The 56,308-nt window shown below is 64.7% G+C and carries 51 protein-coding genes and 4 tRNA genes (1 of these 55 only partly in view); 32 read left to right on the top strand and 23 right to left on the bottom strand.

Features of this window, described 5'->3' with window-relative positions:
* Window positions 1-3: 3 nt before the first annotated feature.
* Window positions 4-2,088 (bottom strand): TonB-dependent receptor, encoded by a 2,085-nt coding sequence (locus tag F3J44_RS10020; RefSeq protein WP_240158302.1) that lies wholly within the window; start codon window positions 2,086-2,088, stop codon window positions 4-6.
* A 204-nt stretch (window positions 2,089-2,292) separates the two neighbouring features.
* On the opposite strand from F3J44_RS10020, the gene F3J44_RS10015 reads away from it, so the two are divergent.
* Complete coding sequence (locus F3J44_RS10015; RefSeq protein WP_167069289.1) at window positions 2,293-3,111, top strand: IclR family transcriptional regulator; 819 nt, start codon at window positions 2,293-2,295, stop codon at window positions 3,109-3,111.
* A gap of 6 nt (window positions 3,112-3,117) precedes the next feature.
* On the opposite strand, the gene F3J44_RS10010 is transcribed toward F3J44_RS10015, so the two are convergent.
* Window positions 3,118-3,909 (bottom strand): ABC transporter ATP-binding protein, encoded by a 792-nt coding sequence (locus tag F3J44_RS10010; protein ID WP_167069292.1) that lies wholly within the window; start codon window positions 3,907-3,909, stop codon window positions 3,118-3,120.
* 108 nt (window positions 3,910-4,017) lie between these two features.
* Here F3J44_RS10010 and fepB point away from each other — a divergent pair, with 108 nt between their 5' ends.
* From fepB to F3J44_RS09995, 3 genes are read left to right on the top strand one after another with little or no spacing between them, the layout of a single operon-like run.
* Window positions 4,018-4,917, top strand: coding sequence for a Fe2+-enterobactin ABC transporter substrate-binding protein (fepB, locus tag F3J44_RS10005; protein ID WP_167272027.1), 900 nt, complete (start codon window positions 4,018-4,020; stop codon window positions 4,915-4,917).
* Entirely contained in the window at window positions 4,914-5,951 is a 1,038-nt protein-coding gene (locus tag F3J44_RS10000) for an iron ABC transporter permease (protein ID WP_205299802.1), read from the top strand. The genes fepB and F3J44_RS10000 overlap by 4 nt, the downstream gene beginning before the upstream one ends.
* A gap of 35 nt (window positions 5,952-5,986) precedes the next feature.
* A complete protein-coding gene (locus F3J44_RS09995) occupies window positions 5,987-6,979 on the top strand; it encodes a FecCD family ABC transporter permease (RefSeq protein ID WP_370526728.1) in 993 nt (330 codons plus the stop codon).
* A gap of 44 nt (window positions 6,980-7,023) precedes the next feature.
* Here F3J44_RS09995 and F3J44_RS09990 read toward each other — a convergent pair whose 3' ends face one another.
* Window positions 7,024-7,458 carry a hypothetical protein gene (locus F3J44_RS09990; RefSeq protein WP_167272023.1) on the bottom strand — a complete coding sequence of 145 codons (435 nt, stop codon included), beginning with the start codon at window positions 7,456-7,458 and terminating at the stop codon, window positions 7,024-7,026.
* On the opposite strand from F3J44_RS09990, the gene F3J44_RS09985 reads away from it, so the two are divergent.
* The 5 genes from F3J44_RS09985 (at window position 7,438) to F3J44_RS09965 (ending at window position 14,535) form a co-directional block, all read left to right on the top strand.
* Window positions 7,438-7,920, top strand: coding sequence for a formate dehydrogenase subunit gamma (locus F3J44_RS09985; RefSeq protein WP_167069306.1), 483 nt, complete (start codon window positions 7,438-7,440; stop codon window positions 7,918-7,920). The genes F3J44_RS09990 and F3J44_RS09985 overlap by 21 nt on opposite strands.
* Window positions 7,914-9,473 (top strand): NADH-quinone oxidoreductase subunit NuoF, encoded by a 1,560-nt coding sequence (locus F3J44_RS09980; protein WP_167272021.1) that lies wholly within the window; start codon window positions 7,914-7,916, stop codon window positions 9,471-9,473. The genes F3J44_RS09985 and F3J44_RS09980 overlap by 7 nt, the downstream gene beginning before the upstream one ends.
* Window positions 9,470-12,340 carry a formate dehydrogenase subunit alpha gene (gene fdhF, locus F3J44_RS09975; RefSeq protein WP_167272019.1) on the top strand — a complete coding sequence of 957 codons (2,871 nt, stop codon included), beginning with the start codon at window positions 9,470-9,472 and terminating at the stop codon, window positions 12,338-12,340. Before F3J44_RS09980 ends, fdhF begins: the two co-directional genes overlap by 4 nt.
* Window positions 12,337-12,540: a formate dehydrogenase subunit delta gene (locus F3J44_RS09970; RefSeq protein WP_167069312.1), complete on the top strand. Its 204-nt coding sequence runs from the start codon at window positions 12,337-12,339 to the stop codon at window positions 12,538-12,540. Before fdhF ends, F3J44_RS09970 begins: the two co-directional genes overlap by 4 nt.
* A gap of 189 nt (window positions 12,541-12,729) precedes the next feature.
* Window positions 12,730-14,535, top strand: coding sequence for an ABC transporter ATP-binding protein/permease (locus F3J44_RS09965; RefSeq protein WP_167272018.1), 1,806 nt, complete (start codon window positions 12,730-12,732; stop codon window positions 14,533-14,535).
* A gap of 99 nt (window positions 14,536-14,634) precedes the next feature.
* On the opposite strand, the gene F3J44_RS09960 is transcribed toward F3J44_RS09965, so the two are convergent.
* The 6 genes from F3J44_RS09960 to F3J44_RS09935 form a co-directional block, all read right to left on the bottom strand.
* Window positions 14,635-16,575, bottom strand: a complete 1,941-nt coding sequence (locus tag F3J44_RS09960) for a methyl-accepting chemotaxis protein (protein WP_167069316.1) — start codon at window positions 16,573-16,575, stop codon at window positions 14,635-14,637.
* Between the two features lie 271 nt (window positions 16,576-16,846).
* On the bottom strand, window positions 16,847-18,130 hold the full coding sequence (locus tag F3J44_RS09955) for an arsenic transporter (RefSeq protein ID WP_167272017.1): 1,284 nt from the start codon (window positions 18,128-18,130) through the stop codon (window positions 16,847-16,849).
* Window positions 18,131-18,162: 32 nt separating this feature from the next.
* Window positions 18,163-18,639 (bottom strand): RES family NAD+ phosphorylase, encoded by a 477-nt coding sequence (locus tag F3J44_RS09950; RefSeq protein WP_167272016.1) that lies wholly within the window; start codon window positions 18,637-18,639, stop codon window positions 18,163-18,165.
* Window positions 18,639-19,103: an antitoxin Xre/MbcA/ParS toxin-binding domain-containing protein gene (locus F3J44_RS09945; RefSeq protein WP_167069562.1), complete on the bottom strand. Its 465-nt coding sequence runs from the start codon at window positions 19,101-19,103 to the stop codon at window positions 18,639-18,641. The genes F3J44_RS09950 and F3J44_RS09945 overlap by 1 nt, the downstream gene beginning before the upstream one ends.
* Window positions 19,104-19,223: 120 nt before the next feature.
* Complete coding sequence (locus tag F3J44_RS09940; protein WP_167272015.1) at window positions 19,224-20,315, bottom strand: pyridoxal phosphate-dependent aminotransferase; 1,092 nt, start codon at window positions 20,313-20,315, stop codon at window positions 19,224-19,226.
* 96 nt (window positions 20,316-20,411) lie between these two features.
* A complete protein-coding gene (locus F3J44_RS09935) occupies window positions 20,412-20,999 on the bottom strand; it encodes a biliverdin-producing heme oxygenase (RefSeq protein WP_167272014.1) in 588 nt (195 codons plus the stop codon).
* Window positions 21,000-21,140: 141 nt separating this feature from the next.
* Here F3J44_RS09935 and F3J44_RS09930 point away from each other — a divergent pair, with 141 nt between their 5' ends.
* On the top strand, window positions 21,141-21,680 hold the full coding sequence (locus F3J44_RS09930) for a histidine phosphatase family protein (RefSeq protein ID WP_167272013.1): 540 nt from the start codon (window positions 21,141-21,143) through the stop codon (window positions 21,678-21,680).
* A gap of 18 nt (window positions 21,681-21,698) precedes the next feature.
* Here the strand turns inward: F3J44_RS09930 and F3J44_RS09925 are convergent, their stop codons facing one another.
* From F3J44_RS09925 to F3J44_RS09915, 3 genes are all read right to left on the bottom strand, one after another.
* Entirely contained in the window at window positions 21,699-22,484 is a 786-nt protein-coding gene (locus F3J44_RS09925; RefSeq protein WP_167069570.1) for a sulfite exporter TauE/SafE family protein, read from the bottom strand.
* A 347-nt stretch (window positions 22,485-22,831) separates the two neighbouring features.
* Window positions 22,832-24,718 carry a methyl-accepting chemotaxis protein McpA gene (gene mcpA, locus F3J44_RS09920; RefSeq protein ID WP_167272011.1) on the bottom strand — a complete coding sequence of 629 codons (1,887 nt, stop codon included), beginning with the start codon at window positions 24,716-24,718 and terminating at the stop codon, window positions 22,832-22,834.
* 108 nt (window positions 24,719-24,826) lie between these two features.
* On the bottom strand, window positions 24,827-25,729 hold the full coding sequence (locus F3J44_RS09915) for a LysR family transcriptional regulator (protein ID WP_167272009.1): 903 nt from the start codon (window positions 25,727-25,729) through the stop codon (window positions 24,827-24,829).
* Between the two features lie 101 nt (window positions 25,730-25,830).
* On the opposite strand from F3J44_RS09915, the gene F3J44_RS09910 reads away from it, so the two are divergent.
* Entirely contained in the window at window positions 25,831-26,259 is a 429-nt protein-coding gene (locus tag F3J44_RS09910) for a PACE efflux transporter (protein ID WP_167272007.1), read from the top strand.
* Window positions 26,260-26,375: 116 nt separating this feature from the next.
* Here F3J44_RS09910 and F3J44_RS09905 read toward each other — a convergent pair whose 3' ends face one another.
* The 5 genes from F3J44_RS09905 to folD all read right to left on the bottom strand — a co-directional run bounded on the left by F3J44_RS09905 (window position 26,376) and on the right by folD (window position 31,404).
* A complete protein-coding gene (locus tag F3J44_RS09905) occupies window positions 26,376-27,443 on the bottom strand; it encodes a hypothetical protein (protein ID WP_167272005.1) in 1,068 nt (355 codons plus the stop codon).
* 71 nt (window positions 27,444-27,514) lie between these two features.
* Window positions 27,515-28,180 (bottom strand): GntR family transcriptional regulator, encoded by a 666-nt coding sequence (locus F3J44_RS09900; protein ID WP_167069580.1) that lies wholly within the window; start codon window positions 28,178-28,180, stop codon window positions 27,515-27,517.
* Between the two features lie 16 nt (window positions 28,181-28,196).
* Entirely contained in the window at window positions 28,197-28,901 is a 705-nt protein-coding gene (locus F3J44_RS30340; protein ID WP_167272003.1) for a FadR/GntR family transcriptional regulator, read from the bottom strand.
* Between the two features lie 45 nt (window positions 28,902-28,946).
* Complete coding sequence (locus F3J44_RS09890; RefSeq protein WP_167069584.1) at window positions 28,947-30,257, bottom strand: C4-dicarboxylate transporter DctA; 1,311 nt, start codon at window positions 30,255-30,257, stop codon at window positions 28,947-28,949.
* 292 nt (window positions 30,258-30,549) lie between these two features.
* The gene (folD, locus tag F3J44_RS09885) at window positions 30,550-31,404 is read right to left on the bottom strand and encodes a bifunctional methylenetetrahydrofolate dehydrogenase/methenyltetrahydrofolate cyclohydrolase FolD (protein ID WP_167069586.1); all 855 of its coding nucleotides are present in this window, start codon (window positions 31,402-31,404) and stop codon (window positions 30,550-30,552) included.
* A gap of 271 nt (window positions 31,405-31,675) precedes the next feature.
* Here folD and F3J44_RS09880 point away from each other — a divergent pair.
* From F3J44_RS09880 to F3J44_RS09825, 12 genes are all read left to right on the top strand, one after another.
* Window positions 31,676-31,752: transfer RNA gene (locus F3J44_RS09880), tRNA-Arg, on the top strand.
* Between the two features lie 43 nt (window positions 31,753-31,795).
* Window positions 31,796-31,871 (top strand) — tRNA-His (locus F3J44_RS09875).
* Window positions 31,872-31,924: 53 nt separating this feature from the next.
* Window positions 31,925-32,009, top strand: a tRNA-Leu gene (locus F3J44_RS09870).
* Between the two features lie 36 nt (window positions 32,010-32,045).
* Window positions 32,046-32,121, top strand: a tRNA-His gene (locus F3J44_RS09865).
* Between the two features lie 283 nt (window positions 32,122-32,404).
* Entirely contained in the window at window positions 32,405-33,184 is a 780-nt protein-coding gene (locus tag F3J44_RS09860) for a class I SAM-dependent methyltransferase (protein ID WP_167069588.1), read from the top strand.
* A gap of 226 nt (window positions 33,185-33,410) precedes the next feature.
* Complete coding sequence (locus tag F3J44_RS09855) at window positions 33,411-33,710, top strand: DUF6388 family protein (protein ID WP_167069590.1); 300 nt, start codon at window positions 33,411-33,413, stop codon at window positions 33,708-33,710.
* Window positions 33,711-33,947: 237 nt separating this feature from the next.
* A complete protein-coding gene (tig, locus tag F3J44_RS09850) occupies window positions 33,948-35,261 on the top strand; it encodes a trigger factor (RefSeq protein WP_167069592.1) in 1,314 nt (437 codons plus the stop codon).
* Between the two features lie 91 nt (window positions 35,262-35,352).
* The gene (clpP, locus tag F3J44_RS09845) at window positions 35,353-35,994 is read left to right on the top strand and encodes an ATP-dependent Clp endopeptidase proteolytic subunit ClpP (protein WP_003259400.1); all 642 of its coding nucleotides are present in this window, start codon (window positions 35,353-35,355) and stop codon (window positions 35,992-35,994) included.
* A 108-nt stretch (window positions 35,995-36,102) separates the two neighbouring features.
* Window positions 36,103-37,386, top strand: coding sequence for an ATP-dependent Clp protease ATP-binding subunit ClpX (gene clpX, locus F3J44_RS09840; protein WP_167069594.1), 1,284 nt, complete (start codon window positions 36,103-36,105; stop codon window positions 37,384-37,386).
* 164 nt (window positions 37,387-37,550) lie between these two features.
* Window positions 37,551-39,947: an endopeptidase La gene (lon, locus tag F3J44_RS09835; protein WP_167272001.1), complete on the top strand. Its 2,397-nt coding sequence runs from the start codon at window positions 37,551-37,553 to the stop codon at window positions 39,945-39,947.
* Window positions 39,948-40,099: 152 nt separating this feature from the next.
* A complete protein-coding gene (locus F3J44_RS09830; protein ID WP_167069598.1) occupies window positions 40,100-40,372 on the top strand; it encodes an HU family DNA-binding protein in 273 nt (90 codons plus the stop codon).
* A gap of 181 nt (window positions 40,373-40,553) precedes the next feature.
* A complete protein-coding gene (locus F3J44_RS09825; RefSeq protein ID WP_167271999.1) occupies window positions 40,554-42,425 on the top strand; it encodes a SurA N-terminal domain-containing protein in 1,872 nt (623 codons plus the stop codon).
* Window positions 42,426-42,807: 382 nt separating this feature from the next.
* Here F3J44_RS09825 and F3J44_RS09820 read toward each other — a convergent pair whose 3' ends face one another.
* Window positions 42,808-43,848: a patatin-like phospholipase family protein gene (locus F3J44_RS09820; protein ID WP_167271996.1), complete on the bottom strand. Its 1,041-nt coding sequence runs from the start codon at window positions 43,846-43,848 to the stop codon at window positions 42,808-42,810.
* 176 nt (window positions 43,849-44,024) lie between these two features.
* Between F3J44_RS09820 and F3J44_RS09815 the strand changes: the two genes are divergently transcribed.
* The 3 genes from F3J44_RS09815 to F3J44_RS09805 all read left to right on the top strand — a co-directional run bounded on the left by F3J44_RS09815 (window position 44,025) and on the right by F3J44_RS09805 (window position 45,972).
* Window positions 44,025-44,303, top strand: a complete 279-nt coding sequence (locus F3J44_RS09815) for a hypothetical protein (protein WP_167069604.1) — start codon at window positions 44,025-44,027, stop codon at window positions 44,301-44,303.
* A 14-nt stretch (window positions 44,304-44,317) separates the two neighbouring features.
* Window positions 44,318-45,097, top strand: coding sequence for a CHAD domain-containing protein (locus tag F3J44_RS09810; protein WP_167069606.1), 780 nt, complete (start codon window positions 44,318-44,320; stop codon window positions 45,095-45,097).
* 77 nt (window positions 45,098-45,174) lie between these two features.
* Window positions 45,175-45,972 (top strand): acyl-CoA thioesterase II, encoded by a 798-nt coding sequence (locus F3J44_RS09805; RefSeq protein ID WP_167271994.1) that lies wholly within the window; start codon window positions 45,175-45,177, stop codon window positions 45,970-45,972.
* Window positions 45,973-46,114: 142 nt separating this feature from the next.
* On the opposite strand, the gene F3J44_RS09800 is transcribed toward F3J44_RS09805, so the two are convergent.
* The 3 genes from F3J44_RS09800 to F3J44_RS09790 all read right to left on the bottom strand — a co-directional run bounded on the left by F3J44_RS09800 (window position 46,115) and on the right by F3J44_RS09790 (window position 48,917).
* Window positions 46,115-46,483, bottom strand: a complete 369-nt coding sequence (locus tag F3J44_RS09800) for an Mpo1-like protein (RefSeq protein ID WP_167271992.1) — start codon at window positions 46,481-46,483, stop codon at window positions 46,115-46,117.
* 75 nt (window positions 46,484-46,558) lie between these two features.
* Window positions 46,559-48,037 (bottom strand): methyl-accepting chemotaxis protein, encoded by a 1,479-nt coding sequence (locus F3J44_RS09795; RefSeq protein WP_167271990.1) that lies wholly within the window; start codon window positions 48,035-48,037, stop codon window positions 46,559-46,561.
* Window positions 48,038-48,125: 88 nt separating this feature from the next.
* Window positions 48,126-48,917 carry a TatD family hydrolase gene (locus tag F3J44_RS09790; RefSeq protein WP_205299817.1) on the bottom strand — a complete coding sequence of 264 codons (792 nt, stop codon included), beginning with the start codon at window positions 48,915-48,917 and terminating at the stop codon, window positions 48,126-48,128.
* A 163-nt stretch (window positions 48,918-49,080) separates the two neighbouring features.
* Between F3J44_RS09790 and F3J44_RS09785 the strand changes: the two genes are divergently transcribed.
* From F3J44_RS09785 to greB, 4 genes are all read left to right on the top strand, one after another.
* The gene (locus tag F3J44_RS09785) at window positions 49,081-50,487 is read left to right on the top strand and encodes a transglycosylase SLT domain-containing protein (RefSeq protein ID WP_167271986.1); all 1,407 of its coding nucleotides are present in this window, start codon (window positions 49,081-49,083) and stop codon (window positions 50,485-50,487) included.
* A 113-nt stretch (window positions 50,488-50,600) separates the two neighbouring features.
* The gene (locus F3J44_RS09780; RefSeq protein ID WP_167069618.1) at window positions 50,601-51,035 is read left to right on the top strand and encodes a DoxX family protein; all 435 of its coding nucleotides are present in this window, start codon (window positions 50,601-50,603) and stop codon (window positions 51,033-51,035) included.
* 231 nt (window positions 51,036-51,266) lie between these two features.
* Entirely contained in the window at window positions 51,267-51,575 is a 309-nt protein-coding gene (locus tag F3J44_RS09775) for a hypothetical protein (RefSeq protein WP_167069620.1), read from the top strand.
* A gap of 11 nt (window positions 51,576-51,586) precedes the next feature.
* On the top strand, window positions 51,587-52,060 hold the full coding sequence (gene greB / locus F3J44_RS09770; protein ID WP_167271984.1) for a transcription elongation factor GreB: 474 nt from the start codon (window positions 51,587-51,589) through the stop codon (window positions 52,058-52,060).
* Between the two features lie 352 nt (window positions 52,061-52,412).
* On the opposite strand, the gene F3J44_RS09765 is transcribed toward greB, so the two are convergent.
* Window positions 52,413-54,920: an ABC transporter permease gene (locus F3J44_RS09765; RefSeq protein WP_167271982.1), complete on the bottom strand. Its 2,508-nt coding sequence runs from the start codon at window positions 54,918-54,920 to the stop codon at window positions 52,413-52,415.
* Window positions 54,920-55,603 carry an ABC transporter ATP-binding protein gene (locus F3J44_RS09760; RefSeq protein ID WP_167069626.1) on the bottom strand — a complete coding sequence of 228 codons (684 nt, stop codon included), beginning with the start codon at window positions 55,601-55,603 and terminating at the stop codon, window positions 54,920-54,922. Before F3J44_RS09760 ends, F3J44_RS09765 begins: the two co-directional genes overlap by 1 nt.
* 10 nt (window positions 55,604-55,613) lie before the next feature.
* On the opposite strand from F3J44_RS09760, the gene F3J44_RS09755 reads away from it, so the two are divergent.
* Both F3J44_RS09755 and F3J44_RS09750 read left to right on the top strand, forming a co-directional pair.
* Window positions 55,614-56,219 carry an arylesterase gene (locus tag F3J44_RS09755; protein WP_167271980.1) on the top strand — a complete coding sequence of 202 codons (606 nt, stop codon included), beginning with the start codon at window positions 55,614-55,616 and terminating at the stop codon, window positions 56,217-56,219.
* Window positions 56,220-56,277: 58 nt separating this feature from the next.
* Window positions 56,278-56,308, top strand: partial view of a hypothetical protein gene (locus F3J44_RS09750; protein ID WP_167069630.1) — the 5' end (the start) only. The gene runs 251 nt beyond the window's last position; only the first 31 of its 282 coding nucleotides appear in the window; the start codon lies at window positions 56,278-56,280; its stop codon lies off the right edge, out of view.

Below are 56,308 nucleotides of genomic sequence, written 5' to 3'. Positions count from 1 at the left end.
CAGTTAGAACGTACCTTTCACGCCCACGCCCAGCATGCGCGGTTCGGTCATGCTGGCCTCGATGCCGCCAATGCCGCGGTTGGTCTGCATGTAGGTGGGGGTACGCTGGTCGAACACGTTCTTCACGTAGGTGTACAGCTCCACCTGCTGGCTGAAGCGGTAGCTCATGCGCGCGTCGGTGAGGGTGTAGCCGTCCACCGAATAGCTGCGGGTGTTGGCCACGTCCGAGTAGTAACCGTCGATGTGGCGTACCTGGGCATTGACGTTGAGGCGGTCGGTGATGTCCCAGCTGGCGCCGAAGCTCACGGTGTAGCCCGGCGAGCGGGCGAACTCGTTGTGGGCGTAGCTGCTGTTGGCATCGATGCTGTCGATACGGGTTTTCAGCGCGCCGGCGCTGGCCTTGAGGGTGAGGTTGTCCAGCACGCGATAGTCGGCCGACAGTTCCAGGCCATAGGCATGGGCTTTTTCGGCGTTGATGGTGTAGGACTGGGTCAGCCCCGAGGCGAGCACCACCGGAATGTTGTACTGGGCATCTTGCATGTCCATGTAGAACAGGTTGCCGTTCAGGTGCAGGCGGTCGTCCAGCAGGCTGGAGCGGGCGAACAGCTCGTAGTTCCAGATGCGCTCGTCGTCGAAGGTTTCGAAACGCTTGCTGCTCAGGTTCAGCGACACCCCGCCTGGGTTGTAGCCACGGCTGACCATGCCGCCGAGGGTCCATTCAGGGGTCAGGGCGTAGGCCAGCGACACCTTGGGCAGGAAGGCCGAGAAGGTCTTGTCGTAGTCCAGCCCGCCACTGGCGAACGGCGAGGTGCCGCTGCGGCGGATCTGGTCTTGCTGGAAGCGCAGGGCGGTGGTGAGCGTCCAGCGGTCGTTCAGGCGGTAGTTCAGCTCGCCGAACACCCCCAGGTTGCGCTTGCTGTCGTCGAAATCGGAAATACCGCTGTAGTAGAGGATTTCGTCGGAGTCGGTGCGTGCCAGGTACAGCCCGGCCATGCCGCTGAGGGTGTCTTGCTGTTCGCCGAAGGTGAGGCGGGTTTCGTTGGAATAGTTCTTCTGCCGGATATCGGCGTCGCCGCCGTTGGCCACGCCGATCACCCGGTGCACGTTTGACAACGAGTACTGAGTCTGGTTGAACAGCTTGATGCCGTTGTCCAGGTCGTAGTCCACATCGACGATATGGGTGTTGCTCTGCTGGTGCCAGCTGGGCATGGTGGCGCCGGTATGGTCCAGGTCGTGGAAGGGGCGCGAGGCCGCTTCTTGGGTGGGGCGGTTGGAATCGCCGTGGGCGAAGGTGTACTTCACGCCCAGGCCACTGACCGAACTGGGCAGCCACAGCAGCTTGCCGCGCAGGTTCAGCGAGCGGAAGTCCTGGTCGGTGTTGTGGCTGGCGAACGAGCGGTTGGTGTAGTCGATGAAGGTGTCGCGCGCCGAGTAGTCCAGCGCCAGGCGGCCGGCCACATCCTCGCTCAGCGGCCCGGACACGGCCAACGAACTGCGGCGCGAATGGTAACTGCCAAGCTCTGCCTGGTAGGCCGCCTCGGGGGTGAAGGTCGGGTCCTTGGTCTTGACCACGATGGCCCCGGCAATGGCGTTGGCACCCTGGCTGGTGGTTTGCGGGCCGCGGTACACCTCGATGCTGTCGACATCCCACACCGAGGGTGCGCCGAAGTACATCTCGTTGTAGTTCAGGTAGTGGCCGTCGAGGTTGATGGTGGCGCGGGGCACCGTGCCGCCCCAGAACACGTTGGCACCGTTGTTCGGGCCCTGGGTGTCCTGGCCACGGATGATCGGCGCGCCGACCGTGTCGGTGTAGAGCACGTTGGGCACATCGTTGAGCACTTCGTGCACCGAGGCGTCGCCGGTTTTGAGGCGGTCGATCTCGTTGGCGTTCTTCACCGACACCGACGAGGCGGTGTTCCTGAGGTCGCGTTGCACTTTTTCACCGGTCACGACCACGGCGTCCAGCACGTATTGCTGGCTGCCGGCAGCAGCTGCCTGGTCGGCCAGGGCGGTGGGGCTGGCGAGCAGGGTGGACAGGGTCAGAACTCCGAATCCGTGGCCTAACGAGCGTTGCGCAGGGTACTTCAAGACAACCTCCAAATGAGAACGATCCTCGTTTGCGGCGCAAGGTATCACGGTGATATCGCATTCCACAATAAAGAATATGTTCCTCATTGTGGTATATCTGTTCGAATTGAACCGCGTGGCGCGCCAGGCGATGGGTGCTGGCGGTATGATGGGTGCGCCGCGCCCGCCGCCCGGCCGAACAATCAGAACTGAGGAGATAGCCCGTTGAACACTTTGCAGTCCCCCGCCGACGAGGCGCCGGAGAGCCCGGGCGAAAAGCGTTCCGGCACCATTCAGTCGGTGTCGATTGCCGCCCGCTTCCTCAATGTGCTGGCCAATGCGCAAAGTGAGCTGAGCCTGGGCGAGGTGGCGCGCCGCACCGCAACCGGCGGCTCCACGGCGCACCGCTACCTGCAGAGCCTGGTCAAGGAAGGGTTGGCCCAGCAGGACCCGGCCACCGGGCTGTACGACCTGGGCCCGGCAGCGCTGAGCATTGGCATTGGCGCGTTGAAGCGGGTGGATGCGGTGGAGATTGCCGCCCGCCACATGAAGGCGCTTTCCCAGCAGCATGCGGCCAGCGGTGGCGTGGCGATCTGGACCGACCGAGGCCCGACCCTGGTGCGCTGGTACCGCAGCGCCTACTTCTCGATCAACCCCTTGGCCCTGGGCGATATCCTGCCGATCGACAACACCGCCTGTGGCCTGGTGTTCCAGGCCTTCCTGCCCAAGGCCACCATCGATGCCGCGCGCAAGCTGCAGCCGGCGCATTTTCGCGGCACGCCACCGGCTGCCCAGGTGCTGGAGCAGATTCGTGAGCATTGCTGGGCTGAGCTCACCAGCCACCTGCTGTCGAACGTCACCGGCCAGGCGGCGCCGGTGTTCGATGCCCAGCAGGAAATTGTCTGCGTGATGACCACCGTCACCGACCTTGGCCAACTGCGCAGCGCCGAGGACCGCCAGGCGCTGTTCCACCAGGCCGCCCAGGTCAACCAGGCCACCGGTGGCCGCATGCTGGGGGCCCCGGCGCCGGTGTTGCCGGCCTAGGGCGGCTCAGGCGCTGGCCGGTTGCCCGCGCGGCACCAGCATCGGCGTGCCGGTGATGGGGTCGGGGACGATCAGGGCCGAAAGGCCGAACACCTGCTGCACCAGCGCTTCGGTGAAGATCTGCGCAGGCTTACCCTGGGCGATGATCGCGCCATCGCGCATCGCCACCAGGTGGCTGGCGTAGCGGCAGGCCTGGTTCAGGTCGTGCAGCACGGCGACGATGGTGCGGCCTTGCCGGTTGAGTTCACGCAGCAGTTCCAGCAGCTCGAACTGGTGGGCGATGTCCAGGTAGGTGGTCGGTTCGTCCAGCAGCAGAATCGGCGTGTCCTGGGCCAGGGCCATGGCAATCCACACCCGCTGGCGCTGGCCGCCGGACAGCGCCTGCACCGGGCGTTCGGCCAAGGCCTCGATGCCGGTGGCGTGCATGGCCCGTTGCACCGCCTGCTCGTCGTCGGCCGACCACTGCCGCCACAGGCTCTGGTGCGGGTAGCGGCCCCGCGCCACCAGCTCGCCCACGCTGATGCCATCGGGGGCGCTGGCGCTTTGCGGCAGCAGCGCCAGGCGCCGGGCTACATCCTTGGCCGGGCGCTGCTGGATGTCCTGGCCGTCGAGCAGCACGTGCCCGGCACTGGGCACGAGCAGGCGTGCCAGCGCTGCCAGCAAGGTGGATTTGCCGCAGGCGTTGGGGCCGATAATCACGGTGAAGGCGCCGTCTTCGATGTCCAGCGACAGGTCCTGGGAAAGCGTGCGCTGGTCGCGGCGCAGGGTCAGGGCGTGGGCGTGCAGGCGAGCGGTCATGGTGGGTCCTTGGCGGGGCAAGATTTTCGGAATGCATTCTACATGATGGAATTGTTTGCATGAGAAGTATTATCATGCGCACCTTCGCCTTCCCAAGAGATGTTGCCGATGAAGCCCTACCGATCTTGCGCAGCCCTGGCTGCGGCCACTGTGTTGCTGGTTGCAGCGCAACTGGTGAGCGCCGCGCCGCGCATCGTCTCCACCACGCCCAGCGTCACCGGCATCCTGCTGGCGATGGACGCGCCGCTGGTGGCCAGTGCCGCCGCCGCGCCCAGCCGCCTTACCGACGACAAGGGCTTTTTCTCGCAGTGGGCGGCAGTTGCCGACCAGCGCGACGTGCAGGTGCTGTACCGCAACCTGCAGTTCGATATCGAGGCAGTGGTGGCCAGCGCGCCTGACCTGCTGGTGGTGTCGGCCACCGGTGCCGACAGCGCCGCGCCGCACCTGGCCGAGCTCAAGGCCCAAGGCATCGACACGGTGGTGGTCAACTACTCCAACCAGTCGTGGCAGGCGCTGGCCACCGAACTGGGCGAGCGTACCGGCCTTCAGCAGCAGGCCAAGGCCGTGATCCAGCGTTTTGACGACTACACCCAGGCCACCGCTGCGCGCCTGCAGCCTTCGCCGCGCCCGGCGGTGCTGGTGGGGTACAACATCGGTGGCAGCTATTCCATTGGCCGCACCATCAGCCCCCAGGCGCGGCTGCTCACGGCTTTGGGCTTCCAGGTCCACGAGTTGCCCGAGGCGATGGCGGGGCAGGTGATCCGCGCCACCGAGTTCCAGTTCATCTCCCGGGAAAACCTGGCGGCGGCCATTGGTGATGCCGATGTGTTCCTGCTCAGTGCCGATGCCCACGACGCCCAGGCCTTCCGTGACGACCCGGTGCTGGCCAACCTGGCGGCCGTGCGCAACCAGCGGGTGTATCCGCTGGGGCCCAGTTCGTTCCGCATCGACTACTACTCCGGGCGGCAGATGCTCGACACTGTGGCCGGTTACTTCGCCAAGCCATGAGCAGCCGCCTGCCTGCACTGGCGCTGATGCCTGTTCGCCGCCCCGCTGCCCGTGGGTTGTTGCTGGCGCTGCTGCTGTTGCTGCTGGCGGTACTGGCCAGCCTGCTGGTGGGCTCGCAGCACGTGGCACCAGCGGTGGTGCTCGATGCGTTGCTGCACCCCGACCCGCACAACGACGCGCACTTGATCGTGCGGGAACTGCGCGTTCCGCGCACCGTGGTGGCGTTGCTCGCCGGCCTGGCGCTGGGCGCCGCCGGCACGCTGATGCAGGCGCTGACGCGCAACCCGCTTGCCGAACCTGGGCTGCTGGGGGTCAACGGCGGTGCGGCATTGGCGGTGATTCTTGGCGTGGCCGTGCTGGGGACGAGCCAGCCGGGGCAGTTGATGTTGCTGGCCTTCATGGGCGCCGGTGGGGCGGGGGGGCTGGTGATGCTGCTCGGCCAGGCCGGTGCCGGTGATAGCCACCCGGTGCGCCTGGTGCTGGCCGGGGCAGGGCTGAGCATGCTGCTGGCGGCGCTGACCGGCATGCTGGTGCTCAACACCCCACCGCAGGTGTACGACCACTTCCGCCACTGGGCGGCCGGTTCGCTGGCGGGCAGCAGCCTGGCCGCGTTGCCGCTGCCGGCCTTGGCCATTGCCGTGGGGCTGGGCCTGGCGGCCGGGTTGATGCCACGGCTCAATGCCCTGGCACTGGGCCGCGACCTGGGCCGTGCGCTGGGGGTGAACCTGCGCCTGACCTGGGCGCTGGCCTGCGTGGCGCTGATGCTGCTGGCCGGCAGTGCCACCGCCATCGCCGGGCCGATTGGCTTTGTCGGCCTGGTGGCGCCGCACCTGGCGCGCCTGCTGGTTGGCCCTGATTACCGCCGCATGTTGCCGTATGCCGCGCTGTTTGCTGCGCTGCTGCTGTTGGGCGCCGACCTGCTGGGGCGCGTGCTGGCCCAGCCGGCAGAGCTGGCAGCGGGAACCCTGGCCCTGCTGCTGGGCGGGCCGGCCTTCATCCTGTTGATTCGTCGGTACCGCCTATGCCACCTGTAACCCCTCTGCATGTTCTGCGCTGTGGCCCTTGCAGCGTGCGATTCAGCCCCCGGGCGTTGCTGGTTGGCAGCGCCCTGGTGCTGCTGGTGCTGGGGCTGGCGGTGCTGTTGCTGGGTACCGGCAGCCTGCCCATAAGGCCTGGGCAGGTGCTCGCCAGCCTGCTCGGCCAGGGTGACAGCGAGATGGTGCGGCGCATCGTTACCCGGGTACGCCTGCCACGGGTGTTGACCGCGTTGCTGGTGGGGGCGGCGCTGGGCATGGCAGGGGCGATCTTCCAGTCGGTGGCGCGCAACCCGCTGGGCTCGCCGGACGTCATTGGCTTCACCACGGGCGCGGCGAGCGGCGCGATCGTGCAGATCATCCTGTTCGACGCAGGGCCGCTGGCCACTGCCCTGGCGGCGGTGCTGGCCGGGCTGCTCACCGCCTTGCTGGTGGTGCTGCTGACCCGCCGCACTGCGGCAGGCGCGGGCTACCAATTGGTGCTGGTGGGCATTGGCGTGGGCGCCACCCTCACGGGCCTTAACCAGTTGCTGCTGGTGACCGGCGACCTGGACCAGGCGCTGTTTGCCCAGCTGTGGCTGGCAGGCTCGCTCAATACCCGCACCTGGAGCCATGTGTGGCCTGCGGCCCTGGGCCTGGCGTTGGTCTTGCCGCTGGCGCTGGCGTACCGCCGCGAGCTGGCCATGCTGGAAATGGGCGATGACTGCGCCAGCCAGCTGGGCGTGGCAGTGCCCCGTGCGCGCTTGTTGCTGGTGCTTTGCGCCGTTGCGCTGACGGCGATTGCCACGGCGGCGGCGGGGCCGATTGCCTTCGTTGCCCTGGCGGCGCCGCAATTGGCGCGGCGCTTGACGCGCTCGGCAGCCGTGCCGCTGTTCTGCGCCGCCTGGATGGGCGCCGGGCTGCTGCTGGTGGCCGATTGGCTCAGCCAGCGCCTGGCCGCGACGGCGCAGTTGCCGGTGGGCTTGGTGACGGGCGCGTTGGGGGGCTGCTACTTGCTGTGGCTGATTACCGCCCAGCGCCGAGGCTGAGAACAGTTGCCCAGCCCTTAGGCCTGCTGACAATGCACCCATCTTCAGGCCTTCCCCGCCTCGGTAGGAGCGAGCGCAGCTCGCGATGAGGCGCGCAGCGGCCCCAGGGCTTGAGCTTCGCAGCTTATAAAGCCGGGGCTGCGTTGCAGCCCATCGCGAGCTGCGCTCGCTCCTACATAATGCAGATAGTTATGATTTTGTTCACAGGGTGTTACGGCGTGCTTGATGGCACTGGTCGGTTTCAGAATAAGGCGGTCGCTCGCGCCCTTTCTTTTGCCGGCACAAGTGCCATGCTTAGAGGATGCCCATGAGCCCAGTGCGCGCAGATGCACGGCCATCGGCACGGAGGCCGCCGCGCCCACGCCAGCCGTGACGTGGCCGGTGCGCCACAGCAGAACACGCCGGTTACCTGCCAGTACAATAATCAGGGCAGGGACCGTGATGCCGAGGTCCGCTGTATGCCTGATGAACTGCTGCACCTGCCCGTTATCCAGAGCATCCTCGCCCGCGAGAAAGCCACCCCCGGCGCCCTGTTGCCGATCCTGCACGCCCTGCAGGATGCCCTTGGCTTCATCCCCGAGGCGGCCGTCGACGAAATTGCCCATGCCCTGAACCTCAGCCTTGCCGAGGTGCGCGGGGTCATCAGTTTCTACCATGACTTTCGCACCACGCCCCCGGCGCGCCACACCCTGCGCCTGTGCCGCGCCGAGTCGTGCCAGAGCCGCGGCAGCGAGGCGTTGGCCGCGCAACTGCGCGAACAGCTGGCGCTGGACGACCACGGCACCAGTGCCGACGGCGCCATCAGCCTGCGCCCGGTGTATTGCCTGGGCGCCTGCGCCTGCTCGCCGGCCCTGCAACTGGACGGCCAGGTGCACGCGCGCCTCACCCCCGAGCGCCTGCGGGCGCTGGTGAACGGTTGCCTGGAGGATCAGCCATGCTGACCTTGTTCATCCCCGCCGACTCAGTGGCCCGCGCAGTGGGGGCGGACCAGGTGGCCACTGCCCTGCAGCAGGAAGCCGAGCGCCGTCAGCTGCCCGTCGACATCCAGCGCACCAGCTCGCGCGGCCTCTATTGGCTGGAACCGCTGGTGGAGTGCGAAAGCGCCCAGGGCCGCCAGGGCTTTGGCCCGGTCACCGCGCAAGACGTGCCCTCACTGCTCGACGCCCTGGCCGGCGAACCCGGTGGCCACTCGCTGGCGCTGGGCGCGGTGGAGCAAATCCCGTACCTGAAGACCCAACAGCGCCTGTTGTTCGCCCGCGCCGGTATCACCCGGCCGCTGTCGCTGGACGATTACCGTGCCCACGGCGGTTTCCAGGGCCTGGAAAACGCGGTGGCGCAGGGCGGCGCTGAGGTGGTGGCCGCCGTGCTTGATTCCGGCCTGCGCGGGCGCGGCGGCGCTGCGTTTCCGGCGGGCATCAAGTGGCGCACCGTGCGCGATGCCGTGGCCGGGCAGAAATACGTGGTGTGCAACGCCGACGAAGGCGATTCCGGCACCTTTGCCGACCGCATGCTGATGGAGGGCGACCCCTTCCTGCTGATTGAAGGCATGATTATCGCCGGGCTCGCCGTGGGCGCCGACAAGGGCTACCTCTATGTGCGCTCGGAATACCCCGACGCCATCCGCGTGCTCGGCCAGGCCTGCGCCATCGCCCGTGGCGCCGGCTACCTGGGCCGCGATGCGGCCGGCAGCGGCCAGGCCTTCGACCTGGAGCTGCGGGTGGGCGCGGGGGCCTATATCTGCGGTGAGGAAACCGCGCTGCTCGAATCCATCGAAGGCAAGCGCGGCCTGGTTCGCGCCAAGCCGCCGATCCCGGCGGTGCAAGGCTTGTTCGGCCGGCCGACGTTGGTGCACAACGTGCTGACCCTGGCCTCGGTGCCGACCATCCTGGCCCGTGGCGCTGCGTTCTACCGCGACTTCGGCATGGGCCGCTCGCTGGGCACCATGGCGTTCCAGTTGGCGGGTAATATCCGCCATGGTGGTTTGGTCGAGCGGGCATTTGGCCTCACCCTGCGCGAGTTGGTGGAGGTGTATGGCGGTGGCACCGCCAGTGGTCGCCCGCTCAAGGCCGCGCAGGTGGGCGGCCCGCTGGGTGCGTGGGTGCCGCCCAGCCACTTCGACACGCCATTGGACTACGAGGCCTTCGCCGCTATGGGCGCGATGCTCGGCCACGGCGGTGTGGTGGTGGCCGACGACACCTTGAACATGGCCAGCATGGCGCGTTTCGCCCTGCAGTTCTGCGCCGAAGAGTCCTGCGGCAAATGCACCCCGTGCCGAATTGGCTCGACCCGCGGCATGGAGGTGGTCGACCGGCTGATCGCAGCCCGCGACTTCAGCGAACGCCACGACCAGGCCCTGCTGCTGCGCGACCTGTGCGACACGATGCAATACGGCTCGCTGTGCGCCATGGGCGGCATGACCGCCTACCCGGTGGCCAGTGCCCTCAAGTACTTCCCCGTCGATTTCGGGCTGACCACCACGGAGGCCGCACAGTGATCAATTACTTCGATCCGGAAACTGACCTGGGCACGCCCGCCCGTGAAAGCGACGTGCAGGTCAGCCTCAACATCGACGGCCGCGCCATCAGCGTGCCCGCCGGTACTTCGGTGATGCGCGCCGCTGCGCTGCTGGGCACCAGCATCCCCAAACTCTGCGCCACCGACAGCCTGGAAGCCTTCGGCTCGTGCCGCCTGTGCATGGTCGAGATCGACGGCATGCGCGGCTACCCGGCCGCGTGCACCACGCCGGTCACCGAGGGTATGGTGGTGCGCACGCAAACCCCGCGCCTGGCTGGCCTGCGCCGCAACGTGATGGAGCTGTACATATCCGACCACCCGCTGGACTGCCTGACCTGCTCGGCCAATGGCAACTGCGAGTTGCAAACCGTGGCCGGCCAGGTCGGCCTGCGCGAAGTGCGTTATGGCTATGACGGCGCCAACCACCTGGCCGACCAGAAAGACACCTCCAACCCGTACTTCGACTACGAGCCCAGCAAGTGCATCGTCTGCAGCCGCTGCGTGCGTGCCTGCGAAGACATCCAGGGTACGTTCGCCCTGACCATCACCGGGCGCGGCTTCGATTCGCGGGTGGCGGCGGCCGGCGGCGACAATTTCCTGGCCTCCGAATGCGTGTCGTGCGGCGCTTGCGTGCAGGCCTGCCCGACCGCGACCCTGACCGAGAAAAACCTGGTGCAGCTCGGCCAGCCCGAGCGCGCCGTCATCACCACCTGTGCCTACTGCGGCGTCGGTTGCTCGTTCCGCGCCGAAATGAAGGGCGACCAGCTGGTGCGCATGGTGCCGGACAAGAACGGCGGCGCCAACCACGGCCATGCCTGCGTCAAGGGGCGTTTCGCCTGGGGCTATGCCACCCACCCCGACCGCATCACCAAGCCGATGATCCGCAAGCGCCTGCAAGACCCGTGGCAGGAGGTCAGCTGGGACGAGGCGGTGGCGTATGCCGCCAGCGAGTTCCGGCGCATCCAGCTCACCTATGGGCGCGACGCCATCGGCGGCATCACCTCCAGCCGCTGCACCAATGAAGAAGCCTACCTGGTGCAAAAGCTGGTGCGCACGGCGTTCGGCAACAACAACGTCGACACCTGCGCGCGGGTGTGCCATTCGCCCACGGGCTATGGCCTGAAGCAGACGCTGGGCGAGTCGGCCGGCACCCAAAGCTTTGACTCGGTGATGCAGGCCGACGTGGTGCTGGTGATCGGCGCCAACCCTACCGATGCTCACCCGGTGTTCGGCTCGCAGCTCAAGCGCCGCCTGCGCCAGGGCGCCCGGCTGATTGTCATCGACCCACGGCGCATCGACCTGGTCGATTCGCCCCACGCCCGCGCCGAGCTGCACCTGCAACTGCGCCCCGGCACCAACGTGGCCATGCTCAACGCCCTGGCCCATGTGATCGTCAGCGAAGGCCTGCTGGCCCAGCCCTTTATCGACGCCCGCTGCGAAACCGAGGCCTTCGCCCGCTGGCGCGATTTCGTCAGCCTGGCGGAAAACGCCCCCGAGGTACTGGGCCCGGTGTGTGGGGTGCCCGCCGAGCAAATCCGCGCGGCGGCAAGGCTGTACGCCACCGGCGGCAATGCGGCCATTTACTACGGCCTGGGCGTGACCGAGCACAGCCAGGGCAGCACGGCGGTGATGGGCATTGCCAACCTGGCCATGGCCACCGGCAACATCGGCCGCGAAGGGGTAGGGGTGAACCCGCTGCGTGGGCAGAACAACGTGCAGGGCTCGTGCGACATGGGCTCGTTCCCCCACGAGTTGCCCGGTTACCGGCATATCTCCAACGAAGGCGTGCGCGCCGAGTTCGAGCAGGCCTGGGGCGTGACCCTGCAGCCAGACCCGGGCCTGCGCATTCCCAACATGTTCGAGGCGGCGCTGGACGGCAGTTTCAAGGCGTTGTACTGCCAGGGCGAGGACATCGCCCAGAGCGACCCCAACACCCAGCACGTGACCGCCGCCTTGCGCGCCATGGAGTGCGTGGTGGTGCAGGACATCTTCCTCAACGAAACGGCCAAGTTCGCCCATGTGTTCCTGCCGGGCAGCTCGTTCCTGGAAAAGGACGGCACGTTCACCAACGCCGAGCGGCGCATTTCGCGGGTTCGCAAGGTGATGGAGCCGCTGGCCGGCAAGGCCGACTGGGAAGCCACCGTTGCCCTGGCCAACGCCCTGGGTTACCCGATGAACTACCGCCACCCCAGCGAGATCATGGACGAAATCGCCCGCCTGACGCCGAGCTTCCGGCGAGTGAGCTATGCCGAAATCGACCGCCATGGCAGCTTGCAGTGGCCGTGCAACGACGCCGCCCCCGACGGCACGCCGACCATGCACATCGAGCAGTTCGTGCGCGGCAAGGGGCGTTTCATGCTCACTGGCTATGTACCCACTGACGAGAAGGTCAACAGCCGCTACCCGCTGCTGCTGACCACCGGGCGCATCCTCAGCCAGTACAACGTCGGCGCGCAAACCCGGCGCACCGGCAACACCGCCTGGCACGACGCCGACCGCCTGGAAATCCACCCCAGCGACGCCGAAAGCCGGGGTATCGGCGAAGGCGACTGGGTGGGCATTGGCAGCCGTGCCGGGCAGACCGTGTTGCGGGCCAAGGTCAGCCCACGGGTGGCGCCGGGGGTGGTGTACACCACGTTCCACTTCCCCGAGTCCGGCGCCAACGTGATTACCACCGACAACTCCGACTGGGCCACCAACTGCCCGGAATACAAGGTGACGGCGGTGGAGGTGGTGAAGGTGTTCCACCCCTCGGAGTGGCAGAAACGCTACCAGGACTTCAGTGACCAGCAACGGCGCCTGCTCAAGGAACGCCGTAAAACGGAGAAAGCCGAGGTGCGCCGATGAGCAGCGACAACCTGGTGAAGATGGCCAACCAGATCGCCCACTACTTCGACAGCGAGCCAGACCGGGCGCTGGCGGTGCAGGGGGTGCGGCACCATTTGACCAACTTCTGGACGCCGGCCATGCGCCGGCAGTTGGGCGAGTGGATTGCCGACCATGGTCAGGAAGGGCTGGATGCCAAGGTGGTGGAGGCCTTGGCCTAGCGCTGGCCTGTCCCGGCCCTTTCGCGGGGCAAGCCCGCTCCTACACGGGTTGCGCAGCCCTCGGGCCTGTAGGAGCGGGCTTGCCCCGCGAAAGGGCCGGTACAGGAAAAATGAAATGTCCGTCATGTATGCAGGACGATCCCCACCGCGGTGCTACGCTCGCGGAAACACTCGTCACGGATACTTCCTATGGACATGAACTGGCACCAGGCCTTGCAAGAGAGCCTGAGCTGGCTTGCAATCGCCTCGTTCATCACGCTCATCGGCTTCACCGCCGCTGCCTTGCTGGCCGTGCGCTACACGCGCTGGGGCCGGCAGTTCTGGCAGGTGGCCGGGCCGTACTTCACCTGGCGCCGCAGTTGGCGGCCGTTGCTGATGTTCGGCCTGTTGCTGGTGCTGACGCTGTTCTCGGTACGTATGAACGTGCTCTTCTCGTTCTGGTACAACGGCTTCTACAGTGCCCTGCAGGCCCTTGATCAGACGACCTTCTGGTACCTGCTCGGTGTGTTCGCGGTGCTGGCCACCATTCATGTATTGCGCGCGCTGCTTACCTTCTATGTCACCCAGGCGTTCAGCATTCGCTGGCGGGTGTGGCTGACCGAGCGCCTGACCCACGACTGGATGCAAGGCGATGCCTATTACCGCGGGCGCTTCCTGGCGGAACCGGTCGACAACCCGGACCAGCGTATCGAGCTGGACGTGAGTGCGTTCGTCAGCAACTCGGTGTCGCTGGCCCTGGGTGCAGTAAGCGCGGTGGTGTCGCTGGTGGCCTTCACCGGCATCCTCTGGGGCCTGTCGGCGCCGTTGGCGGTAGCGGGGTACGAAATTCCCCGGGCCATGGTGTTCGCGGTGTACGTGTACGTGCTGATCGCTACGTGGATTGCCTTCCGCCTCGGCCAGCCGCTGATCCGCTTGAACTTCCTCAACGAAAAGCTCACGGCGAACTTCCGTTACGCCTTGATGCGTCTGCGCGAGAACGCCGAGAACATCGCCTTCTACCAGGGTTCCCAGGTGGAGCGCGGCACCTTGCTCGGGCGCTTCGGCGCGTTGATCGTCAACGTCTGGGCGCTGGTGTTCCGGAACCTGAAGTTCAGCGGCTTCAACCTGGGCGTCAGCCAGGTGGCGGTGGTGTTCCCGTTCATCCTGCAGGCGCCGCGCTTTTTCAGCGGGGCGATCAAGCTGGGCGATGTGATGCAGACCTCCCAGGCGTTTGGCCAGGTGCAGGATTCGCTGTCGTTCTTCCGCGAGTCCTACGACACCTTTGCCCAGTACCGCGCCACCCTCGACCGTTTGACCGGTTTCCTCGATGCCAACGCCCAGGCCAGCAGCCTGCCCCAGGTGGCCACCCGGCAGCAGGCCCATGCCCTGGACATCAGCGGCCTGCAGGTGCTGCGCCCGGATGGCCACGCGCTGATCGCCAACCTCGACCTGCGCCTGCACGGTGGCCAGGCGCTGTTGATCAAAGGGCCATCAGGCAGCGGCAAAACCACCTTGCTGCGGGCCTTGGCCGGCCTTTGGCCCTATGCCGAAGGTGAGGTGCAGCGGCCCTTGGGCACCCACGCGCTGTTCCTTTCCCAGCGGCCTTACCTGCCCCTGGGCGACCTGCGCACGGCCATTGCCTACCCGGCCGATGGCAAGCCTGAGGACGAGGCGCGGATGCAGCAGGTGCTGCGCCAGGTCAACCTGGCGCACCTGGCCGAGCGGCTGGCGGTGAGCGGCGATTGGGCCAATATCCTGTCGGTGGGCGAGCAGCAGCGCCTGGCGTTTGCCCGGGTGCTGTTCAACCGGCCGCAGGTGGTATTCCTCGATGAGTCCACCTCGGCGATGGATGAGGGGCTGGAGCATGCGATGTATGCGCTGTTGCGCCGGGAGATGGCCGATACCCTGCTGGTGAGCGTGGGGCATCGCAGTACCCTGGGTGATTTCCATACCCATCGGCTGGAAGTCGACGGGCAGGGCGGCTGGGCGCTGCTGGAGCAGCAGGTGTTGGCTTGAGCACCAGCAGGGCTGGCCTCTTCGCGGGGCAAGCCCGCTCCTACAGGCAATGCGCAATGCCCTGTAGGAGCGGGCTTGCCCCGCGAAGGACGTGATCAATCAGGACTTGAACCGCCCCACTAACCCATCAAGCTCATCCGACAACCGCGCCAGCCGCCCGGAATCTTCCTGGGCCGACCCGGCCAGGCTTTCCACCAGCCGCGCCTCGTCGTAGATCTGCTGGATATGCCGGTTGATCTCTTCAGCCACGCTGTGCTGCTCCTCCGCCGCCGCCGAAATCTGCAGGTTCTGGTCTCGGATTTCGTTCACCGACAGCTGAATACCTTCGAAACTGTCGCGGGCGTTTTCAATCGACGACACGCTGGCCCGTGACAGGTCCAGGCAACTTTCCATCTTCTGCGACACCTCCTGGGTCTTGCCGCCCAGGGTGTTGAGCAGTTGGTCGATCTCGCCCGTGGAGTCGGCTGTACGCTTGGCCAGCGCCCGCACCTCGTCGGCGACCACGGCAAAGCCGCGGCCCTGGTCACCGGCACGGGCGGCCTCGATGGCGGCGTTCAGGGCCAGCAGGTTGGTTTGCTCGGCGATGGCGCGGATGGTGCCAAGGATCTGGTTGATGTTGCGGCTGCCTTCCTCCAGCTCGACCATGGCCTGGGACGATTCCACCAGGCGGCTGCCCAGGCGGTTGACGTTCTCGGTGGTCACCTCGATCTGCTGCTTGCCTTCGGCCACCCGGCGGTGGCCATGTTCGGCGGCGTCGGCGGCGCTGCTGCAGGAACGCGCCACTTCGTTGGCGGTGGCCACCATCTCGTTGAACGCGGTGGACACCAGCTCCACCGCCTCGCGTTGGCGCCCGGCGGCTTCGTTCATGTTGCCGGCCAGTTCGCTGTTGCTGCGCGAGGCGTCCTGCAGGTTGCCGGAGGCTGCGCCGATACGCTGGATCAACTGGCGAATCGCGGCGAGGAACTTGTTGAACCAGCCGGCCAGCTCGGCGGTTTCGTCCTTGCCGTGGACCTTGAGGTCGTGGCGCAGGTCGCCTTCACCCTCGGCGATCGACTGCAGGCCGCTGCTGACCTGGCCAATGGGCTTGACGATCACCCGCGAGAAGCCCGCTGCCACCAGGGCGAAGAAGATCGCCAGCAGCACCACGATACCGGCGGTGAGGTAGGTCATGCGGGTGGCGGTGGCCATCACTTCGTCATACTCGATCAGGCCGATGAAGCGCCAGCCCAGGCCGGGCGAGGTCCATACGTTGGCCATGTAGCGCACGCCGCCGATCACCACTTCGGTGGGGCCTTGCGCGGTGGCGGCCAGGTGCGCGTAAGGGGCGCCCAGGTCCTTGAGGGGCTTGAAGCTGTGGCTGGCGTCGCGCGGGTCGACCAGCACGGTGCCGTCCTCGATCAGCATCACGTAGCCGCTGTTGCCCAGCTTGATGCTCTTGACCAGTTCGGTGAGGTTCTTCAGCGACACACTGACCACGAACACGCCCTTGGCCTTGCCGGCCGGGTCGCGCAGTGCCCGCGCAGTGCCCACCAGGGCGACGTCGTCTTTGTCGTAGTAGTAGGCGGGGGTGCGCACGGTCTTGCCCGGCTCGGCCATGGCGGCTTTGTACCAGGGGCGGGTGCGCGGGTCGTAGCTGGCCAGTTTCGGGTCATCGGGCCATTTGGCGTAGCTGCCGTCTTCCAGGCCGATGGACAGAATCGCCGCCGCCGGGTGGGTGGTGCCGTAGCGGGCGAAGGCCTGGATTACCTGGGCCGCCGCTGGGGGCAGGGGTTGGCTGGCGGCGTCCGGGCCGGTGTAGTCCTTCAGGCTTTCCACCGAGGTGTATACAGGGTCGGCGGCCATTTGGTCGACATTCTGCAGCGTGCCATCGAAGAACTGGCGCATGTTGCCGTCGATTTGGCGAATTTCCCGGGTGCTGCCGTCGATGAATTGGTCGACCGCATCGCTGCGGATGTTCACCACCGAGATTACGCCAACCAGGCTCACCGGGATGAATGCCACCAATACGAACGCAAGAACCAGCTTGTTTTTTATTTTCATCAGTGACGCCCATCCGTGAGAGTGAAGACCGCCGCAGCCAGAGTGATGGCTACGTGCTATCTATTTATTTCGGCGGGCGGAATATAAAACTTTAGCGATAGGTTCGTGTACAAAAAATCTTCTGAAACGTGCGCAAGTTGCCAAACGGTCGAGCGCTGGGGCTGCGTTGCAGCCCATCGCGAGCTGCGCTCGCTCCTACCAGGCCTTGCACAACCCCGCCCGGTAGGAGCGAGCGCAGCTCGCGATCACCGGCAGCGCCGGTGCCAGGCCTTCACATACTCAACCGCAGCGCCAGGGCCGCCAAGGTCACCAGCAGCACCGGCACGGTCAGCAGTACCCCGACCTTGAAATAATACCCCCAGCCAATCTGCACGCCCTTGCGCGCCAGCACATGCAACCACAGCAAGGTCGCCAGGCTGCCGATCGGGGTGATCTTCGGGCCCAGGTCGCAGCCGATCACGTTGGCGTAGATCATCGCCTCGCGTACCACGCCCTGGGCGTCGCTGGCATGGATCGACAGCGCCCCGATCAACACGCTGGGCAGGTTGTTCATCACCGACGACAACAACGCTGCAATCAGCCCGGTGCCCAGCGAAGCCGCCCACACGCCATGACCGGCCAGGCCATTGAGCAGGTGGGTCAGCGAGTCGGTGAGGCCGGCATTGCGCAGGCCATACACCACCAGGTACATCCCCAGGGAAAACACCACGATATGCCAAGGCGCCTCGCGCAGCACGCGGCGGGTGCTAATCACGTGCCCCCGCGCCGCCACGGCGAACAGCACCAGTGCCCCGGCGGCGGACACCGCGCTCACCGGAATGCCCAGCGGCTCCAGCACGAACAACCCGGCCAGCAGCCCCACCAGCACCACCCAGCCCACGCGGAACGTCGCGCGGTCACGGATGGCCAAGGCGGGTTGCTTGAGGCCGTCGCTGGCATAGCGGGCCGGAATGTCGCGGCGAAAATACAGCCACAGCACCAGTAAGGTGGCCGCCACCGCCACCAGGTTCACCGGCACCATCACCGCCGCATAGGCATTGAAGCCCAGGCCGAAGTAGTCGGCCGAAACGATGTTCACCAGGTTCGACACCACCAACGGCAAGCTGGCGGTGTCGGCGATAAAGCCTGCGCCCATGACGAAGGCCAGGGTCGCGGCGGCGGAGAAGCGCAACGCCAGCAACATCGACATCACGATCGGGGTGAGGATCAGCGCCGCGCCATCGTTGGCGAACAGCGCCGATACCGCCGCGCCCAGCAGCACCATGAAGGCGAACAGCCGGCGCCCGTCACCCCGTGCCCAGCGCGCCACATGCAGCGCCGCCCACTCGAAGAACCCGGCCTCATCCAGCAGCAGGCTGATGACGATCAGGGCGATGAAGGTGGCGGTGGCGTTCCAGATGATCGCCCACACGGTGGGTATGTCGTGCAGCGAAACCACGCCGAACACCAGCGCCAGCAGCGCACCCAGGCAGGCGCTCCAGCCAACGCCGAGGCCTTTGGGCTGCCAGATGACCAGGGCCAGGGTAAGCAGGAAGATCGACGCGGCTGGGAGCATGGGCAAGGCTCTTGGGGGCGGGGTTGCCCGGCTTAATGAATGCGGGCGGCGACTTGGAACATGCGTGGGTCATACATGAAGTCGTAGACCTCCACCACCTGGATACGGCTCACCGCCGGGTGCGCAGGGTTGATGACGATGTTGCGTTCCAGCGGCAAGATGGCCGAAGGGACGATCAGGCCCAGGTGGCTGTTGGCTTTCAGCCAGGCGCTGCCGAAGGCCATGCTGGGGCGGTCGGCAGGCAGGCTGGCCCAGCCTTCAGGCAGCCCGGATGCGTCGACTTCAAGGTACAGGGCAGCCTCCGCGGGCAGCTCGAAACAGGTAATCTTCAACGGGTAGGTCGGCTCGCCGTCGGCATGCACGAAGGTTTCCAGGCAGCAGATGGCCGGCGTCAGGCCCATGTACACGGCTGGCAGGTCCTGGTCATTCCAGCGTCCCCCTTCGATGGCGGCGCCCCTGCCGGTGAGGTCGGTGGCGCGCTTGGCCTTTGCGATTCGCCATGCCCGCATCAGGCAACCCCGCCCCAGTCCAGCGCGTGCAGCACCCGGCGAACCTGCTTGGCGCCGATTTCGGTTTCGCACAACAGAATGGGGGCGACATTGCCCAGGGCCTTGTTCGGCCGGGACAACCACTGCGCCGCTGCCTCGCGGTTTTCAAAGACTTCCTCGGCCAGGTGGGAAACCACGGCAATGCGGTCCAGGCGTTCGGAGGCAACGGTGTCGAGGGCTTCCTGTTCGCGCACCCGGCGCTCCAGGGTAGAGATCGACGCATTGAGCAGCAGTGCCAGGGTCAGGTCTTCAAGGTTGAAGGTGTAGCGGACCGCACGGAACAGGTGCGCCGCGAAGCCTTGCTTGATCTGCAGCAGCCGCTCGGACTCGTTCAGGGCATAGCGGCCGGCGCTGAATGCCCAGAATTCCTGGACGCTCACGCTGCGCAGGTCTTCTTTGTTACGTTGGGCGATTGAAGTGCTCATCACGCCTCCGTCAATTGACTTGGATTTTTCGTCAAATGAAGTATAGGCCTGTGCAGCGTGAAACGGCACTACCTTTCGGCAGCTGCCACGCCTGCGCCCGGCAAGGCGTGGCCGCCTGGCTCAACCTGCAGTCACGGCGGCAAAGGCTTCGCGGAACCGCGCCATGTCCTGCTCATCGCCCACGCTCACGCGCACCCAATTTGGCCAGCTAGGCCACACCCGCCCCACCAGCACCCCGCGCTTGGCCAGCCGTTCCACCACCGGTTGCGCCGGCCCGCGCAGGTCGATCATGAAGCAGTTGGTTTGCGAGGCCGTGCACCGGAAGCCCCGTTCACCCAGCCAGGCGATGGTCTGTTCGCGCAGCTGCGCGGTGTCGGCCTTGCGCTGCGGCACCAATTGCCGATCGCGCACGCTGGCCAGTGCCGCCAGCAGGGTTGGTGCAGCGGCCACGTTTTCCCCGTCGTACACTTCCAGGCGTTGCAGCAACGCGGCTTGGCCAATGGCCAGTCCCAGGCGTGCGCCTGCCATGCCGTAGAGCTTGGAGAAGGTTTGCAAAACCAGCAGCTCCGGGTGTTCCTTGACCAGGCCGATGCAGCTCTGGGCATCACTGAAATGGATGTAGGCCTCATCCACCAGCACAACAGTGCCTGCGGGTTTGTGCTTGAGCAAACGCTCGATGTCGCTGCGCGGGGTCAGGGTGCCGGTGGGGTTGTTGGGGTTGCACAGGTAGATCAGCCCAGGGGCATGGTCGGCCGCCAGCATCGCGTCTACGTCATGGGCATGGCGGGCATCCAGGGCAATGTTGTGCACTGGCACGCCGCGGGCCTGGGCCGCCTCTGCGGCCGCTTCGTAGGAAGGTTCTGCCAGCACCAGGCTGCGTGGCCCGGTGAACGCCACCACCGCATGCTGCAGGGCCAGCTTGGAGCCACAGAACACCTGTACCTGCCCGGCCTCCAGGCCGTGCTGGGCGGTGAACACGTCGATCAGTTCGTATTGGGCATCATAGGGGTAGCGCCCGCACTGGCCGATGCCTTGGCGCATCGCCTCGCGCGCGCCAGGGCTGGGGCCCCAGGGGCTTTCGTTGTAGTTGATGCGCACGGGGCTGCTGCGCGAAGGTGGCGCAGGGGTGGCGGCGTTGGCCCAGCTGAACGGGCCGAGCAGGGGCAGGGCAACGCCCAGGCCCACCAACGAGCGACGTGTCAAATCGGTCATGGAGCGGCTTCCTTGTTGTCATGGGATACAGCAAGGGACGAGGGGCAACGCCGCCGATTAATGATGGCAAAACGCCCGATTTGCCTGGCGAGTGCGCTAGATCAGCACGTTGCGCTGGCCGAGCCAGGCTTCGAACAGCTGGAACGTGGCCACTGCTGCCTGCACGCTTGCAGCCTGTGCCGCAGCGCTGGCCGGCGCCTGGCCCAGGCGGTCGAGGAAGCTGCGCCAGTAGCTGGCGGTGCGCTCGCCGTAGACATCGAGGAAGCCGGCGCCGTTGTCTGCGCCAATCCCGAAGCGTTCGGCCATGGCCTTCTTCAGCACCTGGCCACCCAGGGTCGAGCCCTCCAGCACGTACATCACCCCCAGGGCGCTGGCTTCGTCGTGCACGCTCGGCAGGGCCTGGCACAGGGGCAGGGCGTCGATATCGGCAGGGCTGAGGTTCAGGGCTTGCAGGTCCAGGCTCAGGGCGGGCAGTTTGACGCGGCCCGGTTCCTGGTAGCTGGCCAGGCGTGCCTCCAACGGTGCGTGGAAGCCATAGTACGCCTGCAGCAGGCAGCGGTAGGCTGCGGGGTCGAAGCCTGGGCTGAAGAACGGCAGGCGTGCCTCCAGCGCCTTGTGGCAATCGCGGGTGCCTTCGCGCAGGGCGAGCAGCAGGGGGCTGGGGGTGGTGGTGCGGGTGGGCATCGGTCGGGCTCTGCTGGCTATTTGCCTGGGTTGGCTTGCCGATGCTAACCCGGCACTGCCCCTTGGCGTGACTTTTGTTGCAGTAAAAGTGCAGCCGGCGTGGTAAACCGGTGACTTCGTTTCGCAACCATGAGCCTGCCGGTGAAAGCCATTCGCCTGACCCTGATCTGCCACGCCCTAACCCATGCCCAGAAAACGGGCTGCCTGGCACACCCTGACGATGGCATCCTGCCGCTCAGCGGGCCGCCTCCGGCCCTTGAACCGAGCGTGCGCGTGTTGGCCGCACCGGAGCGGCGAGCCGGGGAAACGGCGGCCTGGTTGTCTGCCCAGGTGCAGGTCGAACGGGCATTGGCTGATTGCGACCTGGGGCGTTGGCAGGGCATGCCGCTCAAGCAACTGCAGGCCGAGCAGCCGCAGGCGCTGGCGCAATGGCTGGAAGATCCGCACAGCGCGCCCCATGGTGGGGAATCGTTCGTTACGCTGAATGAGCGGGCCGGTGCCTGGCTGAAGGGCTTCGACAGGCCCGGCGATTGGCTGGCGGTGACCCACCCGTGGGTGATGCGTGCCGTGTTGGGGCAGGTGCTGGGGTGTTCGTTGGCCGGGGCGCGGTGCATCGATGTGTTGCCGTTGGCGCGGGTGGAGCTGAGTTTTACCGGGCAGTGGCGCTTGCGTCTGGGCTGACGGGCGCCACGCTGGGGGTCAGAACGCCAGCTTGTAGCCGATCAGCAGCAGCATGCCGGCCAGGCACGGGCGCAGCACGCGGTCGGAAATGCGCCCGGTGAGGTGGCTGCCCAGGTAGATGCCCGGCAGCGAGCCCAGCAGCAGGTAACCCAGCAGCGACCAGTCCATGTTGCCCATGCCGGCGTGGCCAATACCGGCCACCAGGGTCAGCGGCACGGCGTGGGCGATTTCGGTGCCGACCAGGCGGCGGGTGGCCAGGAACGGGTAAAGCAGGAACAGCGCCACGGTGCCCAGGGCGCCGGCGCCGATGGACGTCAGGGTCACCATCACCCCCAGCACTACGCCGGTGAGCACGGTCAGGGTGTTCAGGCTGCGGTCGCTGAGGTGGTAGTGGTCACCGGCATGGCGGTTGGCAAACGCCTGCAGCCGGGATTTGAACAGGATCGCCAGGGCGGTAAGGATCAGCACCACGGCCAGGCCTTGCTTGATGATGCCGTTAAGCGCCGTGGTGTCGGTGTGCAAGGTGCTGAGGAACCACAGGGTCAGGGCAGCGGCCGGCACACTGCCGAGGCTGAGCATGCCGGTGATTTTCCAGTCGATGTTCTTGTTGCGGGCATGTACCCACACGCCACTGCCCTTGGTGATGGCGGCGTAGAGCAGGTCGGTGCCCACGGCAGTGGCCGGGTTGATACCGAACCACAAGAGGATTGGCGTCATCAGCGAGCCGCCACCGACGCCGGTCATGCCGACGATGAAACCCACAACCAGTCCGGCAATGGTGAAACCGAAAGAACCTACATCCATACGCTACTCGACTGCCCAGCTTTGCCCGTTATCGGATGGAGCCAGCATATAGATTTTTTTATAGCCAAATAGACTTGTTCGTTATTAGGTTATAACCGGGGTTGTTGCTGCGGGTAGGGATCGGGGGGTGGTGGTGCCTGTGAGATCGAGCGCCGCCCGCGCGGCGCATCGCAGGCAAGCCTGCTCCTACATCTGTTTCGGGCCAGTATCGCCTGCGCCATCGCGCGCGACCGCCTTGTTGGTTCTCGCTGGAAATGTAGGAGCAGGCTTGCCTGCGATGCGCCGCGCGGGCGGCGCTCGATCTACGCCCCAACAAACACCTCAACTCCTACACCCAGGCCGTGGCGTCAAATCCTGAAACTGCCCACCAGCTGCTTCAAGCGCCCGGCCTGCTGGGCCAGGGCGTCGCAATGCTGCAGCGTCTGGTTGAGGTTCTGCACCCCTTGCTGGTTGAGCGCGTTGATCTGGGTGATGTCCAGGTTCAGGCTCTCGACCACGGCGGTCTGCTCTTCGGTGGCGGTGGCCACCGATTGGTTCATGCCGTCGATTTCACCGATACGCTGGGTCACGCTGGCCAGGCGCTCACCGGCCTGGTTGGCCACCTGCACGGTCTGCTCGCTGGACACCTGGCTGGTGTTCATGGTGTGCACCGCCTCGCGTGAGCCCACCTGCAGGCTGGTAATCATGCGGTGGATTTCCTCCGCCGACTCCTGGGTGCGGTGTGCCAGGTTGCGCACTTCGTCGGCCACCACGGCAAAGCCCCGCCCAGCCTCGCCAGCACGTGCCGCTTCGATGGCCGCGTTCAGCGCCAGCAGGTTGGTTTGCTGGGAAATGCCCTTGATCACGTCGAGAATCTTGCCGATCTCGTCGGTGCTGGCATTGAGGGTTTCGATCTGCTCGCACGACTCGCTGATGCGTTGCGACAGGGCCGTCATGGCACTGATCGCCTGCTCGACCACTTCGCGCCCGCCATGGGCCTGTTCGCTGGCACCGCTGGCGTGTTGCGAGGCGTCGGCAGCGTTACGGGCAATTTCCTGGGTAGCGGCGCCCAGCTGGTTGATGGCGGCCGCCACGCTGTTGGTGCGCATGCTTTGCTCTTCCGAGCCGAGGATCGAGGCGTTGGAGGCGTTGACCACTTTCTCCGACAGGTCGTGGACCAGGCGGGTGGCCGAGGACACTTCGCTGATCGAGGTGTGGATACGTTCGACGAAGCGGTTGAACGAGCCGGCCAGTTCACCGAATTCGTCCTTGTGCTGCACGTCCAGGCGGCGGGTGAGGTCGCCTTCGCCCTCGGCGATGTCACGCATGGCGCGGCCCATGGTGGTCAGCGGGCGCATCAGCAGCGGGATCAGCAGCCCCAGCAAGCCGGCGATGGCGGCCACGGCAATGACCATGGCGATGATCGCCGAGGTACGGAATTGGCTAAGCGCGGCGTAGGCTTTGTCCTTGTCGATCGACAGGCCGATGTACCACTGCGCCGACGGCAGGCCGTTGACGGGGGCGAACGAAATCAACCGTTCCTCGCCGTCGAGGGTAACGTCCTGCATGCCGGTGGCCACCCGCAGGTTGCTGCCGGGGTAGATGTCCTTGAGGTTTTTCATCGCCTGGGTCTTGTCGGGGCTGACGATGACCTGGCCGTTGCTGTCGGCGAGGAAGGCGTGGCCCAGGCCGCCGAAGTCCACCGAGTTGATGATCTCGACCAGGGTGTCGAGGGTCAGGTCACCACCGACCACGCCGATCAACTCGCCGCTGGCTTGGTTTTTCACCGGTGTGGCGATGGTTACCATCAGGCCGCCGACGGCGCCTTGGTAAGGCGCGGTGAGCACGGTCTGGCCTGCGCTGGCGGCGGTGCCGTACCAGGGGCGTTGGCGTGGGTCGTAGCCGGCGGGCATCTGCGCGTCGGGGCGCTGGGTGAACACGCCGTTGGCCTGGCCCAGGTAGGTGAAGAGGAAATTTCGCGTGTAGGAAGGCTGCTCGATCAGCCCGGCCAGGGTGTCGCCTGCACCTTGCTTGGCGATGTCCTGGGCCAGGTTTTCCAGCACCAGGATGCGCCCGCTCATCCAGTTCGACACGCTGCTGGCTGTCAGCGCGCCGGATTGTTGCATGGACGATTCGATGTTCTGGCGCAGGGTGTTGCGTTGCAGGTAGTCGTTGTAGAGCGTGAACAGGGCAAACGCCAGCACCACGACACCGCAGGCGCTGAGGAGAATCTTGTGGCGAAATTTCAGGTTCATGTTTCGAGACCTTGAGCCAGGGAGGGGAGGCCGCCGCGTGCTTGTGGCGCGAGGGTGGCCTGTCCCCTGGGATATCGGCTCAAGGGGTAAAAAATTGAAGCACTTGCATCACTCACCTGAGGCCATTTCGACGGACGGTGACGCCAGCTTTTCTATTAGCAGGCGGGCGGCCTGGCGCACCGGTTGCTGCTTGCGCCAAAGGACGTGAAGCGGCAGCTCCAGTGCGTTGCGGGTGTTGCCGAAATTCAGGCGCACCAAGCGCCCCTGGGCGATCAGCGGCGCGACCCGGGCCAGTGGCAGGTCACCCCAGCCGAGCCCGGCTTCAACCATTTGCAGGGCCAGGTCGAAACTGTCGGTGGACCAGTGGCTGGCGCCGATCAACGGGCGTGGGTCGCTGATCGGCAGGTCGCGGCTGCAGACCAGGATCTGGCGCACGTTGACCAGGTCTTCCAGGTTATGGATGCGCCCGGCACGTAGCGCCGGGTGGGCCGGTGACAGGGTAGCTACCAGCAACTCGCTGCCAATGTGCTGGAAGCCGCGCAGGGCATCGACCTGAAGGCCGGCGAACGCCACGCACAAGTCGGCGCGGCCGCTGTCGAGCAGTTGCAGGGCGTGCTCCTGAGGGGCGTTGAGCAGCTGGATATCGAGCAGTGGGTAACGCTCGCCAAGCACGGCGATGGCAGCCAGCAGCGGGCGATGGTCGATGTCTGGCACCACGGCCACGGTCAGGCTGCTTTCCAGGCCCTGGGACAGTTCCAGCGCATGCACCTGCAACAGCCCCAGTTGCTCGGCGATCAACCGCGCATGGGGTTCCAATGCCAATGCCTGGGCCGTGGCACGCACTTCCCGCGAACCCCGTTCGAACAGGGCATAGCCCAGCTCGGCCTCCAGGTTGCCGATGGCCATGCTGACGGCAGAAGGCACCCGATTCAGGGCGCGCGCAGCGGCAGAAAATGAGCCGCGGTCAAGTACGGCGAGAAACAGCTGAATATTGTCGCTGGAAAAGTTCATGGTAGCCTCCTGTCAGCCAATCTGAAAGCTGCTGACTTTTCCTGTCAAGCGTGTTGAATCATCCTCCTGGCATCGTGCGATTCGACACATGAGGAAACCCGGTGCAAGGCATTAAACGCAAACTGGTCTATGTGACCTTCTATGAATTGATCGGCCTGTGCATGTCGACCTTGGGGCTGGCCTACCTGTCGGATACCCAGGCGTCCCACACTGGGCCGCTGGCGGTGATGATCACCACCATCGCGATGCTCTGGAACCTGGCCTACAACAGCCTGTTCGAGTGTTGGGAGCGCCGCCAGGCTACGCGCGGGCGCAGTGTGGGGCGGCGGGTGGTGCATGCCGTGGGGTTTCAGCTGACCCTGGTGGTGTACCTGATTCCGCTGATTGCCTGGTGGCTGGGGATGAGCCTGGTAGAGGCGTTCCTGGTGGACCTGGCCTTTATTGTGCTGGTGCCGTGCTACACCTTTGCCTATAACTGGGCGTTCGACCGGATTTTCGGGTTGCCGACGTCGGCCATGGCGAGCGCCTGAGTTCGGCAGGCCTGGCCCCTTCGCGGGCAAGCCCGCTCCCACAGGGAAATCATTGCCTTCGGGCCTTGTGATGTCCCTGTAGGAGCGGGCTTGCCCCGCGAAAGGGCCGGTGCAAGTCAAGGCGGCAGGCGAATCAACAACGATTCCTGCGACTGCGACTGCGACTGCGACTGCGACTGCGACTGGGGCTGTACCTGCGGCGCTGTACCGAGCAAGCTGTCTTCCACCTGCCCCGACAGGTAATACACCCCGGCCATGGCCCCGCTCTGGCGGTTGTCCATCAATTCCTGCCATTCCTGGTTCAGCGCCACATTAAGAATCACCCGCAACTGTTCGACCTTCTGTGGCTGTTCCTGGTTGTGGCTGATCATCCCGTAACCGGCCGCCACCACCGAGATCATTGCCCCGGCCACTTTGCCCACCGCGCTCGCCACTGCACTGGCGACACCCCGTGGGGCGAGGGTGGCAGCCAGTTTCTCGCTGGCATCGGAGGCGACCGAGGACAGCCCCAGGTCAGTTCTGCCCGGCCCTTGGCCGGCCTGCTGGTGCAGGTGCTCACGCAAGGCCAGCCAGGCCGGCTGTTGCGCCAGTGGCTTGGCACGCAACAACTGGTACAGCGTGGCATCACGGGTGGGCGGTGGCCCGAGGTGGATCGCGGGAATGCGGTTCAGGCGCTGGCTGACCTGCTCTGGCGGTGCGTTGAAGCGCTGGATGATGCCTGGCAACTGCTGGCCAAGCAGCTGCAGGTAGATTTCGCTGGCGCGGTCGCGGATACCTTCGGGGTCGATCTGCTCTGCCACCGGCTCGATTACCCGTTGGTGATACTGCTCCTGCAGGTACAGGGCCAGGCGCTTTTCGGCAGGCTCATGGCCTTCGCCGCTGTTGAGCTTGTACCAGGCTACCTTCATGGTCAGCCATTGCTGGGTCCAGTAGCCGGTGAACCAGGGGATGAAGTCGCTTTCGGTGCGCTGTTGCACCTGCTCTTTCCACACCCGCATCGAGCGCCGGGCGTAATCGTTGGCAGCGCCGGCGGCGCCGGTGGATGCTTCGATCAGCGCCTGGTCGATGCCCTGCCAATCGGCAGCGGTGAGCACCGCGGGCGGCGGCGAGGCAGGCGTACGAGAGCCTGCGCAGCCGGCGAGTGCCAGCAGCAGGCAGGGCAGTATCAAGGATCGCGGGCGCACTCGGTGCCTCCTCAACATAGAGGCTGGGCTTACCCGAGTATAGGGCGGCCCTGGCGGGGCTGCCGCGTGGTTCAGCCCAGGTCGAGCTTGTCCTCAAGGCGGTCGAGGTGTTCATGCATCAACGCCAGCGCCGCCTGCGCATCGCCGGCTTCCACCGCATCGATGATCGCCGCGTGCTCTTCCCAGGCGCAGTGCTCGCAACAGGGCGACTCGTAGCGGGCGATGATCAGCGAGGTCATCGGCACCAGGCCATTGAGAAAGCGCGCCAGCGGTGCATTGGCCGCCACTTGGGCCAGCTTGAGGTGAAACTCGCCGCCCAGGCGGATCGCCGCGCAGCGTTCGCCCCGCTCATGGTGCTGGCGCTCGCGTTCCACCAGCTGGCGCAACTGGCGAATCTGGGTGGGCCGCGCCCGCTGCGCGGCCAGGCTGATCAGCGTGGTTTCGGCCAGGCGCCGGGCGCTGAGCACCTGGCGCGCCTGCTGCGGGTCGGGCGCGGCCAGGTGCGCGGTGTGGCTGGGGCGCTGTACCACTACCTGCTGGTCGGACAGGCGCCCCAGTACCCGGCGGATCACCGTGCGGCTGACACCGAAGGCGGTGCCCAGCGCCTGCTCGGGCAGCGGGCTGCCAGGCGGCAGGCGTTGCTCAAGAATGGCGTCGAACAGCCGTGGGTAAATCTGCTCGGCAGACAGCCGAGTTTCCCCGGTGGCGAGCAGGGCAGGCAGGCGGGAGGCGGTCATGGTCGCGTTCCTGGGGTCATGGGCCGGGATGTTCGTCCGGTACGTTGAGGTGAATGCCCATGCGCTGGCCTTCGGCAAGGATGTGCTGACGCATTTGGGCGCTGGCCTGGGCGCTGTTGCGGTCACGAATGGCGCGGACCACGGCTTCGTTTTCCTTCAGCCGTGCGGCCAGGTGCTCGGGCGAGTTACGCAGCATGCCGGCGCTTTGCTTGAGGGCATTGCCGGTCTGCTGCACCACGCTCTGAAAAATCGGGTTGGTGGTGAGGGCGAACAGCGCTTCGTGGAAGGCGATGTAGGCCTTGGCACCGGCGTCGTTGTCGCCGGCCTCCTGGGCTTCGCGCATGTCCATCAGGGTGAGGCGCAGCTGGCCGATGTCCTGGCTGTTGGCCGATTGCGCCACCAGCCCGACGATGAACGGTTCGAGGGTGTAGCGCAGTTCCAGCACGTCAGCCAGGCTGGCCGGTGCGGCGCTGTCGGCTGCCGGCTCCTGGGCCGCCGCCTCGGCGTCCAGCACCAGCACGCCCTTGCCAGGCAGCGCGCGCACCAGGCCGAGGGTTTCCAGCACGGTGACCGCTTCGCGCAGGCTCGGGCGGCTGATGCCCAGCTGTTCGGCCAGCTCGCGCTGGCCCGGCAACATGTCGCCGCTGCGCCACTGGCCGCGGGCCAGGGCTTTGCGCAGTTTGTCCACCACGGCGTTGACGACGGTCGATGAGCTGATCACGGTTTGCTCCTGAAAGGGCCGGCGTGTGCGCCGGCCACATGGGCTTCAGAATTCCTGTTGATGAGCGCTGGCCTGTTTGCGCGGCAGCGGGGCAAAGCCAGGCTTGCCATCGAGCACGTTCTGCGCGCGTTCCAGGTCGATGTCCTTTTCCCAGCGGGCGATGGCCACGGTGGCCACGCAGTTGCCGATGAGGTTGGTCAGGGCGCGGCCGATTCCCATGAACCAGTCCACCGCCAAGACCAGTACCAGGCCCACCACCGGGATCGCCGGCACGGCAGTCAGGGTGGCGGCGAGGATCACCAGCGCCGAGCCTGGGATGCCATGAGCGCCCTTGGAAGTCACCAGCGACACCAGCAAGATGGTCAGCAGGTCGGTCATTTCCAGCGGGGTGCCGGTGGCGTTGGCGATGAACACGATGGCCAGGGTCAGGTAGATCGAGAAGCCATCGAGGTTGAACGAGTAGCCGGTGGGAATCACCAGGCCCACGGTGGACGTGCCGATGCCCAGGTGTTCGAGCTTGCGCATGACCTGCGGCAGCACGGCATCGGACGAGGCGGTGCCCAGCACGATGGTCAGCTCTTCGCGCAGGTACTTGATGAACGGCAGCAGCTTGAGCCCCGACACGCGCATCACCGTGCCCAGCACGATCAGCACGAAGCCGGCGCAGGTCAGGTAGAACAGCGCGACCAGGCCGCCCAGGTGCTGCAGCGATTCCAGGCCGTACTTGCTGGTGGTGAAGGCGATGGCGCCAAACACGCCGATGGGCGCCAGGCGCACGATCATGCCCATGATGCGGAACACCACGTGGCTCAGTTCGTTGATCAGCCGCGAAATACCGGCAGCCGAATCACCCACCAGGTTCAGGGCGCTGCCGAACAGCACCGAGAACAGCAACACCTGGAGGATGTTGTTGTCGGCGAAGGCGCCGATCACCGAGGTCGGGATCAGGTCCATGAAGAAGGCGGTGGCACCGTGGATGTGCTGGCCGCGCTCGGCCAGGCTGCTGGCGTCGGCGCTGGACAGTTGGTCGAGGTGGATGTTGGCGCCGTTGCCGATGCCGCTGCTGAAGGCGAACACCAGGCCGATGACCAGGGCGATGGTGGTCAGCACTTCGAAGTAGATGACCGACTTGAGGCCGATGCGCCCGACCTTCTTCAGGTCGCCAGCACCGGAAATACCGCTGACCACCACGCAGAAGACGATCAGGCCGATCAACATCTTGATCAACTTGATGAAGCCGTCGCCAAGCGGCTTGAGCTGCAGGGAAAGGTCGGGGAAGCTGAGGCCGCAGGCTATACCGAGGGCCAGGCCCAGCACGACTTGCAGGAAGATCGAACGCGAGCACCACTTGAGCATGGGAGAGATCTCTTGATCGGTGTCCTTGCTTCGGTAGCCGCACGGGGCGAAAGAGCGCAGGACTTATATTATTGTGGTCTTACCGGTTTGTTCAGCGCAGGCCCATAAAACCCCGAAACATCCTGCAATGCAAGAGATTTTGGCCTTACCGGTCTGACCAGTTGTCACCTACCGTCCCGAGCCCCCGTAGGAGCGAGCAAAGCTCGCGATGCGCCGCCCCGCGGCGCCCTTGTATGCCAGCAAAAAAAAACGGCACCTGCCAAAGGTGCCGTTTTTTTCACATCAAGCGCTGTTACTTGTGCAGCTCTTCAGCAGCATACAGCGTGTTCTCCAGCAGGCAGGCACGGGTCATTGGCCCGACGCCGCCCGGCACCGGCGTGATCCAGCCGGCGCGGGGCAGGGCCGTCTCGTAGACCACATCGCCGACCAGCTTGCCGTCTTCCTGGCGGTTGATGCCGACGTCGATGACGATGGCGCCTTCCTTGACCCACTCACCCTTGACCAGGCCCGGCTTGCCGGCGGCCACCACCACCAGGTCGGCACGCCCGACATGGCCGGCCAGGTCCTTGGTGAAGCGGTGGCACACGGTCACGGTGCAGCCCGCCAGCAGCAGCTCCATGGCCATCGGCCGGCCAACGATGTTGGAGGCGCCGACGATCACCGCGTTCATGCCGTACAGGTCCTGGCCGGTGCTTTCCAGCAGGGTCATGATGCCTTTGGGCGTGCAGGGGCGCAGCAGCGGGATACGCTGGGCCAGGCGGCCGATGTTGTAGGGGTGGAAGCCGTCGACGTCCTTGTCCGGGCGAATGCGCTCAAGCAGCAGGGAGGCGTCAAGGTGTGCCGGCAGCGGCAGTTGCAGCAGGATGCCGTCGACGGCTGGGTCGTCGTTGAGGCGGTCGATCAGCTCGGTCAGGGCTTGCTGCGTGGTATCGCTGGGCAGGTCGAAAGCCTGGGAAATGAAACCGACCTCTTCGCAGTCCTTGCGCTTGTGCGAGACATAGACTTGGGAGGCGGGGTCGGTGCCGACCAGGATCACCGCCAGGCCAGGCGTGCGCAGGCCTTGCTGGCGACGCTCCTCGACACGTTGAGCGATCTGCTTGCGCAGGTTGGCGGCGATCGCCTTGCCATCGATTAGGTGTGCAGTCATAGACGGGTGATTAACCATCGAGAAAGGAACAATAAAGAGGGCGCATTCTCGCACGACACGGCCCAAGGGCAAAGGCGGGTGGTCGGGCAAATTCCCTAAGCCCTTAAATAATTTAAATTTTTTTGAAAAAGGTGTTGACGACTTTCAGGCTCGCCTATAAGATTCGCCGCACTTGTCGGGCACAGCCTAGCACTGGTTGGCTAAGTCGGGCAGAATGAGTGGTTTAGCAGTTATCTGTTAACGTCTTGTTCGGTTAGGCTTTGTAGCTTAAGCGCCCGTAGCTCAGCTGGATAGAGCATCCGCCTTCTAAGCGGATGGTCGCAGGTTCGAGTCCTGCCGGGTGCGCCATTTAGGCAGCTTGGGCAAGCAAGTAAGGCTGTAATGCAATATGGTGGGCGTAGCTCAGTTGGTAGAGCGCTGGATTGTGATTCCAGTTGTCGTGGGTTCGATTCCCATCGTCCACCCCATATTCAACGAAGGCGCCTTGATAGTCATCTGGCGCCTTTGTTTTAAGCGTTACGCGGACGTGGTGAAATTGGTAGACACACTGGATTTAGGTTCCAGCGGCGCAAGCTGTAAGAGTTCGAGTCTCTTCGTCCGCACCATGCTTCTGTAAGGTTGTAGCGTAACACCGCATTATGGTGGGCGTAGCTCAGTTGGTAGAGCGCTGGATTGTGATTCCAGTTGTCGTGGGTTCGATTCCCATCGTCCACCCCATATTTTTCAAAGGCGCCTTGGTCGTGAGACCGGGCGCTTTTGTCGTTTTTGCGTCCGGCGGTTTTTTGGCTGCGTCGCTGCAGGCGCGCGAGTGGGTGTGCGCTTTGTGTTCTTGATGGTCATTTGGTTGGCGCACCGGCGGTGTGGTGCGTGAGCTGAAAGCGCCGCCAGCTGGCGTTTTGATGCCTTTTCGGCCAGGTGGTCGGTTTCTTGCTTGCTACGCGCTGTCGTGTCGCGTGTGGCGCAAGCCTGCGTGCCACCTTCCCATGAAAAAGGATGTCCCATGAAAGTCTGTTGTACGCATCGAGTAAACCTGTACCACGTGTTGGGTGCAGTCTATGGCGCGCTGGACAAGCGCCCCGTGGTGGCTGAGGTAGGTGTTCTGCGCGGGGAGAATGCGCTCAAGTTGCATGCGGCGCTGTCGCCTTCGCGCATGGTGTTGGCCGATAGCTGGAGCAAGGATGCCAACAAGGCCTACAGCCCGTTCGACCAGCTGCCGCCGTGGGTGTCGCCGGTGGACGATTACGAGTATTACTACGGCGGGTCGCTGCACGATGACGCCACGTGGGAGCGTTTGTACCAGGAATGCCTGGCTAAGTTCGTCGACATGCCTGAAGTGGCCGTGATTCGCGCTGACAGCATCAGTGCAATCGAGAAAATTCGTGAGCAGACGGGTATCGAGCAATTCGACCTGGTGTACGTGGATGCCAATCACCAGTACGAGTACATCCTGCGCGACATGATGTACTACCAGGAACTGCTGGGGCCGGATGGCGTCATGATGCTCAATGACTGCTGCCACAGCCAGATGGGTACCCGGCAGAACCTTGGGGTGCTTGAGGCGCTGGGTAGTTTCATGAAGCGCTCGGATTTCATTCCGGTGGCCATGACCAATACCGATTGGTCTGACGTGATTCTTGTGCGCCGTGATTCGGTCATGGTGAAGCTTATCGATATGGCATTGAGCAATTCCGATGTGCCTTATGTCGAGCTGCCGCATCAATTGGTCACTGCTGCTCGCGTAGTGCATGGGGCTCAGCGGCCCAACATCAGTTTTGTCTGATTGAAGTCTGCCTCGGTGCATCGCGAGCTGTGCTCGTTCCGACAGGTTTTTCAGGGCCTGGTAGGAGCGAGCGCAGCTCGCGATGCGCCGCGCATGCGGCGCTCGTTCTCACAAGCATCAATTGGCTCGCCCCCCCCTTGTAATCCTCTGGTACCACCCCAATAAAAGCTGTTAGATTTCAGCCGGTTGAAACACCGGCCCCGTTGGCTGGCAGAGGAACACCCCAATGATCGCAAAAGAAGCCCGCCAGGCCCTGGCGTTGCAGCGCTTCGCCGAAGCCAATCCGCAGTTGCTCGAAGAAATTCGCGAGCTCGACGCGCGGGAGCAGGCCCAGCAGATTGAGTGGGCCTTCGAAGATGCTGCCGACGAGCAGGGCCTGCAGCCCTGGGAGCTGGCGCTGCAGTTGATCGCTGAAAGCCCCGAACAGCTCAAGGCCATGCGCTTGGAAACCCACCGCGAAGTGGCTGAGGCGCTGGGCCTTGAGTGGGATGAGTATTGCCAGTTCAACGAGATCGACCCGGAGTAAGCCGGTGTCGCTTTTGGGCGGGTAGTTGTTTGACAAGGTATTTCGGTTGCGTGCTGCCTCGGGCATTGCGCGGCCTTCTTTATATAGAGGCCCGACGGGCCTTGGAAACTAATCGACCGGCGTGGTTTCCCGTCGTCCCGGGTGGGGTGACTTCTGGTGCGTGACTCACTAGAATGTTTGCCCTTGATTCTGGAGTCGGGCTATCGCCGGCTAACGTCTGTGCAACGAGGAATATCCATGCAAGTTTCTGTTGAAAACACTTCCGCTCTTGAGCGCCGCATGACCATCGCCGTTCCGGCCGAGCGCGTCGAGAACGAAGTCAACAAGCGTCTGCAACAGACTGCCAAGCGCGCCAAAGTCGCGGGCTTCCGCCCAGGCAAGGTGCCAATGAGCGTGATCCGTCAGCGTTTCGAGGCTGATGCCCGTCAAGAAGCCTTCGGTGACCTGGTTCAGGCTTCCTTCTACGAAGCCATCGTCGAGCAGAAGCTGAACCCAGCAGGTGCCCCGGCCGTTGAGCCAAAGTCCTTCGAAAAAGGCAAGGACCTGGAATTCGTCGCCATCTTCGAAGTGTTCCCTGAGTTCACCGTTGCCGGTTTCGACTCGATCAACGTCGAGCGCCTGAGCGCCGAAGTGGCCGATGCCGACCTGGACAACATGCTGGAAGTGCTGCGCAAGCAGAACACCCGTTTCGAGGCCGTCGAGCGCGCTGCGCAGAACGACGACCAGGTCAACATCGACTTCGTTGGCAAGGTCGACGGTGAAGTGTTCGCCGGTGGTTCGGCCAAGGGCACCCAGCTGGTACTGGGCTCCGGCCGCATGATCCCAGGCTTCGAAGACGGCCTGGTAGGCGCCAAGGCGGGCGAAGAGCGCGTTGTCAACGTGACCTTCCCTGAGGACTACCAGAACCTGGACCTGGCCGGCAAAGCCGCCGAGTTCACCATCACCGTCAACAGCGTTTCGGCCCCACAGCTGCCAGAACTGAACGAAGAGTTCTTCGCCCAGTTCGGCATCAAGGAATCGACCCTGGAAGGCTTCCGCGCCGAAGTTCGCAAGAACATGGAGCGTGAACTGCGCCAAGCCATCAAGACCAAGGTGAAGAACCAGGTCATGGACGGTCTGCTGGCCGCCAACCCGATCGAAGTGCCGAAAGCCCTGCTGGAAAACGAAGTCAACCGCCTGCGCGTCCAGGCCGTTCAGCAGTTCGGTGGCAACATCAAGCCTGAGCAACTGCCGGCCGAGCTGTTCGAAGAGCAAGCCAAGCGCCGCGTTGTGCTGGGCCTGATCGTCGCCGAAGTGGTCAAGCAGTTCGAACTGAAGCCAGACGAAGGCAAGGTTCGCGAGATGATCGAAGAAATGGCGTCGGCCTACCAAGAGCCTGAGCAGGTCATCGCCTGGTACTACAAGAACGACCAGCAACTGAACGAAGTGCGTTCGGTTGTGCTGGAAGAACAAGTTGTAGATACTGTTCTGCAGAAAGCGACTGTGACCGACAAGTCGGTCTCGTACGAAGACGCCGTTAAGCCAGCACAGGCACCTGCCGACGCTGAGTAACAGGCTACTCTCGTAGGAAACCCCCACAAGCCAGCCTTCGAGCTGGCTTGTGCGTATTCAAGCCATGACTATTTGGGAGTGAGCGCAGGACATGTCCCGCAATTCTTATATTCAGCAGAGCTCTGACATCCAGGCCGCAGGCGGCTTGGTCCCGATGGTTATCGAGCAGTCCGCCCGTGGCGAACGCGCCTATGACATCTACTCGCGCCTGTTGAAGGAGCGTGTGATCTTCCTGGTTGGCCCGGTAGAGGACTACATGGCCAACCTGGTGGTGGCGCAGCTGCTGTTCCTTGAAGCGGAAAACCCGGACAAGGATATCCATCTGTACATCAACTCCCCGGGCGGCTCGGTAACGGCTGGCATGTCGATCTACGACACCATGCAGTTCATCAAGCCAGACGTCTCGACCATCTGCATCGGCCAGGCCTGCAGCATGGGCGCCTTCCTGTTGGCCGCCGGTGCCAAGGGCAAGCGTCACTGCCTGCCGAACTCGCGGGTGATGATTCACCAGCCACTGGGCGGTTTCCAGGGCCAGGCGACCGATATCGAGATCCACGCCCAGGAAATCCTCAACATCAAGGCGCGCCTGAACGAGCTGCTGGCCTATCACACCGGCCAGGACCTCGAGACCATCAAGCGCGACACCGAGCGTGACAACTTCATGAGCGCCTCGCGCGCGGCCGAGTACGGCCTGATCGACTCGGTCTACGACAAGCGGCAACTGGCCTCCTGAACCAGGGTGCCGGAGCAGGTAGGCGCGCAGCGCGCCTACCTGCGGACTTGAAAAAGCCCGCAATTGCCTTCATCTTGTGTTGCAAGCCTACCGGATTGGATCGATCGAATGACTGACACCCGTAACGGCGAGGACAGCGGCAAATTGCTTTATTGCTCCTTCTGCGGCAAAAGCCAGCACGAAGTGCGCAAACTGATTGCCGGGCCCTCGGTATTTATCTGCGACGAGTGCGTCGACCTGTGCAACGACATCATCCGTGAGGAGGTGCAGGAAGCCCAGGCCGAGAGCAGCGCGCACAAATTGCCTTCGCCGAAAGAAATCAGCGGCATCCTGGACCAGTACGTCATTGGTCAGGAGCGCGCTAAGAAGGTCCTGGCGGTAGCGGTGTACAACCACTACAAGCGCCTGAACCAGCGTGACAAGAAGGGCGACGAGGTTGAACTCGGCAAGAGCAACATCCTGCTGATCGGGCCAACCGGCTCGGGCAAGACCCTGCTCGCCGAAACCCTGGCACGCCTGCTGAACGTACCGTTCACCATTGCTGACGCCACCACCCTGACCGAAGCCGGTTACGTGGGTGAGGACGTCGAGAACATCATTCAGAAACTGCTGCAGAAGTGCGACTACGACGTGGAAAAGGCCCAGATGGGCATTGTCTACATCGACGAAATCGACAAGATTTCGCGCAAGTCGGACAACCCGTCCATCACCCGCGACGTTTCGGGTGAAGGCGTGCAGCAGGCGCTGTTGAAGCTGATCGAAGGCACCGTGGCTTCGGTTCCGCCGCAAGGTGGCCGCAAGCACCCGCAACAGGAATTCCTGCAGGTCGATACCCGCAACATTCTGTTCATTTGCGGTGGCGCCTTCTCCGGCCTGGAAAAGGTCATCCAGAACCGCTCCACCAAAGGTGGCATCGGCTTTGGCGCCGAAGTACGCAGCAAGGAAGAGGGCAAGAAGGTCGGTGAATCGCTGCGCGAAGTGGAGCCGGACGATCTGGTGAAATTTGGCCTGATCCCCGAGTTCGTTGGCCGTCTGCCGGTTCTGGCAACCCTCGACGAGCTGGACGAGGCTGCACTGATGCAGATCCTCACCGAGCCGAAGAACGCCTTGACCAAGCAGTACGCCAAGCTGTTCGAAATGGAAAGCGTGGACCTTGAGTTCCGCAGCGACGCCCTCAAGGCCGTTGCACGCAAGGCCCTGGAGCGCAAAACCGGCGCCCGTGGCCTGCGTTCGATCCTTGAAGGCGTGCTGCTCGACACCATGTACGAGATTCCTTCGCAGAAGGATGTCAGCAAGGTGGTGATCGACGAGAGCGTTATCGAGGGCACCTCGCAGCCGCTGATGATCTACGAAAACAGCGAGCCGCACGCCAAAGCCGCACCCGACGCCTGATCCAGGCGGTTGCCGGGCAATGGCAGCAAGTCAGTAAGGGGCCTACGGGCCCCTTTCTGCTTTTCCTGCACAAGCGCTTGTAATTTGCCAAGCGTGCCCCCACATTAGGTCCAGGCAACATTTCCACCGGTTTCCGGCCATAAGGCCGCTGTAGAGGCGAAATCATGAAGACCACCCTCGACTTGCCTCTTTTGCCATTGCGCGATGTCGTCGTTTATCCGCACATGGTCATCCCGCTGTTCGTGGGGCGTGAAAAGTCCATCGAGGCCCTTGAGGCTGCGATGACGGGCGAGAAGCAGATCCTTCTGCTGGCCCAGAAGAACCCCGCCGACGATGATCCAGGCGAAGACGCCCTGTATCGCGTGGGCACCGTCGCCACCGTGCTGCAACTGCTGAAGCTGCCTGATGGCACCGTCAAGGTGCTGGTCGAGGGCGAGCAGCGGGGCGCTGTGGAGCGTTTCACCGAAGTTGCAGGGCACATCCGTGCCGAAGTTTCCCTGATCGACGAAACCGACAGCGCCGAGCGCGAGTCGGAAGTCTTCGTGCGCACGCTGCTGTCGCAGTTCGAGCAGTACGTGCAGCTGGGCAAGAAAGTCCCGGCCGAAGTGCTGTCGTCGCTCAACAGCATCGAAGAGCCCGGTCGCCTGGTCGATACCATGGCCGCGCACATGGCGCTGAAGATCGAGCAGAAGCAGGAAATCCTCGAGATCGTCGACCTCACCGCCCGCGTCGAACACGTGCTGGCGCTGCTGGATGCGGAAATCGACCTGCTGCAGGTCGAGAAGCGTATCCGTGGCCGGGTCAAGAAACAGATGGAGCGCAGCCAGCGCGAGTACTACCTGAATGAGCAGATGAAGGCCATTCAGAAGGAGCTCGGCGATGGCGACGAAGGCCACAACGAAGTCGAAGAGCTGAAAAAGCGCATCGAAGCCGCTGGCCTGCCCAAAGATGCCCTGGCCAAGGCCCAGGCCGAGCTGAACAAGCTCAAGCAGATGTCGCCGATGTCGGCCGAGGCCACCGTGGTTCGCTCGTACCTCGACTGGCTCGTGCAGGTGCCGTGGAAGGCCCAGAGCAAGGTGCGCCTGGACCTGGCCAAGGCCGAGGAAATCCTCGATGCCGACCACTACGGCCTGGAAGAGGTCAAGGAACGCATCCTTGAATACCTCGCCGTGCAGAAGCGGGTGAAGAAGATCCGCGGCCCGGTGCTATGCCTGGTTGGCCCGCCTGGTGTGGGTAAAACCTCGCTGGCCGAGTCGATCGCTGCCGCCACCAACCGCAAGTTCGTGCGTATGGCCCTGGGCGGCGTGCGTGACGAGGCCGAGATTCGTGGCCACCGCCGGACCTACATCGGTTCCATGCCTGGCCGCCTGATCCAGAAAATGACCAAGGTGGGCGTTCGCAACCCGCTGTTCCTGCTCGATGAAATCGACAAAATGGGCAGCGACATGCGCGGCGACCCGGCGTCGGCGCTGCTGGAAGTGCTCGACCCCGAGCAGAACCACAACTTCAACGACCACTACCTGGAGGTTGACTACGACCTCTCGGACGTGATGTTCCTGTGCACCTCGAACTCGATGAACATTCCGCCGGCGCTGCTCGACCGCATGGAAGTCATCCGCCTGCCGGGCTACACCGAGGACGAGAAGATCAACATCGCGGTCAAGTACCTGACGCCCAAGCAGGTCAAGGCCAACGGTTTGAAGAAGGAAGAGCTGGAGATCGACGTCTCGGCGATTCGCGACATCATCCGTTACTACACCCGTGAAGCCGGCGTGCGTGGCCTGGAGCGGCAGATCGCCAAGGTGTGCCGCAAGGTGGTCAAGGAACATACCGGGCACAAGCAGGTCAAGGTCAAGGTCACTGGCGAACAGCTCGAGCACCTGCTCGGCGTGCGCAAGTTCCGTTATGGCCTGGCCGAGCAGCAGGACCAGATCGGCCAGGTCACCGGCCTTGCCTGGACCCAGGTGGGCGGCGAACTGCTGACCATCGAGTCGGTTGTCATCCCCGGCAAGGGCCAGCTGATCAAGACGGGCTCCCTGGGCGATGTCATGGTCGAGTCGATCACCGCCGCGCAAACCGTGGTACGCAGCCGCGCCCGCAGCCTGGGCATTGCTGCCGACTTCCACGAGAAGCACGACGTGCACATCCACATGCCCGAAGGCGCTACGCCCAAGGACGGCCCGAGTGCCGGTATTGGCATGTGCACCGCGCTGGTGTCGGCGCTGACGCAGATTCCGGTACGTGCCGATGTGGCCATGACCGGCGAAATCACCCTGCGTGGCCAGGTATTGGCCATTGGTGGGCTGAAGGAAAAACTGCTGGCGGCACACCGTGGCGGGATCAAGACCGTGATCATTCCGGAGGAGAATGTTCGCGATCTGAAGGAAATTCCGGAAAATATTAAACAGGATCTGCAGATCAAACCGGTCAAATGGATTGACGAAGTCCTGCAAATTGCGCTGCAATACGCCCCGGAGCCCTTGCCAGATGTGGCTCCTGAGATTGTCGCGAAAGATGAAAAGCGCGACGGCGATGCTAAGGAAAGAATCAGCACGCATTAGTAGTTTTTGGTTGGGGGGCTTTCCTTGACAGTTTTTTCGGGGCCTTGCTATAAAGCGGCACGCGATTGTCAACAGGCCACCCAGCGCACGTTTCATAAGCTTTTCATTACATACTTAGAAACAAACTCAATAGAGATATAAGGGGACTTAGAGTGAACAAGTCGGAACTGATTGACGCTATCGCTGTATCGGCTGACATTTCCAAGGCTGCCGCCGGCAAAGCTCTGGACGCTGTGATCGACTCCGTAACTGGCGCCCTGAAAGCAGGCGACGACGTCGTTCTGGTTGGCTTTGGCACCTTCTCGGTCAAAGACCGCGCCGAGCGCACTGGCCGTAACCCGCAAACCGGCAAGGCGATCAAGATCGCTGCTGCCAAGGTTCCAGGTTTCAAGGCAGGCAAAGGCCTGAAAGACGCCGTCAACTAAGTCGTCTTTCAGCCGGACCCGGCCAGGCCTGGTCCGAGCACGGTGACGGCGGGGCGCAAACGTTCCCGCCTGACACGTTTGCTAAGCAAAGGCGCATCCTCGGATGCGCCTTTCTTTTATCAGGATTCTACCCACGCTCCGCGGTTGTCGACGCAGTGGTACAACCGTTTCTGGGGGACGCATGCTGCAAAATATCAGGGACAATTCACAAGGTTGGATTGCCAAGACCATCATCGGCCTTATCGTCGTGTTGATGGCGTTGACCGGCTTCGATGCCATTTTCAAAGCTGCCACCCATAGCCAGGACGCGGCCAAGGTGAACGGCCAGACCATCAGCCAGAACGAGCTGGGCCAGGCCGCCGACATGCAGCGCCGCCAGCTCATGCAACAGCTGGGCAAGGACTTCGACCCGGCGCTGCTGGACGAAAAGCTGCTGCGCGATGCTGCCCTCAAGGGCCTTATCGATCGCAAGCTGCTGCTTGAAGGTGCCCAGGACGCCAAGTTCGCCTTCTCCGAGGCTGCGCTGGATCAAGTGATCCTGCAAACCCCGGAATTCCAGGTGGATGGCAAGTTCAGCGCTGACCGTTTCGACCAGGTCATTCGCCAGATGGGCTATGGCCGGATGCAGTTCCGCGACATGCTCGCCGAGGAAATGCTGATCGGCCAACTGCGCACCGGCATTGCCGGCAGCAGCTTCGTCACTGACAAGCAGGTGGACGCCTTCGCACGCCTGGAGAACCAGACCCGCGACTTCGCTTCCCTGACCTTCAAGGCCAACCCGGCCGCGGTCAAGATCAGCGATGATGAGGTGAAGGCTCACTACGACCAGCACGCCAAGGAGTTCATGACCCCTGACCAGGTGGTGATCGACTACATCGAGCTGAAGAAATCGGCGTTCTTCGACCAGGTCAAGGTCACCGACGACGAGCTCAAGGCGCAGTACGAGAAAGACATCGCCAACCTCGCCGAGCAGCGCCGCGCCGCGCACATCCTCATCGAGGTCAACGACAAGGTCACCGACGCCCAGGCCAAGGCCCGTGCCGAAGAGATCGAGCAACGCCTGGCCAAGGGCGAAGACTTCGCCAAGCTGGCCAAGGAGTTCTCCCAGGACCCAGGTTCGGCCAGCAATGGCGGCGACCTCGGCTTCGCAGGCCCGGGCGTGTACGACCCGGCCTTCGAAAGCGCCCTGTACAAGCTCAACGATGGCCAGGTGTCGGCACCGGTGCGTACCGAGTTCGGCTACCACCTGATCAAGCTGTTGGGCAAGCAGGCGCCGGAAGTGCCGAGCTTCGCCAGCCTGAAAGACAAGCTGACCCGTGACCTGAAGACCCCGTTGGTCGAGCAGCGTTACGTCGACGCCGCCAAACAGCTGCAGGACGCTGCCTACGAGGCTTCCGACCTGGCCCAACCGGCCCAGGACCTGAACCTCAAGGTACAGACCTCCAAGCCGTTCGGCCGTGAAGGCGGCGAGGGCATCACCGCCAACCGCGGCGTGATCCAGGCGGCGTTCTCCGAGGAAGTGCTGGATGAAGGTGCCAACAGCACCGCCATCGAGCTGGACCCGGAAACCACCGTGGTGCTGCGCGTCAAGGAACACCGCAAGCCTGAGCAGATGCCGCTGGAAACCGTGGCCAAGAACATCAGCGAACACCTGGCCAAGGAGAAGGCGACAGCCGAACTCAAGGCCAAGGCGGACAAGCTGATCGCTGGCCTGCGTGACGGTTCGATTGCCGCCGCCGGTGCCCACGACGGGCAAACCTGGCAGGCGCACGAAGCGGCTACCCGTGGCCAGGACGGTATCGACCCGGCCGAACTGCAGGCGCTGTTCCGCCTGGCCAAGCCGCAAGCCAAGGACAAGCCGGTATACGGCAGCGTGGTCCTGGCCGATGGCAGCCTGGTTGTGCTGCAGCTCAAGGGCGTGAACGAAGGTGCCGCGGCCAGCGACGAAGAGAAGCAGCAGATCCGCCGCTACCTCGCCTCGCGTGCCGGCCAGCAGGACTTTGCGGCGTACCGCAAGCAGCTCGAAGGCAGTGCCGACATCACCCGCTACTGAGTGATGGGTGCATGACAAAACAGGCCGCCTCGTGCGGCCTGTTTCATTTGTGTTGCAGGAGATAACCCAGCCCTCGCGGGCTGCGCTGTCGCGCAGGGTGCCCGAAAATGCGACACGCGAACACCGGCGCTTGACCTACACCACAACCCTGGGCTGCCGATCAAGCGCCCATCTCCAGGCCAGCGCCGCCCCCGGTAGGAGCGAGCGCAGCTCGCGATGGCGCGCGCAGCGGCCCCAGGGTTTCAGCCTCGCGGCTCATAGTGCTGGGGCTGCTTTGCAGCCCATCGCGAGCTGCGCTCGCTCCTACAGGATTGTCGGTTAAATCAGATAGTTATGTTTTGTTCCATGAGGGCGGGCTTGCCCGCGAATAGGCCCACCCAGGCTAGCGCTTCACGCCCTCATAGTTGTCCAGCGTATCCCGCGCAATTTCCCGCCCCAAGGCGATCAACTCCGGCGCCTTGTAGAACTCGAAGAACCGGCACACCCGCTTCGGCACGTTGATCAGCACATCCGGCGGATACCCGGCGATCTTGTACTGCGCCAACGACGTCTGCATCACCTCGAAGCTCTGGTTGATCAGGTCCAGCAGCGACGCCGGCCCCACGTTGTCGATGATGAACGAGCCGGTGGCCGACTTCGGTGCCCCTTCACGTTCCGGCGCTGCAGCCGGTTGCTGGCTCTCGGGGCTGGCCGCGTCGGCCAGCCACGGGTTGGGCGGCGCCAGGGCCTCGGCGACGATTTCCTGTTCGATACGCACCAGCTCCTCGGCGGGCTTGCGGCGAAACGGCAGGCGCGAGCCCAGCGAGCTGAGCAGGGCATCGAAGCGCATCTTGAAGGCTGCCGGGCGCTCGATCACCGGCAACTGGTATTGCTTCTGGTTGGTGGCGTTGAGGTTGACCGCGATAATCAGGTCGCAGTGGCTCGACACCACCGGCACGATCGGCAACGGGTTGAGAATACCGCCGTCGACCAGCATCCTGTTGCTCTGCATCACCGGGGTGAACAGGCTGGGAATGGCCGCTGAGGCACGCATGGCCTGGTGCAGGCAGCCTTCCTGGAACCAGATTTCCTGTTGGTTGGTCAGGTCCGTTGCCACCGCCGTGTAGGGGATACGCAGTTGCTCGATGTTCATGTCGCCAACGATCTTGCGAATTTGCCCGAACACCTTGTCGCCGCGAATGGCGCCGAGGCGAAAGCTCACATCGACCAGGCGCAACACGTCCAGGTAGTCCAGGCTCTCGATCCAGTTGCGGTAGTCGGCGAGCTTACCCGCGGCGTAGATCCCGCCAATCACCGCCCCCATCGAGCAGCCCGCCACGCAGGCTATGTCATACCCGCGCCGCTCGATTTCCTCGATCACGCCGATGTGGGCATAGCCGCGCGCGCCCCCCGATCCCAACACCAGTGCCACGCGTTTGCTCATGAATGTTCCCCCGGCTGATGTAACCCTCTTCCTACAATGCACCCATGGCCGCCTGTGCTTCAATGTAGACCGCGCTGAACTAAGCTGAGAGCATCTGCGCAAAGCTTTTCAGGCGCGGCACTTTTGCTTCGCCAATGCGTCGAACAGCCACTCTTCACTCTTTTGAGGTAACACCCATGAAAGCCTGGATCTGCCTTCCTCTGATTGCCCTGGCGCTGGCTGGCTGCGCGGGCAAGACGGCCTACCGTGACAGCTGCGCCTCTCAGCTGGACGCTGCCTGGAAGGAGCTGGACCTGGCCAAGGCCGAAGGCTTCGCCGGCACCGTCAGCTATTCCAAGGCGCTGTCGCTGCTGACCGGGGCCAAGACCCAGCAGCAGTTCGAAGGCTACGAGGGTTGCACCCGCAAGTCTGAGAAGGCCCGTTTCTACATTCGTGAATCCCGCGCAGGCCGTTGACCAGAGGGCACCCTATGTCTGCCATGCTCGATCATGTGGTTGCCCAGTTGCTGACCCTGCAGGTGCGCCTGTTGGCCTGTCGCGAACGTTTGGCGGCCGATACCGACAGTGAGGCGCTGCATGACCTGCGCATCAGCCTGCGGCGTTTGCGCAGCCTGTTGCGGCCTTTGCGTGGCTTGCCGGGGGTGGAGCAACTGGAGCATGCCGCCCAGTCGCTGGGCACCCTGACCACGCCGCTGCGCGACCGCGAGGTGCTGGCGGCGGAGTTGCTTGCTCGTGGCCAGGCAGAGGCCGGGCAGCGTCGCCTGCAGGGGCGTGCGGGCACCTTCGCCAGTGTAGCTGCCAGCCCGCAACTGACCCGGGTGCTGGCGATCGTCGATGCCTTTCCGTTGTTTCTGCGTGCGGCAGATCGCGAAGGGTTGGCCAGGTCGCTGGAGAAACGCATCGACAAGCGCCTGGTCAAGCAGTGGGCCAAGCTGGGTGAAGCCCTCAAGGACCCCGCGCATGACCGCCACCGCTTGCGCCTGCTGATCAAGCGGGCGCGCTATGGCGACGAGGAGTACCCGCAGCTCGACCATGCCGGCAAGCCGTTGCGGCGCCTGCTGAAGGCGGCCCAGGCTGACCTGGGCCATTGGCACGACCGCCTGCAATGGCTGCTGCAGGCACGCGATCATGCCGACCTTGCGCCCTGCAAGGTCGACTGGGAGCAGGAGCTGCATGAGGCTGAGCGCCAGTCCGACGCCACGTTGGAGGCGTTACAGGCGGCGCTGGCGCATCGCCAGCCCGGCAAATGACCGATATGCGGGCTGATCGATGTTGCTTTGCTGGCTAGTATGGGCAAACACCCATCGCTGCCCGCAGGAGCTGGCCCATGAATTTCGATCAACTGCTCGACGCCGTGCGGGCCCACCCCGAGGCAGTCAGCATTCCGCCAGATTGGGCCCAGGGGCGTGCGGCCTTTGGTGGCCTGATGGCTGCCATGGTCTTGGAGGCCATGCGCCTCAAACTCACTGACGACCGCCCGGTGCGCTCCCTGGCCATCAGCTTCGTCGCCCCGGCCGCCGCCGATGTGCCGACCCGCTTCGAGGTCGAGGTGCTGCGCGAGGGCAAGGCGGTGAGCACGCTGCTCGGGCGTGCCGTGCAGGATGGCCAGGTGGTGACCCTGGTGCAGGGCAACTTCGGGGCGGGCCGGCCTTCGGTGGTGCAGGTGCCAGCCTTGCCGGCCATGGAAATGAAGGCGCTTGAAGACGCCGCCCCTGAGTTGCCTCATATTCCCGGCGTCACCCCCGAATTCATGCGCCATGTGGCGTTGCGCTGGGCGGTGGGCGGGTTGCCGTTCAGTGGCAATGCATCGCGCCGGATGGGCGGTTGGGTGCGCTTGCGGGATGTGGCCCAGGTGCAGGTCAACGAGGCGCACCTGCTGGCCTTGGTCGATGCCTGGCCGCCGAGCCTGATGCCGTTTCTCAAACAGCCCGCTGCAGGCAGTACCCTGACCTGGACCATCGAGTTCATCCAGCCGGTGGCGCCGCTGACGACGGTGGACTGGTGCCGGTATTGCGTGGAAACCGAGCATGCCCGTGATGGCTATGGCCATGCTGCGGCTTCGCTGTGGACGGCGGAGGGGGAATTGCTGGCGCTGAGCCGGCAGACTGTGACGGTGTTTGCCTAGCTGTGTAGGAGCGGGCTTGCCCCGCGAACACCGGCGAAGCCGGTGCCATGCACTGCGCTGCCTGCTTCGCGGGTCAAGCCCGCTCCTACAGGGATTTTTAAATCAGCCAGTGGTGATTTTTCCGCCTAAGCATCTCCAGCGTTCAGTGACGATGCCTGTGCCGTTCCCGCCAGGCCTTCCACCACGACCCGCTCAACAAGAAGCGCGGAAAGGTGATGAACTGTTCGGTCAAAAGCCGCTGCACGGCATCCTTGCGGTTGGCGAACGGTTCCGGCTGTTCAGCCTCCAGGCGGTGCCCATGGCGCTGCAGGCCGAGCCCGGCGATCAGGGCAATGACGCCCACCGCGAACTGCCCCAGGTCCAGGCCGAACAGGCCCGACAACACCAACAGCGCGCCGAGGATGAACAGCGGCACGGCAATCAGGTGCAGCACCAGGTTGGTCGGGTGACGATGGTTGTGATGGTAGCCACGCCATTGCCAGGCGTGCAGGTTGGGCAGACGTTTGCTCATGGGCAATTCCTCGCGGTCATGCCCAAAGCTTAGTGCGGCCCCGGGGATGGGGCCAATCGAGGCTGGCTATGGTGACTATAGCTTCAGCTGGCCTATCACCTTGTTCAGCTCGCCGGCCAAGGTCGCCAGCTCGCTGCTGGTGGTGGCCGAGCCGACGGTTTGCTGCACGGTGTCTTCGGTGACGTCGCGGATGCTCACCACTGCGCGGTTCATTTCCTCGGCCACCTGGCTTTGCTGCTCGGCGGCCACGGCGATCTGGGTGTTGCTCTCGCGCATCTGCGCCACCGCATCGGTGATCTCGGCCAGGGCGGCGCCCGCTTCCTGGGCCTGCTTGACACAATCGTCGGCCTTGTACGAGCTCTCCTGCATGAACTCCACGGCATCGCGGGTGCCGGCCTGCAGGTCGGCGACCATGTGGGTGATTTCATCCGTGGAGGTTTGCACGCGCTTGGCCAGGTTACGCACCTCGTCGGCCACCACGGCGAAGCCACGGCCCAGGTCGCCGGCACGGGCCGCCTCGATGGCGGCGTTGAGGGCCAGCAGGTTGGTTTGCTCGGCGATGCTGTGGATGACCCCCACCACACCGTTGATCTTCTGGCTGTCCTCGGCCAGCTGGCGAATCATTTCGGCGGTTTGCTGCACGCCGCTGGACAGCCCGGCGATCGAGTCCTGCACGCGGCTGACCACGTGCTGGCCGCTGCCGGCCAGGGTGTCGGCTGTCTGCGACAGGTCGCGGGTGGCGCCGGCGTGCTGGGCGATATGGTGCACCGTGGCGGTCATCTCGTTGATGGCCGTGGCGGCCTGGTCGGTTTCGCTTTGCTGGCCGAGCATGCCGTGGCGCACGTCGTTCATGCTGGCTGCCAGGCGCGCGGCGCCCGAGTCGAGCTGCGCGGCGGTGTGGGCGACCGTGCTGACCACGCGGTGGTAGGTGGTCTGCATGGCGTTGAAGGCGCCGGCCATCTGGCCGACTTCGTCGCCGCAGGCCAGGGGCACGCGGGCCGACAGGTCGCCGGTTTTCTCCACGTGCAGCATCACATCCTTGAGGGTATTGAGCTGGCTGAGCAGGAAGCGGATCAGCAGTTGCGAGGCGCCGAGCATGGCCAGCATCAGGATCAGCACGCACACCGCATAGTTGCCGAAGCGTTCGAGGAACACTTGGCGCAGGCTCGGGGCCTGGGCCAGTACCGCCACCTGCTGGTCGCCGTGGCGCAGCACCTGGGCACCGTGCAACGGGTTGTCGCCGAGCAGGGTGCTGGCGGGCAGTTCGACCCAGCCCTGGGCGTTGCCCAGTGCATCCAGGCGCTCGCCGGCAAAGGTCGGCGTCTGGCCGGGTTGCCAGGCAATCACGTTGGCCTGGCGCGGCAGGGCTTGCCCGGCGGGCCAGGCCGCCAGCAGCTCGGCCTGGGCTCGCGCCTGGGCCTGGGCGGCTTCGATGCGGGCGCGTTGCTCCAGGTGCACGGCATACAGCACCAGCAGCAGGGTGGTGACGAAGGCCACCGCATTGACGGCCCAGAATTTGTACTTGAGGGAAATATTGCTAAGCCAGGCACCCATGGGTAGGTCTTCTCTGAGTTGAGCGGAAACAGTATTGGCAAGGTGCCATCATTGTGCCCGCTGCTTTGAGAAGCCGTCATGACATGGGTCAAGTTAACTGGAAGAAGGCCTTTGCCGTGGCGGTGGTATGGGCGGCGCAATGCTCCAGGCTTTCACCACGGTGCAGGGCCACTTCGCGCAGCACTTCACCGAGAAACGCCGGCTCGTTGCGACCATTTTTCGGTTTTGGCCGCAGGCTGCGTGGCAGCAGGTAGGGGGCATCGCTTTCCAGCATCAGCCGGCCTTCGGCGATGTTGCCCACCAGCGGGTGCAGGTGCGTGCCGCGGCGCTCGTCGCAGATCCAGCCGGTGATGCCGATGTGCAGGTCCATGTCCAGGTAGGCGAACAGCGCCTTGCGCTCGCCCGTGAAGCAGTGCACTACGGCGGCGGGCAGGTGGTCGCGGTATTCCTTGAGGATGGCCAGCAGCCGCTGGCTGGCGTCGCGTTCGTGCAGGAACACCGGCAGGCGCAGTTCGGCGGCCAGGGCCAATTGCGCTTCCAGGGCTTTTTCCTGCAGTGGGCGAGGGGAGAAGTCGCGGTTGAAGTCCAGGCCGCATTCGCCCACGGCGCGTACCCGGGTTTCAGCCAGCAGCTGGCGCAATTGCCGCTCGCTATTGCCATCCCAGGACGTGGCATCGTGGGGGTGCACCCCGGCGGTGGTGAACAGGTGCTGGCCGTCGCCGTCGAGTTGTTGGCATAACTCAAGGGCCTGTTCACTGACCGCAAGGCTGGTGCCGGTGAGCACCATCTGCGTCACGCCAGCCTCGATGGCGCGCTCGACGATGGCCGCCTGTTGGTCGTGAAAACTGCTGTTGGTCAGGTTGACGCCGATATCGATCAGTTGCATGGTGCTACCTCGTGCCGCGGGGCGGCCAGCATAGCAAAAAGCGTGATAATCGGAAAAACCAAGAACTTCAGCCGGTTGCCGAGGTCATTTACGGTCTTTTCGAGAAAATGCACGTCCCACCATGGCTGCCGCCCACCGACCACGGACACGAATCCGCATGCTGCGATACCTGGCGACCCTGCTGCTGATGCTTGGGCTGATGACCGTCGGTCCGGCCTTTGCACGCCTGCCAGGGCCGCAACAGGCCATGCCGGCGAGCAAGGCCCGTGACCTGGAGCAGATCCGCAGCAACAAGGTGCTGCGGGTGCTGGTCAACCAGAGCCGCAACAGCTCCGGGGAGATCAAGGGGGAGCCGGTGGGCATCGAGTACTACCGCCTGCGTGGCCTCGAACACTACCTCAACGCCCGCGCCGGTGACGGCCAGCAGATCCGCCTGAAGATCATTCCACGGGCCAAGGAACAGTTGCTTGGTGCCCTGCAGCGTGGGGAAGGCGACCTGGCCGCGCCCGGCGAATTGCTCGACCCGGCCGTGGTGGGTGCGGTCAGCAGCAGCGCGCCGGTGCTGGACCACGTGCCGTTGCTGCTGGTGGGGCAAAAGGGCGGGCGCAGCTATACCCGGGTCGAGCAGCTGTCTGGGCGCACCATCGCCTTGACCAGCGCCAGTGCTGCGGGCGCGGTGATCCAACAGATCAACCAGCAACTGGCCTTGCGCAAGCGCCCGCCCATCAAGATCGAGTGGGTCGATGCCACCCTGGCGGTGGAGGATGTGCTGGAGATGGTGCAGGCCGGCATCTACCCACTGACCGTGGTGGAGCGGCCGATTGCCCAGCGCTGGGCCCGGGTGATGCCCAAGCTGCGCCTGGACACCCGCCTGCAACTGGGCCAGCCGCAGGCCATGCGCTGGTATGTGCGGCGTGATGCGACGATGCTGCTGGCCACGGTCGACCGTTTCCTGCAGGGCTACCGGGCCCCGGAGAACCAGGATGCCGCCTTCGAGCGTATCTACCGGCGCCAGTACCGCGTGCACAACCCATTGGCGCACAAGGACCGCCAGCGCCTGAGTTCGCTGCGCCCGGTGCTGCAAAAGCATGGCGCGGCGCAGCAGATCGACTGGCTCAACCTGGCGGCGCTGGCGTTCAAGGAGTCCACCCTGGACCCTGCAGCGCGCGGCAGTGGCGGCGCCCACGGCCTGATGCAGATCACCCCGTCGGCGGCGCAGCGGGTTGGGGTGAGCAACACCGCCACGGTCGAGGGCAATGTCCAGGCCAGCGCACGTTACTTGGCGCTGATTCGCCGCAAGTTCTTCTCCAGCCCGCAGATCAACGAGCGTGAACGCATGGCGTTCGTGCTGGCCGCCTACAACCTTGGCCCGGAGCGAGTGCAGGCCATGCGCGCCGAGGCTCGCAAGCGCGGCCTCAACGGCAACCAGTGGTTCTTCCAGACCGAGCGGGTGGCCATGGAGCAGGTCGGCATGGGGCCGGTCAATTTCGTCAACAGCGTCAACAAGTACTTTTTGGCGTTCAACCGTGAACGCACGGCACTGGAGCGTGTGGCCAAACGCTGACAAATCGATTTTGTCGATTGTTATGTTGGGTTTTTTGCGATTTTCATATCTATCAGATTGATTATGATGACGCCCATCCCAACACAACTTCTCAGCTTCAAGGACGCTTCCCCATGAACAACGCAATCTCCAACATCCTTTCCACCCGCGCCGGCAGCGGCCTCAGCGTGATCCGTATCCTGGTGGGCGTGATCTTCATGGCCCACGGTGCCCAGAAGCTCTTTGGCCTGTTCGGCGGCTACGGCCTGGAAGGCACCGGCCAGTGGATGGAAAGCATCGGCCTGGCACCGGGCTACCTGATGGCGCTGTTGTCCGGCAGCGCCGAGTTCTTCGGCGGCCTGGCCCTGGTGATCGGCCTGCTGGCCCGCCCGGCGGCCCTGGCATTGAGCGTGACGCTGGTGGTGGCGATCTTCTCGGTGCACATCCATAACGGCCTGTTCATGTCCAACAATGGCTATGAGTTCGCCCTGGCCCTGCTGGCGGGCACCGTCGCGGTGATGATCGAAGGCGCCGGGCGCTTCTCCCTCGACCGCTTGATCGCTCGCTGAGCAGCAACACGCTGCACGTCGCAAACTGCAAGCCTCAAGCCGATCACTTTCAGCTTGGGGCTTGCAGCTTGCGGCGTGTCGCTCTAGCATACCGCCTGCGCCGATTTAAACAGCTACTTGCGGGGCGCGGGAAGGCTCCGATCGTGTGCCCTCCGAAATACCGCTAAAGCGCTGGTTCGGTGACGCCTCCCACCGCTGCCCAGCGGGATTCGCGAGGCGGAGAAAACCTCCATGAGTTGCCCACGTACCAGTGTCTGCTTGAGCCCATTGCCTGCCAGCCAGGCCTCCCGCACACCGCGCATCCTGCTCGGTGGCCAGCATCAGCCCACGCTCCTGCGCCATCTTGAAGGCTTGTCGCGCCGCAAGGGCCAGGCCCGCGCCTTTCTGATCCAGTTCGCCGAAGCCGGCTGCCACCTTGAACCCTACGCCAATGACCGTTTCGACCTGGCCGTCATCCAGGCGCCCGCGCGGGAAGATGCGGCGCGAGTGATTGGCCAGCTGACCCGCATCGCACGCCAGGGCCTGATTACCCGACGCTGAGGAGCGCGCCGTTGAGCACCAACATCATCACCCAGGAAGGCCACGAAGCCCTGAAGAAGGAGCTGGACCACCTGTGGCGGGTGTACCGCCCGGAAATTACCCAGAAGGTCACCTGGGCCGCGTCGCTGGGCGACCGCAGTGAGAACGCCGACTACCAGTACAACAAGAAGTTGCTGCGCGAGATCGACCGCCGGGTCCGCTACCTGCGCAAGCGCCTTGAGGACGTGAAGGTGGTGGCCTATTCGCCGCAGCAGGAAGGCAAGGTGTTTTTCGGGGCCTGGGTCGAGATCGAGAATGACGAGGGCGAGACGTTGAAGTTTCGCATCGTCGGGTATGACGAGATCTACGGGCGTAACGACTACATCTCGATCGACTCGCCCATGGCGCGGGCCTTGCTCAAGAAAGAAGAGGGCGACGAGGTGCTGGTGCGCACACCGACCGGGGAAGCGACCTGGTACGTGAACAGCATTCATTATGGCCAGTGAGTGTGTGTTGCCAGTGCCGGCCTCTTCGCGATACTAGGCCTACAGGAAATTGCGTTCCCGCCGTTGACGGTGAGCTGAATACCTGGGGCCGCTGCGCGCCCCATCGCGAGCTACGCTCGCTCCTACCAGGTCGGCGCGGCCTATGTCGGTAACCTCAACTCCGGGCCTCTTGGCGACACTATGCCCACAGGAAATCGCGTTCCCACCGTTGACGGTGAGCCCGGTAGGAGCGAGCGCAGCTCGCGATGGGCTGTAAAGCAGCCCCGGCGTGATGAGCCGCGAAGCTGAAAGCCTGGGCCGCTGCGCGCCCCATCGCGAGCTACGCTCGCGCCTACCAGGTCGGCGCAAACCCTCAACTTTCGCGCAACACCGCCAACGGGCTGGCATTCAACGCTCGCCGGGTGCCCAGCACCCCAGCCCCGCCCACCAGCAGCGCACCCACCAGCGGCAATACCAGCAACCACGGGTGCGGGCTCCACTGCAGGTCGAAGCCATAGCGGTACAACACCAGGGTAATCAGCTCGCAGCCCAGTGCCGCCAACGCGCCACTGGCAGCTCCCAGCAAGCCGAACTCGATCCGCCGCGCCCGCACCAGCAAGGGCCGCGCCGCGCCCAAGGCGCGCAACAGGGCGCCTTGGCGAATGCGTTCATCCAGCGTTGCCTGCAAGCCGGCAAACAACACCGCAAGCCCCGCTGCCAACACGAACAGCAGCACGTACTCCACCGCCAGGGTGACCTGGGCGAGGATGCTGCGCAGTTGGTCGAGCAGGGCATCCACCTGCAGGATGGTCACGGCCGGGAACGCCCTGGACAGCGCCACCACATCAAGGTCATGGCCCGGCGCCAGGTAGAAACTGGTCAGGTAGGTGGTCGGCAACCCCTGCAGGGTGCCGGGCTGGAAGATCATGTAGAAATTCGGCTGGAAGCTGTCCCAGTGCACGCTGCGCAGGCTGCTGACCTTGGCCTGGCGCTGCTCGCCACCGATGTCGAAGGTCAGCAGGTCGCCCAGTTGCAGTTTCAGGCTGTCGGCCAGTTGCGCCTCCACCGAAACGCCGGGAATGTCCTCGGCCCCCGGCAGTGCCTGCCACCAGCTGCCGGCAGTGATGCGGTTGCCCTCGGGCAGGTCGGCGGCCCAGGTCAGGCTGAGGTCGCGCTGCACCGCACGCTCGCCTGCCGAATCCTTGCTCACCAACTGCTGCACGGGTTCGCCGTTGATCTGCGTCAGCCGGCCGGGTGTAACGGGATACAGCGGCGCCGAACTGGCATTCACCTCGCGCAGGTGCTGGGCGAAGGGTTCGCGGTCATCGGGCAGGATGTTCAGGGCGAAGTGGTTGGGCGCGTCCTTGGGCAACTGCGCCTGCCAGGTGTCGAGCAGTTCTGCGCGCAGCAAGGCGACCAGGGCCATGGCCAGCAGGATCAGGCCGAACGCCAGGGCTTGCCCGGCGGCGGCGGTGGGATGGCGCAGCAGTTGGCCGAGGCCCAGGCGCCAGGTGAGCGGCGCACCGGCCAGCGCCTTGCGCAGGCTCTGCAGGCCAAGCAGCAGCAGGCCACCGAGCACTAGCGCAGCCACCAGGCCGCCGCCGAGCAGGGCGAACGTCAGCAGCAGGTCCAGGCTCAGGCGCCACATGATCAGGCCTAGGGCAAACAGGGCGGCGCCATACACCAGCCAACTGCTCGGCGGCACCGGCAGCAGGTCGCGGCGCAGTACCCGCAGCGGCGGCACCTGGCCCAAGGCGGCCAGCGGCGGCAAGGCGAAACCGGCCAGGGCGACCAGCCCGGTGGCCATTCCGGCCAGCGCGGGGAGCAGGCCGCCGGCGGGTACTTCGCTGGGCAGTAACCCTTGCAGCAGGCGGAACAGGCCCAGTTGCGCCAACCAGCCAAGCAGGGCGCCCGCCACGGCGGCGACCACGCCGAGCATGGCCAGCTGCAGGCAGTACAGGCCCAGTGCCTGGTGCCGTGACAGGCCCAGGCAGCGCAGCAGGGCACTGGCATCCAGGCGGCGCGCGGCGTAACGGCTGGCCGACAGGGCCACCGCCACCCCGGCCAGCAGTACGGCCACCAGGCTGGCCATGTTCAGGTAACGCTCGGCCTTGCCCAGGGCACCGCCGATCTGCCGGTTGCCGTCGCGGGTGTCGAGCAGGCGCTGGTTGGCCGCAAGCTTGCCCTCCAGGCCCTGGCGGTAGCGGGTAAGCGGCTGGGCATCGCCACGCCACAGGTCGCGGTAGCTGACCCGGCTGCCGGGCTGGATGACACCGGTGGCGGGCAGGTCGGCCAGGTTCATCATCACCCGGGGGGTCAGGCTGTAGAAGTTGTTGGCGCGGTCGGGCTCGTAGGTCAGTACGCGGCTCATGCGCAGGGTTTTCATGCCGACGTCGATGTTGTCGCCAACCTTCAGGCCAAGGGCGGCCAGCAGGCGGGGCTCGACCCAGGCTTCGCCCGGCGCCGGGCCACCGCCGGGCGCTTCCTGCCCATACGGGGCAGGGGCGCTGCGCACCTGGCCGCGCAATGGGTAGGCGCTGTCGGCGGCCTTGATGCTCGACAGCTGGATGCCGCTGTCACCGCCTACCACGCTGGTGAATTCCACCACCTGGGCATGGCGCAAGCCCAGGGCCAGGCCCGCACTGACCTGCTCGTCGCGGGCGGGCGCGCTACCTTGCAGTACCAGGTCGGCCCCCAGGAATTCGCTGGCGCGCAGCTGCATGGCGCCATTGAGGCGGGCGCCGAAGTAGCCGATGGCGGTGCTGGCGGCAACCGCCACCAGCAGCGCGAAGAACAGCACGCGCACTTCGCTGGCGCGGATGTCGCGCAGCAGCTGGCGCAGCGCCAGGCCGCACAGGCGGGACAGCGGCATGTGGGTCATCAGGCCTCCACCGGCGCCACCAGGCGCCCTGCGTCCAGGCGGATGTGCCGGCGGCAGCGCCGGGCCAGGCGTTCGTCATGGGTGACCAGCACCAGGGTGGTGCCGCGCTCCTTGTTCAGCTCGAACAACAGGTCGCTGATGCGCTCGCCGGTGTGGCTGTCGAGGTTGCCGGTGGGTTCGTCGGCGAACAGCACCGCCGGTTGTGCGGCAAAGGCGCGGGCAATGGCCACCCGCTGCTGCTCGCCGCCGGACAACTGGCGCGGCGTATGCGCCAGGCGCTTGCCCAGGCCCACGCGCTCCAGCAGGGTGCGGGCCTGCTCACGGGCGTCGCGGCGGCCATCGAGCTCCAGCGGCAGCATCACGTTTTCCAGGGCATTGAGGCTGTCGAGCAGCTGGAATGACTGGAACACGAAACCCACATGCTCGGCGCGCACCCGCGCCCGTTGGTCCTCGTCCAGCGGGCCGAGGTCGTGCCCGGCCAGGATCACCTGGCCGGCGCTGGGCCGGTCGAGGCCGGCAAGCAGGCCGAGCAGGGTCGACTTGCCCGAGCCCGAGGCGCCGACGATGGCCAGGCTGTCGCCCTGGGCCAGGTCGAGGGAAAGGGCGTGCAGGATGGTCAGGTCACCTTCCGCGCTGGGGACCACTTTGCTAAGGTTCTGCGCAACGAGAATGCTGGGGCCCATGGAGAATCCGATGCGAGTGTGGTGGTTGAGTGCCGGCCTGGCCCTGTATTGCCTGGCCCAGAGCGCGGCGGCGGGAACGTTGCTGGTTGTTGGCGATAGTATCAGCGCCGGTTTTGGCCTGGATAGCCGTCAGGGCTGGGTGTCACTGTTGCAGACCCGGCTCAAGGACGAAGGTTTCGACGATCAGGTCGTCAATGCCTCGATCAGTGGTGACACCAGTGCAGGTGGCCAGGCCCGGCTGCCGGCGCTGCTTGCAGCGCACAAGCCGAGCCTGGTGGTGTTGGAGCTGGGCGGCAACGATGGGCTGCGCGGCCAGCCCCCCGCGCAATTGCAACAAAATCTTGCGTCGATGATCGAGAGTGCGCGCGGCGCCGGTGCCAAGGTGCTGCTGCTGGGCATGCGCCTGCCGCCCAACTATGGGGTGCGCTACACCACTGCCTTTGCCCAGGTGTATGAACAACTGGCAGCGGAAAAACAGGTGCCGTTGGTGCCGTTTTTCCTTGAGGGGGTAGGTGGTGTGCCAGCGCTGATGCAGGCCGATGGCATCCACCCAGCCCAAGGTGCCCAGCAGCGCTTGTTGGAAAATGCCTGGCCGGCGATAAAACCCTTGCTGTGACGCTTTAAACGGGGGCAGCTTTCGGCTAAGGTTGCGCCCCCCGTTTCGAGTGCCCCCGATGCCGCGCCCTGCCTGGTCCTTGCATGCCT

The organism is Pantoea sp. Tr-811, assembly GCF_011752535.1.
Taxonomy (GTDB): Bacteria; Pseudomonadota; Gammaproteobacteria; order Pseudomonadales; family Pseudomonadaceae; genus Aquipseudomonas.
The sequence above is the reverse complement of the archived record's forward strand: the minus strand, read 5'-3'. Positions and strand labels throughout refer to the sequence as shown.

Coding starts and splice junctions, on each gene's coding strand:
- F3J44_RS09820 (WP_167271996.1), bottom strand. CDS start 43,848: ATGAGCAAACGCGTGGCACTGGTGTTGGGATCGGGGGGCGCGCGCGGC.
- F3J44_RS09960 (WP_167069316.1), bottom strand. CDS start 16,575: ATGAAAATAAAAAACAAGCTGGTTCTTGCGTTCGTATTGGTGGCATTC.
- F3J44_RS09940 (WP_167272015.1), bottom strand. CDS start 20,315: ATGACCGATTTGACACGTCGCTCGTTGGTGGGCCTGGGCGTTGCCCTG.
- F3J44_RS10010 (WP_167069292.1), bottom strand. CDS start 3,909: ATGACCGCTCGCCTGCACGCCCACGCCCTGACCCTGCGCCGCGACCAG.
- F3J44_RS09935 (WP_167272014.1), bottom strand. CDS start 20,999: ATGCCCACCCGCACCACCACCCCCAGCCCCCTGCTGCTCGCCCTGCGC.
- F3J44_RS09800 (WP_167271992.1), bottom strand. CDS start 46,483: ATGAGCAAACGTCTGCCCAACCTGCACGCCTGGCAATGGCGTGGCTAC.
- F3J44_RS09965 (WP_167272018.1), top strand. CDS start 12,730: ATGGACATGAACTGGCACCAGGCCTTGCAAGAGAGCCTGAGCTGGCTT.
- F3J44_RS09810 (WP_167069606.1), top strand. CDS start 44,318: ATGTCTGCCATGCTCGATCATGTGGTTGCCCAGTTGCTGACCCTGCAG.
- F3J44_RS09780 (WP_167069618.1), top strand. CDS start 50,601: ATGAACAACGCAATCTCCAACATCCTTTCCACCCGCGCCGGCAGCGGC.
- clpP (WP_003259400.1), top strand. CDS start 35,353: ATGTCCCGCAATTCTTATATTCAGCAGAGCTCTGACATCCAGGCCGCA.
- F3J44_RS09795 (WP_167271990.1), bottom strand. CDS start 48,037: ATGGGTGCCTGGCTTAGCAATATTTCCCTCAAGTACAAATTCTGGGCC.
- clpX (WP_167069594.1), top strand. CDS start 36,103: ATGACTGACACCCGTAACGGCGAGGACAGCGGCAAATTGCTTTATTGC.
- F3J44_RS09825 (WP_167271999.1), top strand. CDS start 40,554: ATGCTGCAAAATATCAGGGACAATTCACAAGGTTGGATTGCCAAGACC.
- F3J44_RS09805 (WP_167271994.1), top strand. CDS start 45,175: ATGAATTTCGATCAACTGCTCGACGCCGTGCGGGCCCACCCCGAGGCA.
- F3J44_RS09765 (WP_167271982.1), bottom strand. CDS start 54,920: ATGACCCACATGCCGCTGTCCCGCCTGTGCGGCCTGGCGCTGCGCCAG.
- F3J44_RS09945 (WP_167069562.1), bottom strand. CDS start 19,103: ATGAGCACTTCAATCGCCCAACGTAACAAAGAAGACCTGCGCAGCGTG.
- F3J44_RS09815 (WP_167069604.1), top strand. CDS start 44,025: ATGAAAGCCTGGATCTGCCTTCCTCTGATTGCCCTGGCGCTGGCTGGC.
- F3J44_RS09890 (WP_167069584.1), bottom strand. CDS start 30,257: ATGCTCAAGTGGTGCTCGCGTTCGATCTTCCTGCAAGTCGTGCTGGGC.
- F3J44_RS09755 (WP_167271980.1), top strand. CDS start 55,614: ATGCGAGTGTGGTGGTTGAGTGCCGGCCTGGCCCTGTATTGCCTGGCC.
- F3J44_RS09900 (WP_167069580.1), bottom strand. CDS start 28,180: ATGACCGCCTCCCGCCTGCCTGCCCTGCTCGCCACCGGGGAAACTCGG.
- F3J44_RS09785 (WP_167271986.1), top strand. CDS start 49,081: ATGCTGCGATACCTGGCGACCCTGCTGCTGATGCTTGGGCTGATGACC.
- F3J44_RS09860 (WP_167069588.1), top strand. CDS start 32,405: ATGAAAGTCTGTTGTACGCATCGAGTAAACCTGTACCACGTGTTGGGT.
- F3J44_RS09915 (WP_167272009.1), bottom strand. CDS start 25,729: ATGAACTTTTCCAGCGACAATATTCAGCTGTTTCTCGCCGTACTTGAC.
- F3J44_RS09955 (WP_167272017.1), bottom strand. CDS start 18,130: ATGCTCCCAGCCGCGTCGATCTTCCTGCTTACCCTGGCCCTGGTCATC.
- F3J44_RS09980 (WP_167272021.1), top strand. CDS start 7,914: ATGCTGACCTTGTTCATCCCCGCCGACTCAGTGGCCCGCGCAGTGGGG.
- folD (WP_167069586.1), bottom strand. CDS start 31,404: ATGACTGCACACCTAATCGATGGCAAGGCGATCGCCGCCAACCTGCGC.
- F3J44_RS09775 (WP_167069620.1), top strand. CDS start 51,267: ATGAGTTGCCCACGTACCAGTGTCTGCTTGAGCCCATTGCCTGCCAGC.
- F3J44_RS10000 (WP_205299802.1), top strand. CDS start 4,914: ATGAGCAGCCGCCTGCCTGCACTGGCGCTGATGCCTGTTCGCCGCCCC.
- F3J44_RS09950 (WP_167272016.1), bottom strand. CDS start 18,639: ATGCGGGCATGGCGAATCGCAAAGGCCAAGCGCGCCACCGACCTCACC.
- F3J44_RS09925 (WP_167069570.1), bottom strand. CDS start 22,484: ATGGATGTAGGTTCTTTCGGTTTCACCATTGCCGGACTGGTTGTGGGT.
- lon (WP_167272001.1), top strand. CDS start 37,551: ATGAAGACCACCCTCGACTTGCCTCTTTTGCCATTGCGCGATGTCGTC.
- fepB (WP_167272027.1), top strand. CDS start 4,018: ATGAAGCCCTACCGATCTTGCGCAGCCCTGGCTGCGGCCACTGTGTTG.
- F3J44_RS09760 (WP_167069626.1), bottom strand. CDS start 55,603: ATGGGCCCCAGCATTCTCGTTGCGCAGAACCTTAGCAAAGTGGTCCCC.
- tig (WP_167069592.1), top strand. CDS start 33,948: ATGCAAGTTTCTGTTGAAAACACTTCCGCTCTTGAGCGCCGCATGACC.
- F3J44_RS09970 (WP_167069312.1), top strand. CDS start 12,337: ATGAGCAGCGACAACCTGGTGAAGATGGCCAACCAGATCGCCCACTAC.
- mcpA (WP_167272011.1), bottom strand. CDS start 24,718: ATGAACCTGAAATTTCGCCACAAGATTCTCCTCAGCGCCTGCGGTGTC.
- F3J44_RS09855 (WP_167069590.1), top strand. CDS start 33,411: ATGATCGCAAAAGAAGCCCGCCAGGCCCTGGCGTTGCAGCGCTTCGCC.
- F3J44_RS09985 (WP_167069306.1), top strand. CDS start 7,438: ATGCCTGATGAACTGCTGCACCTGCCCGTTATCCAGAGCATCCTCGCC.